This window comes from Salegentibacter tibetensis (assembly GCF_020164485.1).
Lineage (GTDB): Bacteria > Bacteroidota > Bacteroidia > Flavobacteriales > Flavobacteriaceae > Salegentibacter > Salegentibacter tibetensis.
This window is the reverse complement of record NZ_JAIQZA010000028.1, coordinates 1-57,671: the sequence shown is the minus strand read 5'-3', so window position 1 is coordinate 57,671 and position 57,671 is coordinate 1. Positions and strand designations below refer to the sequence as shown.

Below are 57,671 nucleotides of genomic sequence, written 5' to 3'. Positions count from 1 at the left end.
TAACTTAAATACATCAAAGTCTAAAGAAGGAAGGAGGACTCGAACTGGAGATTATATTCTAAATTACTAAAAATCAATTTGGTACAATAAAAAACCACCTCTTTGAAGGTGGTTTTGTCTTAGTAGCTGGAAATATTGTAATATCGACCCAATTTGTTGATGATTTGATTGAAGTGGCTGCGTTGTACAGCAAACATTAATAGGTAGATTAGCCCTACTTCGGGGAGTTTGTCTAAACTTTAGTTTTTCTTACCCGTCTCATCTAAGGCGGCTTTCAACCCAACAGCTAATTCTTCAACTGGCCCCACTCCCCAATAATGAAGGAAAAATATTCTTGGTTCTTCGTGAACCATATGATTATGTACAGCCACAACTTCTATATTATTTTCTACCAACGCTTCAATAACGGGTGCTACCTCATCTGCAAGCATTGCAAAATCACCTGCTACTGCAGCTTTTTCGTTGGTGCCCTGCCAACTGGCCCAGGTGTTGAAACCTAAAAAGGTACTTACAGGAGCTCCGTGTTCTTTAAGTTCGACATCAGGACGTCCAATGGTTATTTTATAAACACCATTATTCATTTTCCCTTGATAACCTAGAATACTGTCAATAATTTTAATATTCAATGTGTTTTCGACAGATAAACTCTCGGCATTGGCTGGATTCGTACCTCGCACTTCACTTACTTTATCAAAAACAGCCTTGACACTTCTTCCTAATTTCTTTTCATCACCCATACCACCTATGTGCATATACATGACATCAGGTTCGTTTCGCACAAAATGGTTGTGAATCGCAGTAATGGTCAAACCTTGTCTAATAATCTCCTGCTGGACGGGCTTTAAGTCAGATTCAGTTACAACTATATCTCCCATTAACATTATCTGCTCTGCACCTGGCGCAAATGCAGCCCAACTTCCTAATCCCATCGGAGGAATAATTTTAAAGTCGTCAACGGAGACATTTAAATCGTTTTGAGGGACTGTAACTTTAAACTGACCATCATTTTCCTCACCTTCCATTCCCAACTCCTTTTTCAGAAGCTCGATATCAATTTTATTTAATACTGTGCCTGATGTTGATACCTGATTTGCTTCCGCTAAATTAGATTCTTTTCAGCATCCGCACATCCTAAGAAGAATACAGAAAAGGCTAAAAACAGATAATAAAGTGGTTTTGACATAATTTCTTGATTTAACTCAAATATAGGGAATATTCCACCGTTAGAATCGGCTTGATAAAGGTCTAGATTTTTGTCATAACATAAGTAGCTATAGTGCTTGAAACGATATTCATCAAAAAACAAAAAAAATCATAAAACACTTTCTCTGATAGTTTGGTCATTACAGAAACAAGGCAATATCCATCCAAAAAAATAAATATTCATATAACTGTAATTGCTGATGTAACAAGAAATACAAAAAGTTATAAATCCAAAAAAGTCACTATTTTAAGTGGCTTTTTCTCTTTGTAGCGGGTAAAATTGTAATATCGACCCAATTCATACAAGATTTACAGGCAATTGCCCTACTCTAATTTTTCAATATTAATATATCTGGTGATTTTATTTATCCCATTCCAATATTACATCTGCAACACTTTGATGGACCTGTTCAGACAAAAAGGATATAAGCAAGGAATTATTTAAATCCTCATTTTGTTTCTTTAGGGCTACCCAAAATTTTTGGAAGGCTTCTATACCTCCTTCATCGTATATATTTCCCGCTGCCCTGTGCAATCTTGACTGATACCATCCATAGTTGTCAGGGTTCTTTGTTGTTATTTCCCTGTAATTAGCTTCCAATTCCGCTAAGGTCGTAAAAGGAAATTGGTCTGCGTTAGCCGTAGAAACCACCATTTCGGGAAAAACAGTTAAAGCAGGCAGTAAATATGGTTCTTTTTCGGCTATGTATGTATGCAGAAATACATTACAAAACAATTCGCCCAGCCATTTGCGCTGGATATTTAGGTTCCCCTGTATGTGATAAGCATGTCCCAACTCGTGAATTGCTATTAAATCAAAAAAAGGCTGAAGATTTAAATTCCCTTCCTTGTTAGTATAAGTGCTTCGAATTTTCTCAGCTAACTGATTTGGTAATTTCTCTAATGGTGGTAAAAACCCTTTCCAAAAAGGATTGTTTTCAGAAGCAACAACCAGCGTTTTGCTATCAGTATAATGTGGCATTCCATATACAGGGTGGTTCGTATAGTTTCCCCAGTCATCTGGTGAAAGAACCAATAAAGTGACATTGGGCTTAAAACCCACATGCTTATTGTAAAATGCTAATGCTCCGTCAATACTGGCTGCCATTGCTTGGGCTTGGTCATTGGCTCCTTCACTGAAGAAGGTGGGAGTTTGAGTGGTCTCCAATCTACTTAATTTTTCAAATGATTGGCCTTGCAGAGAACAGGTTATTATCAAAAACAAAAAGCATGGTGCAAGTTGAATTACGTTTGTACTCTTTAAAGAATATTTTGGTTTCATAATAGTTTTTTCTGGTTAGTTGACTAATTATCAATTAAATATAATAATTTCTGATAACTACCAGTTTTACTAACTAAAACTGAAGAAATTCTACGAATAAACTACATCTCCTGCAACTCAATGCAGAGATTTTATTTTGACAAAAGAAGTGGACTCGAACCAAGAAAAGAAATGTAAAGTCCAAAAAAAGAATAGTATAAAATAAAAAAACCACCCAAAATAGGTGGTTTTTCTCTTTGTAGCGAGTAAAATTGAAATATCGAATCAATTCATGCAAGATTTGGTAGCGGTCGCTACATTGAACAAAGAAACATAAACGGGTAGGGTAAAGTGTATCTCAGTTGTCTTATATAAAAAGATATTAACTTATCTTTATCAATGTCAATACCCTTAATCTAAAACCTATTAATATGAAAAAGTTATTTTCAAAATTGCTGGCAATTACACTTGTTGTTGGCCTTTATGCTTGTAGTTCAGATGATTCTACCAAACAACCAGTACTATCGATAAATTTTAATACCGTTACATCCCCTTTTGAGGCAAATGCCCAGGCATCCTCATTTAATAAACAAACTTCTGGGGGCAACTTTGTTTTTAGTGATGGATTTATTACCATATCAGAATTGGAGTATGAAGCTGAAACGGAGAATGATTCTACTTCTGTTGAATTTGAACTTGAAGGAATCGTTATGATAGATTTTGCTACGGGAATTCCTACACCAGATATCAGGGCAATAGCAATTCCTGCAGGAACTTATGAAGAAGTAGAAATAGAAGTAGAGCTATCCGATGAGACGGATGAACCTGGGGTTGTTTTGAACGGTATTTACACATCCCCTGATGGAACCACACATCCTGTTCGTTTTGAATTTAATTCAGACGAAGAATTCGAAGTAGAAAGGGAAGGAACAATAGTTTTTACCGAAAATCAATCGGCTATTGCTGAAATCACCTTCGACCCATCTGTTTGGTTTGCTGGAGTTAGTGATGAGCACATGGAAAGTGCCAATAAAAATATGGATGGTATAATAGTGATAAGTGAAGAACACAATTCTGATATTTTTGATATTGTTGCGGACGGCCTGGATTTAGCTACTGACCTGGAAATTGAAAACTAAGAATTTAGATGTTTTCCATTTAATTAATCTTATTTACAGGAAAACGAAATCGAACCATCTAAATCACTGAAAATAAAATGTATAAAATAAAAAACCACCTGATTTAGGTGGTTTTTTTCTTTGTAGCGGGAACTGGACTCGAACCAGTGACCTTCGGGTTATGAGTTTTCAACCTTCGCACTACAAATACACTTAAAACCCTTGTTTTTCAATGATTTATGATTAGCTTAATATTTTTCAATATTAAAAAATAAGGCTTGAAACTAATAAATGTTGTACCTATGTTGTACCCATAATTCACTATATTTATAATTCAATGTATTTATTATGGCAACCATTAGAGCAGTTTTACGTAAAAAAAAGAACTCAGAAAATAAATTTCCGATAGCAATTAGGATTACAAAAGACAGAAAAAGTACGTTTCTGGGTACCGGTCAGTATATTGAAGAAAAATACTGGGATAAAACAAATAGGTGTGTGAGGAAAAAACATCCTAATGCCAATTACATCAACAATTTTATTATATCGAAAATTGCCGAAGCAAATAAGAAAGTCCTCGAAGCTGAAAGCAGTGAAGAATACCAAAACGTTAGATCCATAAAAAGAAAAATCACTCAGAATAAAAAAGTCGATTTTTTTGAAATAGCAGATAAGCATCTAGAAAATTTAAAAAACAGGAACAGACATCATCAATATGATACTGAGGTAGGACGTTTAAAAAAGCTAAAAAAATTTCTAAAGAAGAACGAATTAGGCTTTAGTGAGATAACTGTTTCGCTTCTTAAAAAATTTGAAGCTTATTTACTTCACGATAAAAAGCGCTCACCCCGAACGGTAGTTAACTATCTGATTTTAATACGTACTATTTACAATCTTGCGATATCTGAGTCTTTAGTTGACAGAGGCATGTATCCCTTCGGAAAAGGAAAAATTCAGATCAAAATTCCAGAAACCCAAAAAATTGGATTAAACCATAAGGAAATACAACGCCTGGAAAATGCTACCGGCCTGACCGAACCTCAGCAAAAAGCAGTGCACGTATGGCTAATCAGTTTTTATTTTGCCGGAATCAGAGTGGGTGATGTGTTAAAATTAAAATGGTCAGATTTTAATGATGGTAGGCTAATGTACCGGATGAACAAAAACAGTAAACTGGTAACCCTTAAAACACCGGAAAAGGCTGAAGCTATATTCAAACATTATCGAAAGAAAGAGTCCCATCAGGATTTGATTTTTGATTATCTCAAAGACACAGACTTATCCGATACCCATAGAGTTTCCATAAGAACCCAAAGTGTAAACAGAAACTTAAACCGACTCCTAAAAAGGGTGGCATCAAAACTGAAGATAAAGAAGAAAATGAGCATGCATATCGCCCGTCACAGCTTTGGAAATATTTCTGGTGATAAAATTCCCATTCAAATGCTACAAAAACTTTACCGACATTCCTCTGTAACTACCACCATAAATTATCAAGCAAATTTTATTCACAAAGAAGCTGATGAGGCACTGGATAGTGTAATCAATTTCTAAATAAGGGTGATAAATAGCTGTAATCGAAATTAATTTACTTAAGAAAAATCTGGCTATTACATGGGCTTGGGCTGAATATATGTTCTGCTTCTCTTATTTCTGATCTAAGAAAAACATATAAAAACTATTTAGTGAAAATTATTATATTTATCCTAAGTTGAAGATAGCGGTTAAGGAGTGGCCAACACCTAGCAGATGATGGGGGCAACTTTCGGCTGATAAGGACGGCGTTATCTGATATTAATCTGCAACTAAGCTCCGTCTCACCCGGAGCTTAGTTATGTGACACGAACGCGGGAGTCTACACCCGCTCTTTTCTTAGTTAACCAAGAATGAGTTATTTCAACGGCTACGATAAAATAGCAATTTTTTAAATATTATTTGATTCCCGCACTACAGACTATATTTTCCGTGGTGCCATACCGGGTAGAAAGCTTCATTGTTCTAATACCACCACCTCGAAATTCGATAATGTTTTTTCTATATTTCAAAAGAGATCTTTTTATTTTCTAATAGTTCCAGACCTATTATACTGAAATAACATTCTCTTTTCCAAACCAATTCTTAGCAACTGTCAAAACATCTTCACTAGGTTTATAATAAAAAATACCTAACCGTTTTTTAGCTCTTGTACAACATACATAAAACAATTTTTGCGTCCTATCGAGTACAGATGGAGATCCTTTTTCTAAGAATAAATTCTCAAAATTGTAATTATTCCATCGTCCATTATCCAATATAACAAATACATTATCAAATTCTGCTCCTTTTGTCTTGTGTTGAGTGGTAAAGGGCGTTTTTCCTTCTAAATAATTATAAACCTTTTGAAACTCCTTAAAAGGGACTTCCATAACACGATCGTAGAGATATTTATTTTTCAATTTAAACTCTTCTAAACGATCGTCAATAATACAAATTCCTGAGGTATGAGCCTCCTTAAGTATGGTTTCTATACTTTTATCACCTACTTGAACTAAAGCCTCTATATGTGTCTTTAGTTCTTCTTTATCCTTTACGTAATTAATTTTAAATCGATAATCAGTAATTTTCAGAAATTCGTTAAAGCGCCCCTTGGAATATAAATCAATAGTTTGTTGAATACGAAACAAGTGTTGAATCAGGCGATCCCTTTTTGATCCCTTTTTAGATTCCTCGTTTACAGACTGCTTTTTATCATCGATTAATTGATCCTTGCTGAAGTACATCTTCCTAAAAACTTCATAGGATAAAGCTTTAGCTCTGGCCAGTTGCCGAGGATGCTCTTCCATAAAAGGTTTCATACTGGCGGTTGGGCGGATCCTAAATTTATCCTTGTCCAATACGAGTTCTTCTAAATAATCGAGCACCTCGCCGAAAGTTTTTTCGGAAAAATCTTCATTTACATTATAATCCTTAATGTAGGCTTTAATTCGGTCTCTGTATTTAACGATAGCATCACCATCATAGATATTAATCAAGGTTTGAAAACCAGCCTTCTCAGCAATAAGATTGTGGGTTAAATTTAATTCCTTTGTATGTTTTACATTTTCAAAGTTCCAGTCATATTGCTCATGCAGGTAGGTCTTAATATTTGTAATATTAGGATTGTTAGAATATAAAAATAGTAACTGCCCCTCCTGTATTTTACCATTTTCCATATTTGGTGCATCTAAATCTTTGGACGGCTCCTGTTCAATTTCATCGGTCCTTAAGATATTAGCCAAATCGATTATTTTTTTGGGATTCCTACGGTTTTGTACTTTTTTGATATGAATAATATGTTCCTTGTAATCACTTAAATCACCGATAGTATTATCATAGATCGATTGCATTGTATCACCAAAGAATCCAATTATGTTTTTTTTGTTGCTTTGTTTTAAATGAACTAAGAGTATTTCTATGATAGCTTTGTCTGTATCCTGGTACTCATCAACCAGAACAAATTGAAATCGATCCTTTAAGATATCGCTTAACCGCGAATAGTTACTAAACATCTCATGAGCAATCAATAATACTTCATCATGAGAAATTATTCCTTCTTGAAGTCGCAAATACTCTTTATAATTTATAGGATTATCATCAAAATAATCCTCCGGAACATTTTTTAATCCGCTTATTGATATCCCTATTGCATTATCATTGAGAATTTTTATTAAACTTTTTTTCAGCTCTTTTTGAAAATGTTTAATGATATCCCATATAAAATCATGTATAGTTGATACTTGCAAATTGGCATAAGAGACACGATCTTCAATTTCTTTTACTGCAGCATTGGTGTACGTAATACAAGCAATGTTTGCTGAAGGCTGCTCAATAAAGATTTGTCTAATAACCTGTACCAAAGAATAGGTTTTTCCACTCCCTGCACCCCCACTGAGCAAGAAATTCTCTCCTTTATCAATAGCTCCAAATATTTTCTGTACTTCCGGTTCTAGCGCTACTCTGTCTTTAGCCATAATAAACCTTCTTTTATATAATGAGGAATTGACCAGTTACTAAACTTTTTATTACTGTGGTAAATAATATCCAACGCAAAGTGTGTTTTTTTTGCTATGCACTTGTCTGCCAAAACGTAAGCATTATTTCCTTTATCTTTAAAATCTGGTCGATTCTTAATACCTCGAAAATTTTCGATGTTTTCATTAATAAATTTTTTATTGATATGGATAAAAGCATCCTCAAAGCTACGAGCATGATAGCCCTTCTCTTCTAATTGGTAAGATACTAGTAGGCTTGCTTTACCATATGTAAGCGTTCGATCTTCAATAGAAGCAGATTTAATTTTATCCCAAGACCAATTTTTAAAATAATAGTTTATAGCGGAATTACTCGTTCCCGAACCTTCTACCACTGTACATGCTGTGGTATTAGGTTTACTTTTCTCGGAATCCTCCGATTTGATCGAATCAATATCGGTTAAGATCAAGGATTTTATACCAAGGAACTCAATAAAATTTTTAAATATTTGGCTATAAGCTCCCACCTCAATAATAGAAATATTCTGAGATAATAACGGCAAATTAGTATCTTTTTGATTTGCCTTTGCAAATTGAAGTTTTTGCTCCAGGTCAATTTTACGCATTAAGGTTGGCACCAAAATTCTTTCGGTATCTCCCTCTATTAAAACGGCTTTATCCGCAAAAAATATTTCGGCTCGACTAATGGTCAAATATTGTTTTAAAAATTGATAATGATTGGAATCTTCATAAATAATTTTAAGGGATTTCAGGTTTTTTGCGATTATATTATTATTCTCTTTTTTTAAATATTTAATATCATCAAAATCACTATCCGCTACAATATGAGAAGAATGGGTACTTATAACATATTGCAAAGGCCAAGTTTTTTTATTACCATCAATTTCTTTCTCGATGCCCGTACCTAACAATTTTTTTATGTTTTTTATAAAAACGTATTGCATCTGTGGATGCGTATGTGCTTCCGGTTCTTCTATAAAGAGTAAATTGATATCCGAAGGTCGCTCATCTTGTTTTCTCTTGAATTCTTCGACCAAGATCTCAATTTCAAAAATCATGCTTATTAAATTCAAATAGCCTAAACCATTATAACTTTCGGGTAGTTGATTCGTGTCATCATGTTTGTAAACCACAGTGGTATTCCCCTCCAACAATTCACGATGCTGTAGGGATGAGATGATGTCAATTTCACTTTCCTCGGCCCTCAAACCGCCAAAAAGTTTTATTTTTTCAAGAATAGAACTAAATAAGTCTTTATAAATTTCACTCAGATCTACATCCGTTTGAGATAATTTATCCTGGAATTCCTCAATTTTTTTCAATTGATCTTCATTCGGCGCAGATCGGTTATAAATTCTAGAAGTTTGACCGGATAATGTGCGGTTTGATTCTGTATTGGTTACCCCACGTTTGGCACTAATGTATTGAAAATTTATAAGGTCTTGAACCTTGAAATTATCCTCATTTAAATCAATAAAATCTTTGGTAATGACTTTTTCTGAATCCCGATCAAATAATAGGGAATATTTACCTACCTTAAAATAAAGTGCATGAAATTTTTTAAGGAAATCCGTGATAGATCTTACCTGATATGGCTCATTCTTTTCTTCCTTTTCTGATTTTTTTTGAACTTCTTTTTGTTCAAATTCAGCATAATCGCTTTTAAGTTTTAATAAAGCGCTATAATCCAGCTGATAAGTAAAATCTAAAACTACCGTATTATTCTCTGGATCCAGATCCATCATCACTTGACTGATATTCTTTAGGTTATCCTTTTTGGTATAACTGATGAAAATGCGTAGTCTGACACCCTGAAATCCATATGTCTCTTCCTCAACTTCTTCCTTAATCAATTCTTCCAATTTTCCTTTAAAATCAATATTGAAATCATCATAACGAAAGTTTGGCTTCGCTTCTTTTAAAAACTTAGAAAGAATAGATAAAATGGATGTTTTACCAGTATTGTTCTTCCCGATAATTAGAGAGAGCTTATCTTCCATATCTATCGAAAAATCTTTCAACAATCTGTAATTATTAACCTCTATTTTACTTATTTCCATAATACGGCTTTAACTATTGGCTTTAGGTTTTCTTCTTTTCCGCTGTATCCTGCGTTGGGATAATTTACGCCATATATCTCTTAACCGGTTTACTTCATCTTTTGAAAAACCATGATAACCGATTAAAAAAGCTTCATCCACTATATCCAAGACGTCTTCAATGCGACGTTTTCTTATAAGCTGATCAATTTCTTCAAAATCCAAAGGCAGGTCCGCAATTTGAGGAATGGCGATTTCCTCAATTTCCGTAGGTTCAAAAGTCATCACCCCTCCTCCATAACTCCTTCCGGTAATTTCTGAAAATGCAAAGGATAAAGAATTTAAAAACAAAGCTGAAACCAAACGACCATTAATATTCTTTTTAAAACGTATACGGTGAATTGTATCGGTAGCTGATGCTCCGGTTTCATTTAAAATTAATTTGGGATAGTCATGTATTTGCCGCAGCGCAAATCCATCCGGAATCCATAAGGAGGGTGTGACATACCAACGCTTTCGAATACGTGTTTTATAACCTGTATGAAAATCATTTTTTTCTCCGTAATGAATATAATTCTGTGCAGCCGGGGATAGCTTTTCTAAAGCTTCATTGGGCGGAATAAAAAGGTGAACCGACTGCTGGGTCCCTGAAATCTCCGTAAAGTCTTCCTCACTAAACCTAATTCCCTTCAATTGATTTGATCGGCTAACCACAGGATTAGTATTTTTACTCAACTGCCAAGTATCAACCTGATCTTTTTGCAACATAAAAAAGGCATTTCTACCGGTTACCAATCCTACATCCACCTCCATAATATCTCCACAGGTTATGACGCGCGGATCTTGTTTTAATTCCTTTAACAGTTGGATTTCATTCTCCTCCAAAAAGTATTTGGTCCACTTCTCAGAAGCATGATCAATGGATTTTACGGGTGTTTGATGAAGTTGCTCCAGGTTTAAGTTTTCCAAATCATCGAGACCATCCAGCTCAATTGCACGAATACCTCGTTGACTTTCCACATTTCGTTCTCCAAGCAATAATATCACTTCTTGTTGAATATGGTCGAAAACCAATCTTTTAAATGAAATGATGGTGAGCCTTTCAAAAATCTCGGAGAGAAATATTCTCGTCTCGGCCGCATATTTAACTTGAAAAAGCTCAGCCGGAATCACCATGGCCATCTTACCCTCATCATTTAATAAATGTGCAGAGAGAACCAGAAAGGGAACCCAAATATTGGTAAGTTTATTAGGTTTTAAACCCAGATCTTTCATCATGTCAATGGCAACATCCCGATGTTCCTGGGGGAAATTCTGATATCTTATAAAAGGGGGGTTACCTATAACCGCATCATATCGTTGATTAGGGTGGTTTGCTATGAAGTGAAAAAAATCTCCCGTATTTATAATGTTTACGGGATCGACTCTCATATCCCGAAGTCGTTCAGAAGCCTTGACGGCTTCCTCACTTAATAATTCTATTCCTTGCAGTCGATTGGAAATCTCTTCGGAATTAACTCCCAACTCTTGAAGCCTGCGTACTGCAGCCGACAAAAAATTGCCGTCTCCACTACTTGGTTCCAAAATATGTTGACTGTTTTCATCGATACACCAACGACATAAAAAATCGGTAATTGGCTGGGGAGTATAATATCCTCCCCTAAGTTTTTGTTTGCTAGGTTGCTCCTTTGCCATTGCTTATTTCACTACTAAATCCGCGGTAAATGTTTGATCTTCTTCTACAGTTCTAACGTCATCTTGCGTGAGACCGTACAACTCACTGACTTTTTCAGTTAACTGCCTCTCTAAAACGTTCATTTTTCTTTTTAACAAAGCTATATTGTTCCCATAAGCATTCCGTTTGATTTCGAGTTTGGTGGCAATTAAATTTTCCACCGTATGAACAATGGTGTCATGTTTTGTTTTCTCTTCTTGATTCCCGAAGTTAATTTCGGGGACAGGAATATTTTTAATGAACTGTTTCCCGTGGGAATAGTAAGCTCCTTGAAATTCACTGGCTCCCGCTTGTACCATGCGTTCAATAACCGGATGAGCCAGAATTCCGAGAAAAAAGAACAAAGAATACTGTTTGTATTCATCACGCACGAGTAACCCGTAATGAGGTCCGTTCCCTCCGCCGGTATATTGCAAGTTGTTGGCATCATACGCATAAGGTGCCCGTTGCTTCATCACGGACCAAACCAATTTAGGAGCGTCATGAAATCGGTTTAAACTTTGTGAACGTCCGAATTGATACCAAATCACCGGCGATTCCTTGTTAGTTTTCTTAGCCAATTCATAATGCTCCATAATTTTTTTCCCACTTACCTTTCGGTCAAGTAGTTGTTCTTTCTGATCACATAGATAAGCATAACCCAAAGGAAAGGTTTTCTTTAAATCTTCCTCGTCAATAAGAAAAGTTCCTTCGTCGGTAATCATATATGGAAATATCAAGCGTGCTGCCGCTTCTGCAGTATCGAACAGATCGAATTTTGTCTTGAAAATAACCGGTAGACACAGCTTTTTTTCAATGGAATATTCCTTTTTTTTGTATTTAAATGTATAGGTCTCATCCGTTTCTGCCGTTGGAATGAAAATATACACGGGATTGGCACTGGTTTGCACACCTACCGAAACTTCGGCGAATGTATCCAGTGGTTGTACGGCTTTCGTTTCTAATTTATTAAAGACTTTTTGAATTGCCGGGGATACGAATATCCAAGGTTCCGAATCGAATTCCGCAGTTTCATAGGAGACATAGGAGGATGAAGTATCCAGTACTTCAGGCGTGATTTTTTGAATACGCCTGAATAATGTGTGATCAGTTTTTGCCTTTTGTATGATTAATATAGCCGTATAGGTCGAACGACCGGGAAATACCTGAGTAACTCCGAAATGTGAAATTTTGGAAAGGTAACTATTGGAAGTTATAAAGTTTCGAAGGGATTTACCTCCCTTTAGAATAAAAAACTTATGAGGAACAATATACCCTAAATATCCTCTGTCATTCAATAAACCCAGGGCTTTTTGAATAAACACGTAATATTTGTCCGGAGATTCCTTGGCTGCTACAATGTAAGATGATTTTTGAGACTGATAAAACTTCACCTCTTCTGATATGTAACGAACCATATTTTGAATTCGGACATACGGAGGATTTCCTATTATGGCATCAAATTTATTATTTTTTAGAAATGGAAATTCGTCTTCCCAGTCTAATGGATTAATTTTTCTTAGCAGCTCATCATCATCCAATGCCTCCGGCATATAATTGAAAAAATTACTGTCCACCAAGGAATTTCCACATTTAATTGAATTGCTAAGATTAGGCAGGACCTTATCACCGTAAGTCTCTCGAAAATCCCTTATACTCGCTTCGTTTTCCTCTTCCAAGAGCTTTAATGACAAACTGAATTTTGTAACTTCCGTGGCATAAGGATTAATATCCACTCCATATAATGTCTTTGTAAGAATTAGACGCTTCGCCTGCAATGTCAGCCTAAAAGTGCCAGAGGAATTCTCAGATATTAATTCTCCATTCCCGGGTTCCCCCTGCGTCAATTTCTTTAAAAAATACTCCATCAAATAATCATAGGCCGAGAGTAAGAAAGTACCGGAACCACAGCACATATCCAAGACCTTTAGATTCTCCAAATCATCCTTTTGATTTAATACAGGACTTAAGGTGTCCCTCACAATTTGCTCAACTACTATTTTCGGAGTCGGCACCACTCCGCTTGAAGCGGAAACCTCCGGTTCTTGAACAATACTTACAACCCGATCCTCTTCCATCGCAATGCGGCTACCCAAGAACCGCTCATAAATCTGACTAAGGATTGTGGGATCGACTACAGAGAAATCATAAGGACTGAGAGGGTAATACAATTCCTTGAAAATTTCGATTAAGACCGAACTATCAATTTCCACATTAAGAGATAGTGTATCTTCTATGAAATCAAAAAGTCCCGAGTTAAATTTTTCATCAGATATTTGAAACAACTTTTTCAGTTCCTCATAACTCTTGACTTTTCTCAGCGTTTCGAATTTTTCAATTCTACGGTCTTCACAGATTCTAAGGAAGATGATTCTGTTGATTAATCGTTGAATAAGAAAATTTACTTTTTCTTCATCCAAAGAATTATTTTTTTCAACAGCGGTATTAGCCAGAAGACTTCTCCATCGTTCTATTTGCTCTAGAAAATATTCATCAAAAGTTTGTGTTTCAGGACCGAAATTAGAAAAAAGGTCCTCCAAATTACCTGCATTTACCGACCCATAGGAAATCAATTCCTCGATCTCTTCGAATTTTTCAGCATATTCGGTATAATGAAATATTTTATAGCGAGCTACCAAATGATTATCCTGGTATATGGGCTTATACCGACAATCATAGATGACCAAATATTCAAAATTAGTAAGCACGGAAACCATCATATTGGCATTCCAACCGTAGCGACGTATTTGAAAAGCTGGATTTGATTTTTCGGAAATCTTTACCGAAGGCTTTTTCACTTCTACAAAGAGTTTTCTCGAGCCGTTTATTCGGAGCGTATAGTCAGGATTTTTTTTATAATCCTCATCCTCAACTTCAATGGGCTCCTCCTGCAATACTTCTCTTAAATATTGGGTTCTCCTTTTTTCATTATCCACATCCCAACCTAAGCATTTTAAAAAACGATCTATAAAATCATTCCTGAGCTGTGTCTCGTTATAGGTCGTCTTCAAACAATTCTGACGATCCGACTCATAGTCTTGAACTAATTTTTCAATACTCATTCTTCAAAATCTAATTTCCCTTGTTCGAGGCTCTGAGCCCTTAAATAATTTATTTTTTTTCGGGTATTTTCTAAAATTTCCGGAATATTCTCTTCATTACAGAGTTCTCCGGCAATACGATCGCTCCATAGCATAATTTTTAACTCATCAACTGGTTGATCAAATAGCTGAGCTATAATTTGTGCCATTCCCTCGTTGGCAACGCGCTCACCTCGTTCAATTTTACTAAGGGTAGATGGATCAATATCCAAGGCAGCGGCTACCTTTCTCAAAGGTAAATTAGCCTCCTCCCGAAGTTGCCTTAGATGATTGCCGAAAAATTGTATATGTTGCATTTGCAAATTATTTCAAGAAAATATATTCTGGACAATATTTGTCAAATATAAAGATTTTACCGGGTAATAGTTCACTTATCATAATTAACCACCAGTATATCTAAAAAACATAGTATTCAAATTTTTTTATAATGGTTGAAATTCCGGTGATTATACCCCCGATCAGCCCATAGTGACCACTAAAACATTAAATATCCACACTGTAGTTGGAGGGCAGGTGCCAGTGCATGGGTAGATTAAGTGAGCTAAAACCTCCTAGTACGAAAGGTTAATGGCCACGAAATAACTCTTTTTGAAAAGGTAAATAATCACTCCGAAGATTGTAGTTTAGCAATGTAGAGCTTATCAATTGCCAATTATAAAACCTTAAGTATCTCCTCCAATTAATCCATTTCAATTTTCATATCAATAAGTTTAAAAGGGTATGGATTTACAGTTAATTCTTTGAACCTTATAAAGTCTATGTTCAGTAACGGAAAAAAGGATTTTTCATTAAATTGTCCAGAATGCACCAGGATTTTTTTCATTTGAAATCCTTTGTCTTGCTTAAATTTCCCATAACCGTGGGTTCTACCAACAAAGTATTGCATTTCTGATCGGTCAAACCATATTCCTGTATGAGTGGCAAAAATTCCATCTTCCTTAAGCCCCTTTATCTTAATTCCTTTATTCTCCTGCAAAAACTTTCGAAATACCGTATCTGCATAAGTTTTTCTTTCCTGATGATTGTAGAATATGGTCTTTAAAAAACCATCTTCTCCTTTTCCGTATTTTGCTTTTAGCTCTTCATAAGACAATGACAATTCTTCAATATTATTATCAATATACTCGTTATATTCTAATGCTAATTCTGAAGTTTCATTTGCTCTAAATTCCGCGATAGAGCGTTTTTTATTTCTATTTTTTATCCGATTATGAAGTTCATTATCGTCATAAAAAGCTCGTTCAGGATAGTCTATCAACTCAATGACCGAATCTTGAGAAATAATTAAACGAAATTTCGTTAATTCCAGTTCTTTTTTTGAAAATGGATTGTGATATTGATGAATTTCTGAGAAAATTTCCAAAACGCCGTTCCTTCCCGTTACCTGATGAACTAACTCTTCCAATTCTTCAAAAGAATCGATATCTGTAATTTGCAGCTTACCCTGGGTCAGGTAAAGAGCTTTGCCTCTGTAAATGAAAAGTTTATTCTTTAATATCTCGATTTTCGGCAAATAGTTATAGTCTCCAGATAACAGAATTGATTTCAGTATTAACTGGTTTATACAGATGGACAAATTTCTTTCTAAATCCTTTTGGTTAATTCCTGAGTAATTAAAATAATCCTTGCTTGGCAAAGAATCCACATCCGTAAAACTTAGATCGTTTATACAAATACCCTGTTTTGCGGCTTTAGCCTCGGAACTTGCCTTGGTTAGTTTTAGATAAGGATCTTCCTCATCAGGATAGTACCTTTTGAAGTCCTTCTTATTGTAATCCATAACAAACAATAAAGATTCATTCGGATTTAACTTGTCATTTTTTTTCTCAGTAATATTAATTTTCTGTTGAAGTGATTTTGAGACATTAAACAATTCACTCAAAGGGATGGATCTGTTTTTACGCCCATCTATTAATGAAATCTTTAAATTTCGGGTTTTAAGGGATTCTGTATCACTTTTTTTGTCAACCCTCTCCAACAGCAATTCCTTTTCCCAAACAGATATATCATATTTGGAAAGAAATTTTAAAAACTTACTGAGAAAATTTTGAATGATATAGGACTTCGATTTCTCATGGTGGGCTTCATCCATAATGGAATGAAAATTAATAGTAGTTTTAGAAGTATTACCACTTATGGGTTTTGGCCTAACAAAAATGTTCGAATCAAATCCCTCTAGTTCATTTTTCTTAAGTTGTTTAAAAAATGGGGTGCCGTTTATATAAGTTAATCCATACGGTATATCTCGGTTATAATATCTTTTGTATTCTTCCCGGTTAATTCTTCTAAGTCTAGTCGCCGTGTCCTCGATATTAAAAACGGCACTTTCGGTATTTTTATAGTCGTGTTTTAAATTAACCTTTAGGACCGTAGCCCAGGTTTTATCCTTATTTAATTCAGAATGAATATAAAAAGAATCGCTACTGATGAAAGAATTATTCAATTCCATATATTGAGCAAGCAGAACCTTCAACCAAATGTGCGACTGATTTGCATCCTTATAACCATCAAAGGTTTCCATAGATAAAGCATGATCCTCAAATGAATATTTTTCGGGAGCTTCCCCTTTCTCATAAAGAACATATATTTTTCTAGTGGCAAAATGCAAAAAATAAGGGAAGTCAATATTGGACTTCGCCCAATTATGTAATACTCCAAAATAATTTTTTTTGAACCTTAAGTGAGCGGGTAATGAATATTGATAAATTTTCCATCCATCAATAAAGTTTTTAAAAGACGATACATTTAAATCAATTATAAAAGAGGACGTTTTACGCTGTTTCATACTTCGACTTTATTTCGTGAACTAAAAATTGAAAATAGGTGCTAGTTTCGTTATCATTGGTAGGAACTAGAATGTTTGGAATTATGCGAATGCAGCTTTTCTCAACTTTATGTTGTCTTTTCCCATTTCCGTCAAAATAATCTATTTCACGATAATCTTCTGAAAATAGATTAACGATGTATAGAATAGCATCAGGGTCAATAGCTTTGATTTTTTTATACTTTTCCACTTGTTTTGCAATAAAGTTTTGCGAATCAAATTGATATTGGTAGGCAGCATCCTCTTTTGGAAGGTGGAATTTATTCAAAGTACTATTACTATAGTTTTTAAAATCGAGATAAAATGGAGCATCCTTAACTTTGGCATCAATAATTTCAAAAAGGTCATTGGGCAAATCGTTCTGATCCTCTAACTCAATACCATGGTGATCCAACAATGCTTCAATCGCTTTTTCACCAATTGCTCCTTGCAAAACAGCTTGGTATATATAGGGTGTGAAAAGAGTCTTGTAGCCAATTGCTTTTGTGTCAAATGATATTTTGTAGTCATTTTTTTTAAAATAGTCGGTGATAATATTATTCTTGTTTATTCTTTCATACACTAAATCTAAATTCCAACGATAGACTTCCGTTAAAGGCATCTCATTATAAATTTTCAAACCCCTTGGATCAATAAAAATTTCCTTATTATTCTTGATCTGTTTTGTTTCAAAGCACAAATCTCTTTCCGCATCCAGTGTCTCGGAGAGGCTTGTCAAATCAAACCGAGCCTTAAACTCATGTTTTAAAACAAGTTCACGTAGTTTGAACCAGTCCTTTTTTATTTGTGCTGAATTTTTAGCATCATATTCATTCAATTTTAATTTTTCAATGACCTCCAAAAAGCGTTGGACCAAATCAATACTTCTTTTATTATCGGATGCTATGGATTTAGGCTTTGAAAAAGCCGCTTTAACTTTTTTCTCAGTAGCTAACTTAAGAACGTTTTTTTGTATTTCAAGTATCAATCCCGATGTAATTTGCTTATCACGCCGGAGGATCAACTCTTGAAAATCTTCGTTAGTCAGGTATTTGTGAAATTCAAGGAAAACTCCCTCATCAAGAGTAATCTCGACCTCAGGTATATGTTCCCATTTTCTTTCGATACGACCAATAGCCTGATGATAAAGTGAAATAGCATTTAATATTTTTTCTGGGGTTGCCTTATAATGTCTATTAAATAATTTAATGTTAGGCTTATATGTGTTTTCGGGAGCCCTTTTATTCAGTAAGGTTTTAAAATTAAATTTGTCAATTTGCCTATTGTCCCATAGTTTCCATAGGTACCAAAACGCTTGTTTTTCAATATTTTTAAATTTGGAGAAATCTTTTTCCTCATCGTCAAACCAATAATGATTTTCCTCCAATAAATGTAATCCTCTAAAATCTGTTTCATACCCGCTTTTATCATAACATGGAAGGTTCACACCATTACTTGCGGAGTTGTATTGGGTGATTACGATTACCCTATCAGCTGTAAATGCTTTCCTATAATTGGCTAAGGCTATCTTGGAATCTTCTAATTTCCTTGCATCGTCCGCGCTTAGAAAAATGATATTACAACTTTTTCCATTCCATTCTAGGTGAAAATACTTTTCTGTCTTATCAACTATACTAGAAGCTTTAAAATCAGGCTTACCACATTCCTCAAACACTTGTTTTACTGTGGCATCTCCTATTAACATCCTTCTTATTTCTTTAAAAGTTGTCAGAAAAACTAAGTGAGCAAATTTCTCGGATTGCATGATTGAACCTATTGTTTCTAATGTCTTGGAAACTCTCTGTTGCCTGTAATTTTCAGATGTGCTATCATTAAAATAATTAATATGGGAAAGGGCAACTAGGACTTTTTGTAATGGCGAATTTTCCTTTAAGGTCCTCGCAAGTTTAAAATTTAAATGAGTACTTCGTTTCTCTTCTTTTTCATCTCGCAATTGCTTGATAATAGAATAGTCCTCCTCATCCATTGGGAGGTATAGAGCATTTTTTTTAAGCCATTCCAAGTTAAAACATCTCAGGGTTCGTGGTAAATCAGTGGTAGCTGATAATGCAAAGACTAAATTAGAATCAGCCAGTTTTGCAATCAGAGACTCGGGGGTAGTAAATAATTCCACCTGGCTTAGTTCAGCACTATATGGATCAAATGTGTTAGTTCTTTTGAGCAATTTTATCAGTCGATACCCCATATCATATGCTGACTTTTCTTTATTAGAAGTCTCATCTTCTCTGTTCTTTGGTTTAGTTCTGTGATAAAGCATATTTTCTTTGATATACTTTTCATAAACTCCACCTTGATTATCGTTTTTCTGATTCCATATTTTTTGGATTATCTCATTGACTAGGTTAGGGTTATGTTTAAAATAATTAAATACTCCTATAATTTTACCGGTAGAAATTGTCAAAATATTGAAGAGAATTCTTGGACTTATCGAGCTTTCTGGTAAGTTGCTTTCGATAACCCAAGAGTTTTTTTCCTCCCGGAGAAAGAATGGTTTTGGTGTGATTATCTGATTTGTTTGAAAAAGTACATTAGCCTGAATGGTATTGGTATTTTCTGATAACCGAAAATCAAACACATTCATTAGGCCAATATTGTACTTTTCACAGCTTTCATCGATATATAGAAGGACATCCTCAAATTTCTCCTTTACTGTTTTTAGTTCAGCATTAATATTCCAAAAATCGGCCTTTGACCAATGCTTGAAATTTTGATAAAATATGGAAACAAATTCCAAAGGATTAATTATGGAAGGTTCATCACAAAGGATTTTTAATACATCTGCTTCTAAAAAGTCAAATTCATCCAAAAAAATAATTTTATCTTCTATTGAGGTGAGCTTTATATCTGTTTTTCCATTGAAAAATCCGCTTAGTACTTTATGAATTGTAACTAATAGAACATTACAATCCGGGTTGTTCTCAAACTCTATATAAGGAAAAAGGTTCCAAATAATTTTCTCCCTTTGAATGGCCTCATATTTTACTTTATCCTCACGATAAATCAATACGGATTGTTTTTTCAAAATGTTAAACAATTCACTACAATCAAAATTGAGGTCTTTATTAATGGTTTCTCTTATTTCGGATTGTTGTTCCGTTTCAATAATGTTACATTTTGATTCAATATTTTTTATGAGTTTTTTGAATTTGCTTTGTCGTAGGTATTTACTTTTAAGCTCCTGATCAAAGTGAAAATAATTCATAGCTTCTAGTTGATCAATAACATTGTGAAGACCAATTTCTTTGTGAAGTTTTAGAATAATTTCTTTATTGCTCTTGAGGTAGGTAGTTGATATACCGTATTCCTCCCGCAGTTTCTTTTCCTGTTGGGTTATAAGATTATGCCGATGGGTAAGATAAATAAACTTATGATTTTTCTCAGGCTGTTGGTTCACGTACTCGTCTATTGTTTCAAGTAAACCATAGGTTTTACCGAGCCCTGTTCCACCTAATACTAATTTCAAACCTTTCAGTTCTGGATTAGACTCAATTGTTTTTCTATAAAAGTCCTTGTATGATTTCATTTCTATAATTTTTGCCCACAGTTGGATAGGTCGGCATAGTTTGAATTGCAAATGTGCCTACCATTTATGGAAAAATATAATTCAGTATTTTGTCAACTTCTTTTTCTTTCCTTTTTTTACAGCTTTCCAAATGCCATTCAGGATATTCTGAAATTATGCTGCCAATAATACCATAGCAACTTTCAGGATATCGTTTCAATTTATTAGTATAATCATAATTCCGAATTGAACGATTTATATTATATTCAAGAACAACTAAGTTCCCGATGGAATTAATATAGTCTCCCCATTCTTTCCAAATTTGTTCTCTTTGCTCTTCTTTAATGTCATTGTATGCCTGAATGTGCTCTATATCAATTGGGGCATGAAATAATTTTTCCCTAATTGTATCAATTTCTTCTTTGTCAGTAGTCTTGTAGTTTTCTTCCAACATTGCCGATAAACGACAAGTAATGTCCTTAACCTTGCGGTTATAGGTTATGTCTCCTGTAATTGCTACTTCAAAATCACCCCAGCCTTTATGGTCGTCAAGCGTTCCGATTTTTTTATTTACGACCTCAATGACTTCATCTATGGATATTGTCATCAGTTCTTTGGTTAGGGAATAGGTGAACTTATGTAATTCATTAACGGCTCTCAGGAATCGGATACTATAAATCACATACAACTTGCTAAGTTGTCGAGTAAACAAGAAAAATTTCCCCCAAAAGTTTTCTTCTTCTCTGAACCTAAACAAAAACACAATGAGTAATCTCCAATATCTGCCATATCTAGACCAGGCAATAAACGAATAGGCACAAGCATCTTCCGCTGTACGATACCAATTTCTTTCCCATTCATACCGCATGTCAATAATCCTCTCAATTTCTTCAAGAGTTAGCTCAAGATTTTTTACATTGTTTTTAAAATGTTCCCACTGATTAATCTTGAAAATCGTATCAAACAGGCGTTCATAAAATGTTTCAGTTGCGTAGGTATAAAGAACAACTGGAAGGTTGTATTTAGCAATAAGAATGAACTGATATATGCTCAAAACATCCAGTATATCTGATGCTTTATGTTCGAGAGCTTTGTTTTGTTCTCCTATTTTTTGATATAATCGACTTATTTCCTCAAATGCCGATTCATCCATGTTTTTCTTGTCTCGCAAATATTCATACATCTTTATTTTGAAGATGTCTCCGCCATTCAAGTCAAGTCCGGTGGTATTTATAGCGTTGAAAATTTGGAGTGTCTTTGAAAGACCCGCATGAGTTTCTATAACCACGAAATAGATATTGCTAAATAGGTGCTTGATGAATCGGTCTATGTCAAAAGACTGATCATTTTCATCGTTTAACTGTTCAGCTATAACTTCTTTTATTAGAAATGCATTTTTTAAGTATGGATTTAGGGTTTCATCATTAAATGTTAGATCACACTTTATTGCTTCTTCTAAATAACGCTGCTGTTCTCCGTTATTTACACGGGTACTCAACCAATCATAGGTCATTGATTGTAATTCACTATTAGTAGGATAGGATTCACTGAGAACTTTCAATAGAACAAAAAAGGTTGTTAATCTCTGCTGCCCGTCAATTATATCTTGCTCGTTATTTCCATTCTTATCTGATAGTTGCATAGTTCCAATGAACATGGGTTCTTCTAATACGTGCCCTTCATTACCCCAATAGGAAGAAAATATATCGGAGAGGAATTTTCTCACTTCTTCGTCCGTCCAGGAATAAGGACGTTGATAAATCGGAATAACATAGTTGGTACTATGACCAAAAATTGTCCCGCCATTTTTTTGGGAGTTATATTTTAAAGTGCAGGTACTAGCATTGATGGAAAAACCATTTGTAATAGCATCTTCTTTCTCCTGAATATGATAGTCGTTACTCATCATTGTCAATGTGTTCGATGTCTTTTTTAGCATGTGCCCCAACACGTCATATCCCGCCTGAAATATCCTTTTAACAAAAAAGAATACTGGGGAAAATGCAATTCTATAAAACTACAATAAATATTAAACTTGAATACAGGAAAGCGATAAGCCTGGCACTTCTATATCGAAATAACTTTGCATACAGGCCAAGTATCCGGTTTATTAGACAGTGATTAATTTTGAGCCGTTCCGACCAACACGCACGCTTAATTATTATATAAGTTTTTTATGGTTTTAATATGTCTAATTTTTCTATTAAGAAAGCCATTTTCTTTCGGTTCCTATTGTCTAAACCATAAAAATAACCTCGGTCGAATTCAAATTTATTACCGTGCGAATGTGCTACCCAAATATTATAAAAAAGAGTTTCGCTAGATGACAGTCTTCCTTTCATACTTGTCTCTGGTTTTAAGTTAATAATCACATCTCTGTCTTCGTCAACCTCAAATTCATTTTCAAATTTCATAACGGGTGTTTGAAAAATGTAAGAGAACAAGCTTTTCATAGCTTTTATTTTCGTGAAATCATTATATTTTAGGTTTAATTCGTGTTTAAATTTTCCCAAAACGGACCGCATAATTACTAGTGATTCAAATAGGTAATCTTGATTGATTACTAGTCTATTTTTACTGCCTTGACCTTCTCGTACTTTTGTTCCAGAAGTTTCTCTGTAAAAAGAATTAACCATTAAATTATTATGGATAAGTAAATTTCGAGTGGCCTTAATTTCTATCAATTCAGCTAGTTCATCTTCGGTGACTATATTTTCAGGAATACCACTAATTGTAGTAAAATACCTAATTATATCGGGTAAGTTTTTACAAGAAACAGAATTCACCTTATTCTCAATTGCTTTCTCTAAAGGATTTCCGTCAATGAGGTGCTGTTTGGAAATATTTTCACTTTTTACATCTAACTTGTCGGGGATATAATTTAATAAAATTCTTAAAGTATCAATTATTGAATGCTCGAAAGATGCAACTCCTAATGCAAATAAACCTTCCAATATGATACTATCTTCATTGTTCATTTTTCTTTGTCTGATTTTTTCAATTCGGTCTAATGCCTGTTCGATTGGGTTAATCAGCTCTTTTTTAAGTAATAATATTGGTCTTTCCATTTAATTTTGGTCGAATTCCATATAACACCCCGTAAAACCGGAAGTTATGGATTATTAATCATTAATTTTCAGTTCGGAACGAACCTTATCAAAGTCAGTGAATTCGGGGGTAGTGGAATCCGCCGTAATTACAGTTATCCATTCTTAGCATATGTTTCATTCTGTCCGTTTACAGTTTGCGGTCGCAAGTTGTAGGAGTAGGGCGCGGACTTGTCGGATTACCTATATTCTTTCCTGGATTCTAAAATTACACTTTTTCGATTAAACCCGATATTTGCAATTAACCGACTTGTATCAAGTTATTTTTGTACCTCAAAATCTTTAAAGCTAGAATCTTTTTGACTTTCGTATAGAAGTTTCTTTAAATAATTTATTTTATTTTTTTCACTCTTTGAATCTAAGGTTCTTATGAAAATTTTCTTCTCATTTTCGTCTAGTTTATCCGTGAGTCCTCTCAATTTATTCATTAAAGTATAATATTCCTTGTGAGTTATTATTCTTCTCTTATTATTTAAATTCGAATTACGAATCTTTATAAATTTTTCAAGATCTTTATTGATTCGACTATTTGCAATTAGACGTTCTATGTCTTTATCAACTTGTTTGCTTTTAAAATTAAATATTACAGAGACAATCAATCCGATAATAGCTATTATAAAAGCCAATATTTCTAGTACATTTAAATTCTCCATTTTATTTATTTTTCTTGATTAGAAGGAAGTCTTCATTTTCGTTTATATGCCTTCTAAATCTTTCAATCAAGTGGATAAGAAAAACGACAAGAATTAGCCAGAAAGACAAAAAGTTATAAAATTGAGGATAGCCTTCTTTAGGATATTTTTCAATAGCACCATAGCTGGCTGACATTAAGATACCAATTAATATACACAAACCAAGAGTAGCTGGACTTCTCGAAGAAACACCAATAGAAAAGGCGTAAATAGCAGAAGTCATTGTTAATGACTTATCTGTAACGTGACCTAGATATGTAAATTCTATGAATAATGGCATTAGAGGAAGTATTTGGTGTAAAGCTATACTAGCTAAAAAGCTTTGATAATTGTCTTTCATTATTTGATTATTTCTTCAATAATTTGCTTCAACGTTGCGTGTCGAATAGGTAAAGGGGAGTTTCACCCCTAAACCTCTCACAAAACCGTACGTGATAGGCTCCCATCATACGGCTTTTGTTATACAAATCCCTTAGGATTCTTGTTTCATTCCGTGAACTCATCCTCTTATCGAGTTGGTAAATGTAATGAAACTGTATAACCTAACCCCTTCGCTCCATTCCCATTACAGGAACTTCATCACTACTACGAGTTAGTCCGCCCCTGGACAATATCTTGGTATTTCGCCTCTAGTTTGATCCTATTGTGCATTTCCCTTAACACTATTGAACAGGTTCCCGAGTTCCGTAAATGAGCCCGGATAAAAGTCATGCCACCTGAATGACGCCTGCCGCACAGCCAGTAAATAGGTTTCCGCTGTACTTTTTCACTGCATTTTTACCTCTACAGCTTTTGACAGAATGTAAGCACTTTCTCGACACCTCTTCAGTGGTTCACTTTCGTTCATCTCTTTTATCCATACCTGATAAACTCGTGGTTTACCTTTTCCTAAACGCTCAGCACCATGGCTCTTTACCACAGCACCTTTAGGTAGTTTGCAAGCCCCGCCTATACAGCGCTTGCGGTGGATCGTCCAGTAAAACTGGATCCCACCATCTCAAATACAGCATGCAATGATATTTTGCCGTCATTGCTTCTCGGCACACATAAAAACTGTGCGCTGGTGAGCTTGATTTTCCGTAGGAAAATCAGGCGCAACAAGCACGCACCGAATTTTGATTTGAGACAGACTTGGCATTGTTTTTATATAGTGTGGCTGTTGTATAACTCTTATTTCAATAAAAAAATCAGTTTATATCTATTTTTAAAAACGAATGGCCTTTGAAAATCAATAATTTATATATTTTCAAAAATATTGAACATCCTATCTTCTTAAAAATTTGGAGTTGTGCAAAGGCAACTGTTGTTGTGTGTAGGTTTTACTTTCTAACTATCTTATAACCTTGAATTTCATTTTTCACCTTGGGGATTTCATAAATTTCATATTTATTCATTAATTCTTCCACTCCCATATTTTCATTTATATTCATTTCTTCAAACCAGTCCTGAGTATGGACAACTGCATCTTCTAACGATACTCCTGAAAAGTTACATTTTCGAAACTGGGTGTCAAATAAAATTGCAGAATCAAATTTGCAGTTTGTCAGGTTCACGTTTCGAAATGAACTCTGAAACAATTTTGTTAAATAAAATTGTGCGTTTGAACAATCATTCATTATCCAAAGGGTATCGTTTAAATTAGCTGCTGAAAAATTCCATTCCTGCATTTCTTCGTGACTCATTACACCATTGGCATTTTGCAAATAACAATGACTCAAATTCACCTTTTTAAAACCAAGGTTAGTTAACCTTTTTACCAATCCACTAATTCGAAATTTTGCCTCTTCACTATGCCAGAACCTAAAATCATTTATTTCTTCTTGATATCTTTCTATTTTTTCTTTAACCTCCTGGACAAGCTTCTCCTTTTCTCGTTTCCTTTCTCTATTCACTTCATAAATGGTTAGAACTATTCCGAAAACAAATAGGTCATATATCAGTCCGTGCAATTCGACCAGTATGTCGTGATAATTAAAGTCTTTATCATTTAAATCTAGGATGATTATTATAAGAATACCTAAAAATGCAAGCAGTATAAACAAGTTGACTTTGGAATTGAATAGGTTCCTAATTTTATTTTTCATTAAATCCTAATTTAACTTACACACAACGGTTTGGCTATGCGTAGTGCAAAATTTCAAGGCACTTCACTGTCCGCTTACCGATATTTTTCTTAAAATTCATTTACATTCAACTTAGCGCAAAAAACCCGCATTACGTATAGCTTTTGTTGTGCGGTCGGCTTTTTCATTTTCAAAATATTGTGTTTTCTTCTGTCCACTCATCATTATCAAAACTCGAAAATATTGCTGCGTCCAAAAGACAAGGATAAATTTCAGCTTTCTCACAAAGCTCTTGGATTCCGTCCGAAACAAAATGATAATATCCTTTATCGCCGAGTGGAGAAGACGTCAATGTTACTGGAAAACCAAAATCATTTAACCAAGTCGTTATTCGTGAGTCAATCGGGATTTCATATTTTGTCAGTCCAAGTGCTTGAAGAAAATTTCTCGCCTGTTTCGGACCAAATCCATTAAAATCATTAGCTAAATTGTCCGCAATGTTCCTCTCTTTTATTTTCGAGTCAGAGATTTTTAGTTCTTCAAGATCGTTGATTAATGTCCAATTTTTTTCTACGATTTTCACGTAGTTTGAAGCAAAAAAAGAACTAATCCTATTCACATATCTTGTTAGATTACTTTGTTGTAAAGTGTCCTTTATAAATCCTTCTACGTTATTGACTGATGCCAAGTTTTTAATAGTAATGGGAAATGGTTCAAGTCTTAAAAATTGTCCAACCGAAGAATTTGGTCCTGAGCGTTGTTGTGATGTCAGAAGACACATAATCATTGTTTTAATAATCCTGTCCTTATTAATCACAATATTCTGCTTTTCAACGTTTCTCAATTGTCTTGCTCGTAAAAAAGGGTTTTCATTCTTCGTAACTATTTTCTTAACCTTTTCGATGTCAATCCGTGATATGTCCCAATTAATGTTCATCTGTAAGTTTTTTAGCTGGCGCACAACGGCTACTGTTATGGACAAGTAGCGGGAGGAGGGGCCCTGATTTGTCTGCTTAACCTATTATTTCCTGGTTTTCTAAATTACACTTTTTCGGCAAAACCCGCTATTTGCGTTGAACCAATGTTATGTGAAGTTTTATTTTACCTTAATATGTTTATTCTTAATTAGTTCATTAACCGATATAATCCTTTTATTTTCATATACGCTTAAGTCTAAAATAAAGTCAATAGGAGTAATATATGAGATTGGCTCTTCACCTTCTATAAGAGTAAAAGAGCTTGAGTTAACTCCAACAATATGGTTATCTTTTAATACTGGACCCCCGCTTGCACCGCTTTCCATTCTCATATTGGTCTGATAACATCTATTTTCAACTACAGGGGATCTTTCATGAAAATCTATGATTTTACCAGTTGCATAATCACCCTGAAAAGTAAATTCATAGGAGTTATTTTGCAATTGTTCTCTTTTAGAATTTGGGTAAGCATATGTGCTTATAAAGTCTCCATTATCTAATTTATTTAAATCTAATTTGAAATACTTTGAATCTGCAGGTTTCAGGTTATTATTGGGGAGCCTTCGCGGACCTAATGTTCCTATCATTATATCAGCATTTTCATGAGCTATCAACTTTGAAATTGGTCTTACATGATATTCATCATCAGAAACCTTCTGAATTCCATATAACGTTGGTTCAGTTTTCTTATCGCTATTCATAAATAGGTGTTTTGCAGTTGCAAAAGCACCTTTAGGATTTATAAAATAACCTGTACCTAAACATTTCCATTCCTTATTAATTGGGTTAAATGTAACTATGGGAAAGACAGCCTCTTGTATCAAATTATTCTTTTTAAGTATTAATTCTGGATAATTATAGATCCTCAATCTTTTTTATTGAAGCAACACTTAATGATTTTTCACCCTTTTCAGTTTTTACTCTGAATGATGCTGGTTGATGTGGTGGGTTAGCAGCTAATGTACATTTTATGATTTCCCCAGTAATTACTTCTATGATTTTATCCGAGCCCCATTGTCCGATTGAAATTTTTAACGGCTTATTTAGAATTTCGGAAATATCTTCTTTTTTATATTCCATTGGATCTTTATACATCTACTTTGCTTTTTAATTATTCTTCTAATTTATTATTAAGAGGAGTATTGTTCATTTTTTGCTTAATGAAATCGTCTGGTATTATAAACCACGTTGAATAGCCATGAGAATTTGGTTCTCCAACACATACTTCAGAACCTTTCATTTTTTCTGGATTTTTTGCTTCATTTTCTGTAATATTCCATCTAATAGCTAAAACATCATTATTATTCCATTCTAGAATTGCGACTGAATAGGCTTCATGAAAATTACCATTATCAAAGAGCACTCTAACATTTTTCGTTGGACGTAATACAGTATTTGGTAAATTATATTTATAAAGCATTCAGATAATTTTTAAAATTTCACATAACTCATTATCTCGCCTAAAATATCCTTTTAATCAAAAAAATACCAAGATAAACTCACTTTCATAAAGCTAACTATATTTATTCAAATTAGATAACGTAAAACCAGAATGCCTGGCACATCCAGATCGTAGTAACTTATTTATGGTCAAAGAATCCTGCTCAGGCAAATCTGCATAATTGTTTGGCTCCCGAAACAGCGGGACAAGCTGTTCCGGTCACACGAATCTTAGTTATTGCCCGCAGTTTTTTTCGCAAAGTGACTTACAATTAAAGGCATGTAACTCTCATTATCATTAGTGTAAATTTGAGTCCCTAAAGTTGCATAGATATTAAAATGAAATACCTCCGGATTTTGATTAAAATATTTAAATGGATGATGTGATAAATTTAATTCTAAATTTTTTCTAATATTTTTAGGTAAAATGGCTAATAACTCTTGATATTCTTTTTCTTTAAAATCAAAGGTTGCAGCAAATTCTAAATGTTCATATCCTCTATAATTGAATTTAAATCGACCATTTATAGAATATTCATCATCCTTAAGTTTACCAATAAAATGTATTGCCTCAAATGGGAATGGAAACGGATTATAGTATATCTCATCAGTAGCAGTTTTGGCAAGAAACAACCCGAAATCTAGCTTGAATCCCTTCAAAAATGGTTTTTGAACAAATTCTGGACTTAATATTTTTTCAAGGTCATCCCAATTTTCTTTTAGGTCTTTAATGTGAAATGCTAGAATAGGCTTAGGATGCTTTACATTAAAAACAGCTATTTCTTTTCCATTACATAAGCAATATATTTCGCTTCTTATTTCCTGATGGACGGCATAACTGTACGCTTGAGCGACATTCTTCCCACTTCTAATGGCTTCTGTCGGTCTTTTAGCATCTAAAATCCACTTGTTTACCCCATCGATTTCAAATGTGTAGTCTGGCACTATATTTACGGAATGTTTTTTTGTTCCAAAATAGCAGAAGGGATGCTTTAAGTTTTTACTTCTAATAATTTTATTATCTGAGGATGCTGAATATCCTAATTTTTTTTTAAAATGGGAAAAACAATTTCTTCTCGAACTGCATCTTCTTTAAAATCTGATGATTCTAAAAGATTAAAATCAAAATCTTGAAATAAATCTTCAAATTCATCTTCTTCGTTAAATAATTGATTTAAAAAATCATATTTCATATTATATGTTCAAATGGCACCCAAGTCCTTCTTTCCCACCTAAAATACTCTTATAATTAAAAAGAATACCAGGATAAACACAGTTTTGCTAAAAATAGATAAATCGAATAGGAGAATAGTACGATAAACCGTAAAAATAACTAATCCAGCATTATTTTAAACTCTTTAGTGCTAGCTCCATCCTTCGAAGGTTCAAAAATGCTTAATTGTTTGGGATTCTCCTGAATAGGAACAATGATGAGTTTTTCAGACCCAGGTATATCCTTAGTGTTACAATAATACCAGGAACAAACACCGAATTTTCCAAATTGCTTTTCTTCTTTTTCAACTACGTTCAAGGTTTGAATATCCTTATATTCCTTCCCCTGTGAAATAATTATAATTTCATCTTCACTAATTTCTATTGTTCTTTCCATATATTCAACCTCATAGGATTCTATAATATGTGCTGTTGCCGAACTTTTAAAAGTTTGGCCATGCATAATTACGGGGAAGAGAAGAAAAATTATTAATTTAAACACTTGTAATCAGTTTACTGGAAAAATATAGAAAGTATTCTTAAGCTACCAGGTGGTTTTTCCCCCTAAATTAAAAGTTATGCCACTTTATGAATTTAAATTATTGCCAGAACAAGAGCAATATCGTATACTTTTTAATGAAGGCTATTTTATAAGCTATAGGCTCGAACCAACTGCAAGGTTCTCCTTGTATGCCTTAGACAAATTCTTTGTAGAAGTGGAGTATAACCCTAAGAGCAATAAAATTGTAAATAAAGTAAGTTTTATAAGCGGGGAAAAGTTAAATCTTTATTCAAATTTTAAAGACAATGATTTTTATTAACTTCTTTTAAGCTTTATTACTGGTATACAAGAATTGTTCGTCCTTCTCAAAAAACATTCAATTATTCTCTGAATTGATTTCATCAATGAACTTATTGACATCAATTTCGATTTCGTAAAGTTCGATTTTTCTAACCTTTAAAGCCTTTGCGAGAAGCATCATTTTTTCTAATGTAGGATTTGCATCACCTCTCTCCACCGTACCGATTAAATGTTTCGTTAATCCAAAATTTGTATCCGCAAGTTCCTGCTGTGAAATTTTTTCCTTATCGTATTCTTTACTTGGGAGTCTTTCTCTGAGCTTCAACACCTGCTTTCCTATCTTTTCCTTTTCAGTCAATCCTTATTTTTTTTACCAGTCTTGGCTAAATTCTAATTAATCTGAAGAAAAAATGGTATGATATATCATACCATCAAGATATTTTATTTATATTTGATAAATAATTACTGAATAAATGTAATTTAGCGATTCTTCTTAATTAAAATATTAGAAGCATTCGCTTTGAATCTCGTCCTCAAAAACTGGTAATTTTTAAACACGCGAGATGATAAGTGTAGATGCTCACGCTTTAACGGCGTGGGCTCACTTATTTGCGTGGATGGTATACCAGTACCTTGAGGGCAATAAGCTGAGTTCCACGCCTATTTTTTAGTTCTAAAGGCGTCGTTTCTCTTCTTAATTTTCAAAGTAATCTTCTACAATTTATAAGCATAAGTCTCGCTTTCTTTTGCCCTACATCATTATAGGCCAAAGTGGCCGGCAGTAACTACTACTGTATTCACTAATTCTTGTTTGCGGGAACAAGGAAATCTTATAAACAATCCCGTGGGCTGCTGTTATGTGCCCTATTATTCAATAACAGCTTTGGGTGGGGTCTCTTTTGAGACACTGGGAAAAATTGATTTGGGTTAATAGGTGTTAACGCATAGGGCCGTTAAGTTTAGTAAAAAAAAGAAATTGTTTATGAAAAGAAAGTGAATTAGCCTTAGTTAAAGGTGTTAAGCCAAAAAGCCTTCCCCTAAAGATTGGCGTCTGAGTGGGGAAGGCCTAAGCTTAAATAAAACAATGTTTCATTTAAATCACACGTAAAATTATGAAAAATAATTACTCGCGCCTTAAATGGGTGGCGCTAATTATTATAGGCGGGATACTCTTCTTCTTGTCCAAAACTGCTAATGCAGCAACTACTATTCCCTTGCCCTTGCAGCAGCAAGAAGTTTCAGGTTTAGTACAAGATCAAAACGGCCTTCCCATCCCGGGTGTTACCGTATCAGTTAAAAATACCAATAGAGGAACTGTAACTAACCTGGATGGCGAATACAGTGTCTCTGCTCCTGCCAATGGCATTTTGGTATTTTCTTATATAGGTTATAAAACTGTAGAAATCCCGGTAGATAACAACAAAGAAATTAGCATTCAATTAGACGAGGATATTTCTGCCCTTGGCGAAGTACAAATAAATGCGGGGTATTACAATACTACTAAGCGGGAAAGTACTGGTAGTATCTCTAAGGTAACGGCCGAAGAAATAGAACTACAGCCGACAGTGAATCCTTTACAGGCCTTACAAGGTAGGGTTGCCGGGTTAGAAGTGGTAGACCAGAGCGGTGTGCCGGGAGCTGCACCTAACATTCGAATTCGGGGGCAAAATAGTTTACGAAATACGCGTAGCGATAATGGAAACCTACCTTTGTATATAGTTGATGGGGTGCCCATTAATTCTAGTCCTGTAAGTTCTATTAACCAGTCTATTTCGTCAACGGGCACAGATCCGCTCAATGGCCTTAATATTTCAAATATAGAAAGTATCGAAATTCTTAAGGATGCAGATGCTACAGCCATTTATGGTTCCCGTGGCGCTAATGGGGTGATATTAATTACCACGAAAGGAGGAAGCTTCAAAGGTGGTAAGGATAAAATTGAAGCCCGTTTTTATAGTGGTATAAGCAGGGTTTCACATTTTGTAGATCTTTTGGATACCCCACAATATCTTGCCCTGAGAAGACAGGCCTTTGAGAATGATGGGGTTGAGCCTACCATTGCCAACGCTAAAGATTTACTCCTTTGGGACCAGGAACGCAATACCGACTGGCAGGAGGTTCTGTATGGGAAATCGGCACCTACCTTGAATGCCAATTTAAATTATTCAGGGGGTGGAGAAAATACATCCTTTAGTGTGGGCGCATCTTACTTTAAACAGGGTAGCGTATTTCCCGGGAATTATTCTTTCGAGAAAAAGACCATAAACCTAAACCTGAACCACCAATCGAATAATCAAAAATTTCGTCTTAACCTTTCTGTAAATTACGGTATCAATGATAATGATATCTTTAGCAGTAATAATTTTGTTAGAACTGCCTTGAGCTTGCCCCCAAACGCTCCTGAAGTTTACCAGGATGATGGTAGGCTAAACTGGGAAAATTCTACCTGGGACAACCCGTTCTCAGCCTTGGAAAGTGAAGGTAAATCCAATACCGATAACCTCATTGCCAATGCAGGTCTGCAGTATCATTTGCTAGAAGGGCTAACGATTAAAGCTAATCTTGGCTATACTCATTTGGATAGCGAGGAGAATATCTTACTACCAATTGAGATTTACGACCCTGCTATTTGGAACCGGGTAGCAAACCGTTCTCAACATTCCTTTATAAATAGGAAATCCTGGATAGCTGAGCCACAACTGGTTTATACTGGAAATTATAAAAAACATAATGTTGATGCTTTAATTGGGGCTACTTTCCAACGAAATGATAACTCCCAGTTAAGGATTATTGGTACGGGGTATGCTGACCGGCACCTTATAGGTAACCTGGAGGCCGCAGATGCTGTAGATAATAGCCAGGATCGGGACCTGGTTTATAAGTATAATGCCCTATTTGCGAGAGTAGGTTATAATTGGGATCATACTTATTTTCTTAATTTAACGGGACGAAGGGATGGTTCTTCCAGGTTTGGACCGGATAATCGTTTTGCCAATTTTGGGGCTATAGGAGCTGCATGGATTTTTTCAAACGACAGCTTTGTGAGCAAACATTTACCATTTATAAGTTTTGGGAAAATAAGGGGAAGTTACGGGATAACAGGGAATGACCAAATTGGGGATTATCGATATTTGGATGCCTATGAATCTACTCCTGGCCCAGGCGGGTTGTATCCTACACAGCTGACCAACCCTTCATTTTCCTGGGAATCCAATAAAAAGATTGAAGCTGCATTAGAACTAGGCCTTCTACAAGATCGAATAAATTTAAACCTTAGCTGGTATAGAAACCGTTCTTCCAATCAACTTGTAGGTTATAGTCTCCCTGCAATTACGGGCTTTAATACGGTAGAAGCGAACCTACCGGCAACTGTTCAAAACACAGGGGTGGAAATTGAATTTTCCACACTTAACATACAGAGTGAACAGTTTCAATGGCGAAGCTCATTAAACCTTAGTATACCTTCCAATAAACTGATAAAATTTGAAAATATTGAGGAAACCTCCTACGCCAACACGTATAAGATAGGGGAGCCACTGAACATATCTATTCTTTACGAGTATGATGGAATAGATCCTGAAACTGGCCTGTTCCGCGTTAAAGATATTAACCAGGATGGTAGATTTGACTTTGATGACCGGGTAGTTTCAAGAAACCTGGGGAGGCAATTTTATGGAGGACTTAATAACCAGGTTAATTACGAGAACTTCTCTATTGGTTTCCTCGTAGAATTTGTAAAACAAGAGGGGCTAAAGATATATAATAGCGTTCCGGGTTTCCTGGGCAATACTTTCCAGGAGGATAGCAATGGTTGGACAACAGAAAATACTACCGCGGAGGTACAAAAATCTTCCCAATCCATAAGCGCGTTGATCTCTTATTTAAATGCCTATTCCAGTACTTATAGGCTGACCGATGCTTCTTTTGCTCGACTAAAGACACTTTCATTAGGTTACAACCTTCCAGATAAAATACTGAAAAATGTTGAGTTGACGGGGGTACAACTGTTTCTACACGGCCAAAATCTATTCACCGTAACAAATTACAAAGGACTGGATCCCCAAAATCCTGGAACCATTGCACTACCAGCGCTTCAAAGCATAACCGGGGGAATACAAATCAATTTTTAATACTAAGTAATTATGAAAAATAAAACAATATTTCGAAGTCTTTCCGTATTTGCGATATCGCTTATGTTGATTTCATGCGAGGACTTTGTAGAAGTGGAAACACCGGGCTATAAGCTCGACAGCGAAGCAGTGTTTGCCAGCGATCAAACAGCACAAAGTGCCTTAGATGGAATTTTTAATCAATTATTTAATACGAGTTTCGTTAATGGTGGTAACCAGTCAGTAACATTTACCGCCGGTCTTTCTGCCGATAATTTTTCGGTAACCACTACGACGCAAGAAGTTGTAGAGTTTCATCAAAATCAAATAATACCTACAAATAGTTACAACCTCACTTTGTGGTCAGGTGCCTATAATATGATCTATATGGTAAATGCGATGTTAGCTGGTATAGAAGATAACCCTTCCCTCTCCCAGGATCTTAAAGACCACATGGAGGGAAGCGGAAAATTTATTAGGGGGTTAACCTATTTTAACCTTGTCAATCTATACGGGGATGTTCCCTTGCTATTAGGGACCGGTTACCAGGAAAATGCTTTGGCTTCCAGGACCTCTTCTGAAATCGTCTACAACCAAATCCTGGAAGATCTTGAAAATGCTTCAGTACTATTGGACGAGAATTATTTAAATGAAGACCGCACTCGCCCTAATCGGTTTTCCGTACTGGCCCTGTTGGCACGAGTACATCTTTTTCTAGGAAATTGGGAAGAGGCAGAATATTACAATTCACAGGTAATAGGGGCTTCTGAGCTTTATGAGATTTTGAATGATCCGAATGAAGTTTTCCTGGCGAATAGTCGGGAGGCTATATGGCAGATTTCACCTATAGGATGGGGGAATAGTTTTACCCATACACGTGAAGGGAATTTATTTATTAAAAATGCAACTGCAAACACCCCGGTAGTCCTTTCAGAAAGCTTTCTAAACGCTTTTGAAAATTCACAGGATAAACGTCATCAAGAATGGGTAAGTACTTTTATTGCGGAAGAGGACACCCTTCATTTTCCCTATAAGTACAAAATACAATATGATGCTTCCAGTGGGGAACTTACCGAATATTCAATGGTATTACGACTTGCTGAGCAATATCTGATTCGCGCTGAAGCAAGAGCGAGATTAGGAAACTTACCAGGAGCTATACAGGATTTGAATATAATCAGATCCAGGGCTGGAATTCCCTCTATTGAGGAGTCACAACCTCTAAATTCAGAAGATGAATTATTGGAAATGATTATCCTGGAACGTCGCAGGGAATTATTTGCAGAATGGGGGCATCGTTGGTTTGATTTAAACCGTTTAGGTAAATCTGAAATTTTAGCGAATAAGGAAAATTCAAATTGGAATTCAAGCTCTAACCTATTTCCTATTCCCTCCAGTGAACGAATAAAAAACCCTAATCTTAGCCAGAATCCTGGGTATTAATTTGAAAAATTACAAAATGAAAAAATTTATTTATTTAATATTATTTCTTGGCATCCCAGGTATTGTTGTTGGACAGCATATCGTAAACCAGGCAAATATTGACAATTCAAAGCTTAACATTAGGGTTGGCCAACTTGAAAATGGCTTTCGTTACATTATAAAACCAATAGAAGGGGATGATGGAAAGATCCTGATGAGATTGATTGTGAACGCAGGAGGAAATGAAGAAGATGCCGATCAATATGAATTGGCTCATCTTTTAGAGCATATGCCTCATAATTCCACTAAAAATTTTCCATCCTTAAAAAATAATCCCAAGTTTTTTTCCGAATTGAAAATGCAACCCAGGGATATATCGGCTTTCGTTGGGGGGGCTAGTACACAATATAGGTTTCGCTACCCCCAGGATGTTCCTCAAGCTTTGGATACAGCCTTGGCACTATATTATGATATAGCAGCCGGTAACGTCCTTTTTGATAAAAATGTCGTTCACAGGGAACGCAAGGCGCTTTACCAGGAAGCTCTTTATGGTAATATGATACAATCATATCCGGCAACTAAAATTCAACAAGCTTTAACTAATTGCAAAGATTTTATTCCAGAACCCCAGGATTTGGAAAAAACCTTAATGAACTTATCTATAGAAGCATTAAAACGATTTTACAGGGACTGGTATAGGCCTGACCTAATGACCGTTTCTATCGTAGGAAATATAAAAGATGTCGACCTGGTAGAAAGCAAAATTAGAGATAGGTTTAAGGATCTTAAAATGCCCAGTAACCCACGGCAGCGAAATAAATGTTTGGAGAATTATATTGACAGCCCACCCCATTTCATCGTACAGGAAGGAGCTCCAAAATCGTCAAAAGAATTAATATCTCAAACCGGTTTCGAGTTTCACTTTCGTAATGTCCATAACCAATTTAAAGGTTTTTCTGAATGGCAAAACGAATTATTATGGGAACTTCTTCCAAAGATGATTGATCACAGGCTTAAAAATCAGCAGCTTAATTACAATATAAACTACCAGGCATTTTTTTACACTAGTTATGATCTACCGGCCGTTACATTGCAAGTAAAAACCTCTGATGATGAAAAAGATGCATTGGAAAAAGTGTTTAAAACCTTAGCGGGTATTTCTAAATTTGGGTTTACCACGCAGGAATGGCAACCTGTAGTCAATGAAAAAATTAAAAACCTCCAGGAACGGGATTATTCTTCTTCAAACCTATGGTCAGGTTTAATATTCAAAACAGTTACGCAAGGAAAAGCATTCCCGGATCCAAATCATGAAAGTGAGATAGCCTTCTTAAAGAGTATGGATGCTGAAAAAATCAACGACCTAATTAAAAAAGAGATTGCTTGGAAACCTGATGATATTGCAATAACAGTTCCCCCCAAAGCTGATAAAGACCAATATACCCAAAACAAAATTAAAAAATGGATTAACCGGGGACTGGAAAATCCCGTTAAATATCAACCTGTGATTAGCCCGGACCAGTTGGTTTCAAACGAGGAATTAAAGGACTTAAAGAAGACAAATATTCTTAAGAGGAACTTCGGAAATTTTAATGAAGATATTATTCAATTAGAAAACGGAGTAAGAATTATTTTGAAAGCTACCAATCCCACGGCAGGGAGGTATAAGGATAAAATTATGGTTCACGGTTTTAGTCCTAAGGGAGCAGAATGTTTAGGAGTTAAGGGGAATGATGCACTATTTGCTCCTTACATAATTCAGAATGCAGGAGTGGGAAACTACAACAAATTTCAAATTAATAAACTATTGGCAAAAACCAGTATTCCCTTTGGTGTTAATGATTATATAGAACAAAGGGAAACCGGGATAAAAGCTGAAGTTGCCCCCGATGATATAGAAATCCTAATGCAATTAATCTATTTATCCTTTACAAACCCGCGTTATGATCCCCAGGCCTTTGGAGATTGGAAAATACAGGAACTACAAAAATCATTACGCAACGATAGGCCGAATAATAATTTTTTAGACCTTCTTAATCAAACCTTAGGTAAGGTTAAACTTCCCAAGGGCGGTGATCGATATAAACGAAGCTTGAAAGTTGAGTACCAAGAAGCCTTCGATGCATACAAAAGATTACATGCGAATGCTGAAGATTTTACTTTTATAATCACGGGGGATTTCAAAAAGAATACTATGCTCCCTATTCTCCAGAGGTACCTAGGGAACCTTCCTAGTGTTAAAAATAGTTATGTATGTAAAGAAGCAGGGAAGAGCAACTCTCAATTAAAAAAGCCAGCCCAAGACGTAAAATTGACTCTTGATAAAAATGTAGATGAGGATTTTCTTGTCATTAAATATATTACTCCCCTAGGTGATGATCCTGGTTTTAAAGAAGAAATACGCCTGGAGTTTATTAAACAGGTATTAGATTTAAAATTAAAAGAACTTCGCTATAATAAAAATTTGGGAGTATATTTTTCGGTTGCATCGGGATCTATTGATTACCCTAATAAAACCAAAGAGATACAACTTTATCTCCGGAGCAATAGGGAGGATTTCGATAAAGTCCTGGCGGCCTGCCATGGCTTTTTTGAGGAATTGAAAACCGAACCTGTTTCAAGTGATTTTCTAAAAACAATTAAATTATCATCCCTATTCCCAAAATGGCAGGAACCTTTGAACAGGAGAAATAAGTCCGCAATGCAAACCCTTTATGATTTCTATCGATTTGACGTTCCTATTACAGGTGAAAAGCAGGCCCAACAATTTATAGAAGAATTTGATGAAGTAAATCTTTTAAATACAGCAACTGAGTACTTTAATAATGATTATAAATCTACATTTATCGGTAGTCCACCGGAAAAAAAAGAAGGATAAAAATTATAAAGTAAATAAAAAGCCCCGGAAGTTATTATCCGGGGCCTTACAATTAACACCTTTTTATTCATTAAGAATATAAGGTATCTCGGAACCACCATCCTTTGGTACCAGTAGGTCAGAATCAGTATATACCTGGTGAACCGTGTTTGGATCATCGGTAAAGATTACCTCACAGGTGCGTTCAGAAGGCGCAGTACACGTCTCATTCTCTAACTGATAAGGCATTCCATCCCTTTCTACCCATCCGGGAGATTGGACATTTGCTTTATTGGCAAATGCCATTCCAACTGCCATTACGAATGCCAACATTGGCATTAAAAATTTGAAATTTTTCATTTTAATAAAAATTAAGTTAAACAATATGCCTATGCCCTTTCAAAGCTCTAGGCGCTCTAAGTATTGCGCAATACTATTTTATATATACTTTTTTATGATTTCTAAATTGAAGATATATTCCCAGTCCCCCTAAGAACAGAAAACACGTATTAAATACGAGGTGCTCCTGCCAGGATAAATTATTTATTATCCCACCACAAGAACAGGGAATATTGTCACTAAATTCCAGGATCCATATAATATAAACAGTGAAAAGAAAAATTAAACCTGATGCTAAGTACAAACCTAACTCCCTGTATTTGGTACTAATTAAAAGTCCTGCTATGGCTAATTCTATTATAGGTACGACCCAGGAAATAAAAACTGCTTTCTTTTCATTTCCAAAAACCGGGCTGTTTAATAAATCATTGTAAAATTGTGGAGCCTCTATTAATTTACTAAGGGCTGCATAGAACAACAATAAGATAAATGCATATCTTATAAATCCCTGTATGTGGTCTTTCCATTTCATCAGTCCTTTATTTTGATTTCATAAAGGTCTGATTTTTAATAGCTGGTCATTTGACTTTAAAGAATTTGAGTTTGTCTGAGAAGTTATTTTATTTAGGAATTTCGAGCCTGTGTAGGGTTAACTCCATACACTTTTTTAAAAGCCCTTGAGAAATGAGCGAGACTTAAAAAGCCACATTCCTCAGAAATTTCACTGAAGGGAGCACTCGTATCTTTAATTAAAGTATATGCTTTTTCCAGACGTTTCCTTCTATGATACGTATAAATTGTATCGCCGTAGGCACGCTTAAATATCGTTTTTATCTTACTCACACTGCAACCTACTTCACTGCCGATATCGGAAATTTTTGGAAGCCTCCTATCAAGTCTTTCCATAACATACTGATGCAGTTTCCTGACCAGCACACGCTGGTCTTGCAGAAGTAGGCTTCGGTACTCACTTGGATATTTAGCTGAGTAGGGTTTATCGTTGCGCGAATTATTTAGTTTCTCATTTTTGTAAGCTTCTTTGAACACCGATAAAGTATAGGTTTTCTTTCCCTCAGAAACCAATCTATGAAGGTAGCCTAAGCCGGTCCAATAATAACCGCTGTGATGTTTAAACTCCACTTTAAAGGAAAGGTTTTTCTCTATGGCATGTTTTAATAGTTTATAGAGATCGTCAGGTAGTTCTGTATTCTCGCTTATTAATAATCTAACAGGCTTATTTAAAAGTTCGCTATCTGAGTATTTAAGAATCTCCTGCACATTATCTGAATAGGAAGTAATATGAAAATTACGATCGAGGTTGAAAATAATATTTTCAAATACTTCTTTACTCTTCTCGTGGTTGATTTGATGAACAGCAGTATCAATTTCTTCCACCATAGTATTTAGGGAAACCACTATCTGTTCCAGTTCGTCTTTCTGATTTCTAAGCGGAAGTGTATATGTGTAAGTACCAAGGGTGATTTCAGTTATGAAATCAAGGATTTCCTGGACTCTTTCCTTAAAGTTATCATTAAACATAATAGCATGATTTAAAAAACGATCACTTGTAGTGATTCAAAAAACCCAGAGCTTCTGAAATCGTGTTAAAGCCTTTGGTTGGTACTGAAGGGTTACTAATTTTAATATATGCTTTATACAAGGTTCCTGCATACGCATTTTCCATCACAATAGCTACAGCGAGCGCTTTTAAACATCCATTCTCGGCAAGGTATTCCCTGGCAGCTTTACTTGCTGTTTTTAATTGTCTAACGTCACAGAGAATAGGATAGGAAATTCCATTTTGAAAACGGATCCTGGTCTTAACTACTGCTTTGGCAGCTTCCAGATCGAGTACGGTATTTGGTTTATAGACAAAATTTAGAATACCCTCTTCTATCCAGAAGTGCGCATACTTATCTCCTTTAATCATGAAAAGCCCTATTATATCTCCAATTTAAATAAAAAAATAATAACAAAACCTTATTATTAACCTATACATATCGCGGTACACGCCCTATTTTGGTATCATTTGAAAGCATTTGACTTTAAAGTTTATGATTTGACTTAAAAGCCATTTTTTTTTATAAAATTCTGAAACCCAAAATGTTTTCATAGTTTCATATTGCTTAATTCGTAGGGCATGGCAAAAATTAAACATAATAACTTACTGGATACGGTAGTATCTGTGATGACGAATGCTAAAGAAGCAGGGGCCATCCATTTATATGCTGAAGGCGATAATTTTGATGGCCGCCAGATCCAGATTAAAGGAAAGAAACTTTTCCATTTTGGTACAACCGGCTATTTAGGCCTTGAACAGGATGAACGATTAAAGCAAGGAGCTATAGAAGCTATTAGCGCTTACGGGACTGAGTTTCCACTCTCCAAATCTTATATATCTCATCCGTTATACGCGGAACTGGAAGCACTAATGACTGAGATATACGGGCATCCAATTGTAATAACAAAAAATAGCACCCTGGGACATATGGGTGTGATTCCTTCGGTAGTGGATGATGGAGACGGGGTAATTTTAGATCATCAGGTTCATTGGAGTGTCCAAAGTGCAGTTAACCCATTAAAGCTTCGTTCGGTACCTGTTGAAATGATCCGGCATAATAACTTGGAAATGCTGGAAAGCAAAATTAAAAAACTTCAATCTAAATGCAGAAAAATCTGGTATATGGCCGATGGTATGTATTCGATGTTTGGAGATTATGCACCTATTGAAGAATTAATGGTGCTTTGCAAAAAATATCCGCAACTTCATATCTATTTTGATGACGTACACGGAATGAGCTGGAAAGGTAAGCACGGTAGCGGGTATGTTATGAGCATTTTGAAAGAACTTCCGGATAGAGTGATACTCTTTGGTACTATGAGCAAAACTTTTGGTGCCAGCGGAGCGGTACTGGTTTGCAGTGATAAAAAAATCCAGCAAAGGGTAAAGAATTTTGGAGGCCCACTAACATTTTCAGTACAACTGGAACCGGCTGCGGTTGGAGCGGCTATTGCTTCTGCAAAAATTCATTTGAGTGATGAAATTTATAAAATGCAGGAGGAACTGGCTGACCGCATATCTTATTTTAACCATTACTTGAAGCAGACGAATCTTCCAATAATTGTGGAAAATGATTCCCCGGTTTTTTATATAGGGGCAGGAATGCCAGAGACAGGTTTTAATTTAGTGAACAGACTTATTAAAAATGGGTATTATGTAAATATTGGTTTCTTTCCAGCTGTTCCTGCTAAAAATACAGGCTTAAGGATTACAATATCAAGACATAACCAGAAAGAAGAAATTAAGGGACTTGTAGATAGCCTGGTAGAAGAATTTCCGAAAGCCCTGAAAGAGACTAAAACCAACCTTGAACGTGTAAATTTCGCCTTTGGCCGTGGCAGTAAAAATTTAAGCCTGGCAAAACAAAACCAATCTAGTCTGAGTTTAGAAGCTTATAATTCTATTGTAGAAATCGATCCTAGACTATGGAATAGTACTGTAGGAGGACATAGCTTTTATGATTGGAATGGCCTTAAATCTTTAGAGAATATACTAAAAGATCAGAATTCCCCCGAACATAATAACCAGTTCTATTATTATATCATCCGGGATGAAAATCAAAAATGCTTACTGGCAACATTTCTATCGTTTGGTATATGGAAGGAAGATATGCTGGCACCTAAGTCAGTTTCGGTTGCCATAGAAAAGATTAGGGAAACAAAACCTTATTACCATACAAGTACCTGCCTTAGTCTTGGGTCGATGATTTCTGAGGGAGATCACTTATACCTGGATCAGGACTCTCCAAGGTGGAAAGAGGCGTTTAATTTATTGCTGGAAGAGATCGAGAAACTGGAAAAACGACTTCAACCTCAGTACCTCATCCTACGAGATTTCGATGCAGGTAATGAAGCTATTAAATCCTTTCTTCAAAATAAGGGATATGTTCAAGTTGCAATGCCAGAATCAGCAGTCTACACAGAATTCAATTGGGGATGCAAGAAAGAGTATGTAAACACGTTGAGCAAGCGTTCAAGAAAACATTTCAGAAACGATATTGAAGCTTTTAAAGATAAACTTGAAATCAAGATTAGAGATAATTTATCCCAGTCCGAACTTGAAAGGTCATTTAAACTTTATATGGCGGTAAAGGACAATAACCTCGGTTTAAATACATTTACTTATCCCTTCTCCTTATTTCAGCATATGAATTCTTCTTCACAATGGGAATTCATTTTGATATATCTATATGACAAGCACAGGACATTGGCGGGGGTCATGTTTTGTTATAAAAATTCTGAAAAAATTTATACCCCCGCTGTTGTAGGGATGGATTATGAATTCTCCAGGGAATATAATATCTACAGGCAGCTTTTATACCAAACAATACTTCGAGCCCAGCAGTTGGGTTTTATTAGAATTGATTTTGGATTGACAGCAGGGTTTGAAAAGCGAAAAGTTGGTGCTAAAATCATTGATAAATGCGCCTATATTCAAACTCGGGATAATTTTGCTTTAGAAGCTCTAGATTGGCTTAGAAAAGATTAACGCCCCCATAAAAGCATAATTTTTAATATATCCTCCTTAAAAAACCATATTGAAAATAGCGCAGCAACGGTATTATTTGTTTTCTCTAAAAACGAATCATATGTTTGAAAAAGCCATGTCGACATTTAGCGAAAACGTCGAACGCTTAATTCAGTCGGGTAAAACCGATTTGAAGAAGGCTGATGACGGTATAAGCTTATGCATTAAAACTTTATTAAAACTGCAAAAGCAGGTTGATAAGGAGGATTTCGATGATACCCAGTCGGAGATTGAATTTTTCAGGAATATAAAACCTTTACCCATGAGTTACCTGATTTATTTCACCGAGGTTAGGTCTTGCGAACTCCTGCTACCCAAAGCCGGCAATTCTCATAAGGTTCGCTTTTTAGAAAAAGAAATTAAGAAGATCAATAAATTCTTTTCGGCCAATAATAGTTTCGTTAATTATATGGAACAAAACCATAATTACCTGGATCATGAATTTTTTAGCAGAAAAGGCAGAAGAGATTTCTCCTTTAGTCCCAGTATAAATTATTATCAAAACCCTGAATTCTCCACTTCCCACGATATGTTATGGGCCAAAGTTCAGGCATTATATCGCTTCATACATTACATTAGGGAAAAACTAGAACTCATCCAGCCAGGAAGCAGTGGTGATTTCCGGGAACGCCAACCCAATTTATTATTATGGTCAGGGTCAAAAATTTCATTGGTAGAAATTATTTACGCTTTGTATCACCAGGGGGACATTAATCACGGAACTGCAGATCTAAAAACCATCGTTTCTGCTTTTGAAGACTTTTTCAATATTAAAATTGATAATTTCTACAAAACCTACGGCGAAATGAGGGCCCGAAAAGATCCAAGGGCAAAGTACCTATATCAAATTGCGACCAACCTGGAGGCCAAAATGCGGAAAGATGATGAAAAGTAATTTCTCGTAGTAAAACGGTACTACGGAAAACCAATCCTCCATTAATTTTATAGCATTTTAATTCTACTTCCCTCCCACTTTACAATCATACTTCAACAATTCTTATCATCTACTATTAAACGTTAAACTTTCTCGTAGTACGAATGAGGTATGGAATAGTTAAACATAAACTAAATCAAATTTGTAGAACAATTGTCAAACCAGGTCAGGAACTCACAAATGTAATGTTCCGAGCCATAAAATTTGTTCTATTATGCCAACATCAATTATTACCACCGATGATCTTCGAGATTTCAAAATGGAATTACTCGAAGAAATTAAACAACTTCTCAGTAATCAGGATTCTGGAAATTTAAAGAAATATTTGAAATCTTCAGAGGTCATGGATTTATTACAAATAAGTCCCGGAACGCTTCAGAATTTACGAGTGAATGGCACCCTACCGTTCACTAAGGTAGGAGGCATTATTTATTATGATTCAGCGGAAATTCAGAAAGTGATGGAAAACAACCGCGTTCACTATTTAGATCTATAGGTTATGAATTACATAAAGCAATTGAACGCCGTTTTTGAAAAGTTCTATTTTGACGATCGCTTAAATCCTACCCATATCAGCTTATATATGGCTTTATTCCAGGAATGGAATAGCAACAGGTTCGCAAAGGATTTTTTTGTGAACCGAAGGGATTTGATGCGTGTAGCCAAGATCGGTTCCAAATCTACCTATCACAGGTGTGTAACCGACCTTAATAGCTGGGAGTATCTTTGCTATTATCCTTCTAATAACCCGTATAAGGGTAGTAAAATCAAGATGCTCGTTTTTGGGACAAGTGATGAACCGGATGAGGGACAGTACGATCCCAAATTAGAACAGCTTGCTGAACACTACCATCCCATGGACAATCCAGAAATAGGACGCCACCCTCCCAATAATGGACAGGCAGTGTACTCGCAGCGTCCCACCAGTGGACAAGCATTGGTATCTACTATAAACAATAATAAACCAATTAAACATACTAAACATCCAAACAGTTTGAAGGAGGTCCTGGATTTTTTTAATGATAAAAATCTTGACCCAGAATACGCCAAAAAATTCTTCGAGTACTATGAGGCTCGACATTGGCAAACAAGCGATGGGATGGAGATTAGAGATTGGCGAGCCCTGGCTAGGCATTGGGTAGAAAAAAATTCGCTAATGAGAAAAAAAAGGAATTTAAATAACTCGCAAGTATCCCAATTCCGGGACAACCTGCGAACCACTAAAAATAAAGATTATGGACAACCCCTCTAAAATTACTGAAGGTGGAATTGAATATTCCCTGGGGAAATTCGATGGACACTGCGTGCATTATGATTTTTCAAAAATCCTGATATATCTCAATGCAAAAGGAAAACTTCTTTTTGGTAAGAAATTTAAAATTTATAAAGAAGATAAGACCTTCTTACTAAAACTAACCTCGTACTTCATCCGGGATGAAGCTAATTGTAAAAAATACGGTATTGATCTGAATAAAGGAATATTACTATCGGGACCCGTGGGATGTGGAAAAACTTCCTTGATGAAATTATTACGGCATTTAGTCCCTGCTCAGCGACCATACGAAATGATTCCCAGTCGCAATGTCACCTTTAGTTTTAACCACCTGGGTTACAAAACCATTGAGGATTACGGCAACTCGAAATTTTATTGTTTTGATGATTTGGGAGTTGAACCGGTAGGAAGATTTTATGGCAAAGATTTAAATGTGATGGGCGAAGTATTACTATCCAGATATGAACTTTTCCAGGAGACCAGGAAAAAACTTAAAACCCATGCCACCACTAATTTAAATGCTGAAGAACTGGAAGAACATTATGGAAACAGGGTACGTAGCCGAATGCGGGAACTTTTTAACCTAATTGCTTTTGATGAAAAAACCAGGGATAAAAGGGTATAGAATGAAAATTCGTTTGAAGGCAAAATACTATCCCTAATCATTCTCTTTTTATGGAACATAATATTAAAATTGACGTTTTTAGGCTTCCTCCTCTTTTCCACTTTTCAAGTTATCAACAGCCTGACTTCAAAATCACATAAAATTTGATAGCAAATAGAATCATTGTAATTCAATTAAATACAAACAATATTTTATTAACAAATAATTGATTTTCAGGTATTTAACCCTTTTAATTTATAATTTTCTCATAACGAAAACGAGTCAAAAATTTAAAACTTTCCGTTATGAAAAAATCAATCTTCCTGGCAACTTTTTTCTTGTTGCTCTCCACTTCACTTTTTGCGCAAATCGGTGGGATCGAAGATTCCGTGGCCGATATCTCCGATACCATTCGGAATATATTTCCCATTATCCTTGGAGTCATCTTTTTGGTCGGATTCCTTTTTAATGCCGGTCACTTCTTTGGGGAAAACTCCGATCTCAAAAAAGGAATTACCCGGGTGTTAGTCTTTGTGCTTATTGCGGGCGTCGTGGTAGGCATCTTCAGCTATTTAATCACCATGGTAGTCTAAATCGCGAACAGGAATCATTATGAAAAAATATTTTCCTTATAGAAACATTCGAAAAGGTGCGGTCATCTTCGGGCTTTCCCTTCCCTTATTCGCCCTAATGATGCTATCTATTATCGCATCCCTGTTGGTGATCATTTTCTCCTTCAGCCTGGGTGTAATAATAAGTGCCCTGCTCTTTAATGCCGGATTATATATCGGACTCAACCGTATCAGCAGGCTCCTGGAATTTCTAAAGATGACCGGAGCATTTCCAAAGATTATCAGTAACAAAAGAAATTCAGGTATCGATTATGAAAAAAATTAAGCTTTCCTCCCACTGGCCAATTGCCGATATCCGGGACAATATCGTTTTTGCCGGAAATGGCAATGTGGTATTATGCTACCGGCTCGACCTGCCTGAAATTTATTCCCTCTCAGAGAAAGATTTTGAAGACCTGCATGTAACCTGGTTCCAGGCTATCAAATCCCTACCCGTTGGAACGGTCGTGCATAAACAAGATATCTATGAGAAAAAAGCATTTACTGCCAATGGACTGCCAAAGAAAACCTTTTTGGAAAAAGCCACTCGTGACTATTTTAAAGATCGGGAGTACATGGCCCATCGCTGCTTACTATTCTTCACCCTGACTGGAAACAAGGCATTGCAAAATTCCAAATACGTAAACCCTTTCCGAAAAGTTTCCAGAGGCATCATCAGGGAACTTGATGCTAACCTCCAAAGCTTTATCAGCTCGGTAAGTGATTGTATATCCTTTATTTCTAACAGCCGGAAGGTTTCAATAAAACTATTAGCAGCAGAAGAAATCACCAACCTCACTACCGAATACTTCAACGGTTTTAATGAAGGTTTCGACACTGATATCCTGCTGGAAAAACAACATATTCAAACCGGGGACAATTATTTTGATGCCCTGGCCATCAATAGCGAGCTGTGCTTTGGCGAAAGTGTACAGACAAGCAAAACCAATGAGCGATTTACATCCGATGATTTTGTTTTTCACCAGGGGTTTATTGATGGACTAGGGCTTAATCTAAAGGAGAACCATATTGTCAACCAGATCCTCTACCTGGATGATAAACACAAGTGGCGTAAGCTGCTGGATAAAAAGGTAGAAGAACTTAGCAAGAGTTCCAATTTCGGCTCTCAAAACAAAGTCGTGCTTGAAAAGATTCAGGATATCCTGGAGAAGATAAACGGTGATGATAATGCCCGGATCATCCGTGGCCATCTCAATGTAGTCTTTTGGGATCGCGAACCCGATAATTTAGAGCGAATTGCCTCTAAAATTAAAGCAGAGTTTAAAGAACTGGATATCATTCCTTACGCCCCACGAGGAGAAGAACGAAAGAATTATCTGCTTAACAGTTACTGCTGCTTTTCTTCCAATTTTTCCGATGAAGATCTTTATGTGACCGATTTAAAACACGCTTTGTGCCTGTTTATCAATAACACCAATTATAAAACGGACCCTGCCGGCATCATTTTTAATGACCGCCAGCATAACATCCCGGTACTCAAAGATGTTTGGGATGAGCGAAAAAAACGGATCAAGGCGCGCAATTTTGCCATCTTCGCCCCTACCGGGGAAGGGAAATCCTTTTTGGCCAATAACATCCTGCGTCAATATTTTGAAAACGGGGTGCGCCTGGTTATTATCGATCTTGGAGGTTCTTATACCAAGTTCGCAAAGCTTTATCCCGAACAATACACTGTTTTACGCTACGAGAGTGGCAAGAGTTTAGGAATTAATCCTTTTTATATATCCAATGACGGTGATGTGGGTCCTGAGCGGCTGGAGGATTTATCGGTCTTCCTATTTGAACTCTTTGCGGCTGATAGTAAAGTGGGCAAAGCGCAATCCGTAGCCATAAAAAAGATTCTCCGCTACTATTACCAAAACACAACTAAAAACCATTCTTTAGATAGTTTTTACCGTTTTATAGAGCAGCGAAAAGATGAGCTTCTCGACACCCTTAAAATCCATCCCGACTACTTCAATATTACCAGCTTTTTGCACGTGCTCTCGGAGTATGTCGGCGATGGTCTATATAGCTTTTTGTTCGAAGTAAGCGAAGATCAAACCTATAAGATCGAAGATAAGCGATTGATTGTTTTTGAACTCGACGAAGTAAAGGACAATAAAGAGATCCTCTCGGTGATGCTCAAACTGATAAAATCGGCCATCCAACGCACCATCTGGAAAAACCGGGCCGAAAAGGGAATTATCCTCTTTGATGAATTTGCCAAACAACTCAAGTTTGAAAATGTCCTGGAAAGCGTGGAATTCTACTACCAGGCGATTCGTAAACAAAACGGGGCCATTGGAATCATCTTACAATCCATAAACCAGCTTCCTAATAACGCTACTTCCTCAAGCATTCTGGAAAATACCCAGGTGATCTATAGCCTGAACAATGAAAAAGGTTATGATGAATTAGCCCGGCGCCTTAGCCTTTCCAGCCACGATCTCAATCAACTCAAATCCATCAGGAATAATCTAACCGGCAAACGCAAGTACACCGAGATATTCATAAAAATTGGCAAGGAAAGCAACATTTTCCGCCTGGAAGTTCCCCCCGAAGTCTATGCAGCTTACCTCACCGACGGTAGCGAAAATGAGGCCATAATGGCCATTTACAATAAAACAAAAGATATGGAAAAGGCTATAAAGGAATTCATCAGTCAATCCTAAACACTCATTAATATTTAAAACAATTCGATATGAAAAACAATCACAAAACCTGGATACTAACACTGGCCTTGGCCTTATTTTCATCTGGCCACATTGTGGCCCAGGGGATGCCGGTGTATGATAATACGAACTTTGTAAGCCTGGTCAAATCCCTGGTGGAATCGGCCAAGCAAACCGCTAACCTGGTCAAGACCGTTAACTTCTTAAAAGCACAGAAGGAAAATATTGAGAAGGTCAATAGCGTGGTGCAGGATTTAAAAGCCGTTCGCGAGATCGGCCGCAACAATCAACGTCTTATTTCGGTTATGCAAGATGACCTTCGGGATATATTGAATTCCCCTTATATCAAACCCGATGAAGTAAGCCGTGTTACCGAATCCTTCAGTGCGGTGGTTGAAAACTCCCTGGAGACCGCAAGCTTTATCGATGAGATTTTATCGAGTGATCATTTAAAAATGAGCGATGCCGAGCGGGCTGAAGTTTTAAAACAAAAAGAACTCGAGTCCAAAGAAATGGTCTCCGATGTGCGGCTAAAGACTAAACGCTACCGCGAGATCATTTCCTTTAGGAAAATGCAGGATAAGATCAATAACCGGGAAACAGGCTTTTGATGATTAGCGGGGTAATCATACTGGCTGTAGGCGTCGAATATATCGATAGCGTTTTCCAAACCATCCAGGAGAGCGAGTTTTCCCGCTATACCATTGTGGGCATGAAGACTTTGGCTGTACTCTTCTTTTTGGTGAACATCCTTAAAAAGTATAATGAAGGCGTAGCTGATAGACAGGGCTATACCTGGGGGCTTTCTCCCGGGGATCTGGCTAAAAATTTCGCAGTGGTACTGCTGGTTATTTTCTCAACCCAAATCCTGGGGTTCTTTGACAATATTCTTGTGGCTATTGAAAATCAGTACCGCGATACGGCCCCTGCCCTTCTCCCTCTGCAAATGCAGGAGATTCCCATCGAGGAAGATGTCTCCCCTATGGGGGCGATGCGTAAAGCCATGGCTTTACTTTATGAAGCCCTGGTGACTCCCCTATACGGCTTTAAAACCTTTGCATTTCTAATCAGCCTGTTTTTATGGATCCTTGATTTATTTATCTACCCGCTATTTTTGGCAGAGCGTTATTTCCTCCTTGGAATCATGCAAGCCTTTTTTCCGTTGGTGATTAGCCTGGCCGTATTTGAGAAATTCCGAACGATGGCCTATGGTTTTTTCAGGTTGTATGCTGCAGTGTATATGCTGGTTCCGGCCTTCTTCCTGGTCAATGTGTTTATTAACGCTCTTTATACGGAAATCAATACTAATTTCTGGCAGAACCTATTCGGTACGGATTACGGAAGCGGTTTTTTTGCACCGGTGGTAGAACTGGGTTCGATAGTATTTATCGTGTTTTTAAAATTCAAGCTCTACCGGCGTGCCATTTCATTTACCCTGAGACTGTTCACCACTTAATCAATAGCAACCGATATAACCACTTTAAGTCATTGAAAAAAATATTTTAAAAATGAAAACACCTTATAAAAATATCTATTCGGTATTAAAGCTAAACCGCTTTATCGTGCTGGCCGTAGTGCTTTGCTCGATGTTTTGCAGTGTGTTTGCAATTTGGATGGCCATCTCAACCAGAAACAAAGCCTTGAACAGTGCCTTCGCCATCAATACCGACGGCAGTATTATTCCTTTAAAACTGGTAACCCAGAAGGAAAACTTCCGGGTGGAAGCTCTGGCTCATTTGGAATTGTTTCACACCTACTTCTATAATATCGATGCCAGCAATTACGAGAAAAATTTGGAAAAAGTATTATGGCTGGGCAATAGTTCGGTAGACAACCTTTACAGGCAAAAAAAAGCCGAAGGAGTGTACAACCGCTTATTGCAATATTCACTGGTTCAAAAGGTGTTGAGTATTGAATCCCAGCTCGAAGAAAGGGAAGATTCGCATCATTTTAAGACCACAGTTATTTTCGAGATCAACCGCGGCAGTATTGTCGACACCTATGAGCTGGTTTCCACAGGAAAACTGCTCATCGTAGATCGCCACTTCCCCCATAACCCACACGGGCTACTCATCACAGATTATTTTGAAAACAGCCTAAGAAAAATTACCCAGCAAAATTAAAACTACAACAGATGAAAATAGAGAAAAACAAAATAGTATTTATCAGTGTACTTGTGGTCATTGTGGTATTCCTTATAACCTATACCCTAATAATCACCGGAGGCGATGAGCAGGAACAAGAAAACCTCCGGCAAACAGAGGTCCCGGCTCTTGAAGAAGAAAGCCAGGAAACCTACGGTTCCAAACTGGAGGCAATTGACGATCTCAAAGAAGTTCGGGAGAAGAATGCGCCGAGTATTTACGATGAAAAGCTTATTGATTCTTTAGGCTACTATGACACCGAGCTGTTGGAAAAGGAAAAAGAGCGCAAGATAGATAGCATTTATGAGCTGGGACAAACCAGATATGAGCAAATAACGAAAATACCCAGCCCACCTGAGAGTAACAGTCCTACCCAAACAAAAAGACCATCAAAGTCAGATACAACAGAAAACCGGGAAACGCAAAAAATAGAAGCCAAAGAAATGGGATTAGAGCATCAATTATTCTTTGCATCTGCACCTAAGAAGTCCGAGCCTGATATTACAGGCGCTACCGATAAGGAAATTAAAGTAGTGGTCGACGGCACTCAGGTAATCAAAGCCAACTCCAGGCTACGGATGCGGCTTGCACGCCCTGCCAGGATCGGTGTTAAACTTATTCCTAAAAACACCCCGGTTTTCGGTTTTGTCAGTTTTCAGCCCAATCGGGTCCTTATCGAGATTCAAAATATCAATAACCATCCCTCCAGCCTAAAAGCTTTTGATCTTGAAGATGGTAGTGAAGGCATTTATATCGAGAATAATTTCCGGGCAGAAGTTACAACGGAAGTCCTGGATGATGTGATAAGCGATATCAACATCCCGAGCGTGCCACAAGTCAGTGGGATAAGCAAAGTATTCCGGCGCAATAACCGGAACGTAAAAGTGACCATACTTAATAATTACAGATTGATCTTAAAAGCCGATAAGCCCGGAATAAACTGGGGAACTGCTAACCAATAAAAACGAATCCGATGAAAAACTATATTTTAATCACATCCACGCTACTGGTGTTTGCTTTCACCAATGCACAAAATCAGGAAAAGCTGGACACTATTTACGCCAATGATCATAAAAATGTCGCGCTATTTTTCCCTGAAGCGATCAACCAGGGCATTACCGGTGCTGAGCATTTTGTTTTTACTTATAACCGGGAAAAACAACAGCACTTTGGACTACTGCAGGCCAAGGCCGGAAAAGAAAGCAACTTGCTTGTTATCGGGGCAGATGGATCGGTCTTCTCCTATATCCTGAAATACAAAAAACAACTTTCCAGGCTGAATTATTTTATCGCGAAAAAGGAAAGCATCGGGAAAGAAAAGCCTGTTGTTAGGGATTCGGTTAAGGACGAAAACCCGCAAAAGGACTTAAGTAGTAATAAAGATCATTTCCGTAGATTCTGTAGCTACCTGCTTAGTATAAAGCAACGCATAGGCCGAATCAAAAAACGCAAGCACGGCATAGTTTTAAGCGTTGATAATATCGTTTTTAATAAGGAGCAGCTCTATTTTGTAATCAAAATTGAGAATAATTCCAGCCTGGATTATGACCTCAATTTCTTAAAACTTTCCAATGAAACGCGCAAAAAAGGAAAGAAGAAATCCCTACAGCGTTTATACCAGCAGCCCGTTTTCAAGTATAGCTTACCGGCTAAGATTGGTAAAAACCAAACCGCAAAAATGGTATATGTACTGCCAAAATTTTCATTATCCAATGATAGAAGGGCAGTTTTGGAACTCAATGAAAATCGCGGGGAACGAAATTTAAAACTAAAGATATCGCATCGGTTTATTAATAACCCAAACTAGTGAACTTAATAAGCACCTTACTATAATGATTTAATTCTTTAGCTTTCTTGCCCCGTGCCGTTACCTATATTGTTGTTTGCTACTTTGTGATTTTTCAGCAAGAATCATTTCAATCAATCCCCCCGTAAGAACAGGTTGCACATAGTTTTATCTAAAATTTTTCCTTATCGGAAAGTTTTAAAATGTTGCAATTCATTTGTGCTATCTTCTCCCCTAACACCAGTAAAGAGGTCTTCTTGAACTTGCGGGGTGACTTGCGGGCAACTTGCGGGGCACTTTGGTTACCGAAATAGGGCTCAGGTTGTTAATTTTAAAATTTATTTAGCCCCTGGTTTATTTTGACCGTTAATTTCAAATTACCCATTTTACTTCTTTTAACCTTACCGAAATCCTCATCAGGGATTGTAACACATCCCTCTCTTCAGGAAAGTCTCCGGTTAGCAGCTCCCTAAAAGCACCAGAATAAGTTTTGCTTAAGGATTTCCAAACTGTCTCTGTTTGGCTAAAGAACAGGGATTCGGATGGATGTGCTGATAACCACTCCTTATCATTGGGGATGGCCTTATCATCATCTTTCCCCACTTGCAGCAACATTTTTTCAAAATCATCTGATTGCAAAAACGAAGAAATTTTATCTCGTTGCAGCAGTTGGTGTAAATCGTAGGTATGGCGAACCTTATCAGTTAAATCTTCCAAAGGTTTTTCCGTATAGGAAAACCTAACCAGGCTTATTATTTTTTCACAAAATGTACGCTCTATACTTAAAACCGTAACCTTAAAGGGTTCAAGTTGATATTCATTGATAAGGTCTATATTATTGGTCGTGGCAATAAATGCGGTAATCATAGAGTGAATACTTACTCTCTCTGAAGGATGGGATTTGCCCAGACTTGAAGCTTCCACTACAATATGATCCCGGACTTGGCCGAATGCCCCCTCCACGCCTGCTTTATCATAACCATACACCAGTTTTCTAATTTTCCCACGTTTGTTTTCCAAAGGATGTTTAGGAATTGCGGTCATAACCGGTTCCAGAACACCAGTGACTTTTTTGAGTTTTCGTTTTAGAGAATTATCGGTTTCCCCCGCTTCTTTTATGACGACCAAATCAATATCTTCCGAAAAGCGCTCAATAATTCCGAAGCATTTGGAAAGGGATGTTCCACCTTTAAACACTGCGAGCTCCCTGGTTGATTCATTGGTAAAAATCTCCTTAAGTGCAAAAGTAACCCAATAGTCTTTTTCCACATAGATTTCAGAAATCCCTAAATGTTGGGCAGTAGCTACAATAGCTCCTTGAAATGCAGCTTTATAATTATGTAATTTCATTATGAAATATTCCAGTTTGAGCTCGTCGTTAATATTTTTTCGGATATTCCGAATTCATAATTACTTAAATAATTAATGGTATTTTTAAGCGGTTCACTCACCTCCTTATAAGAAATTGATTCAAGAAGAGCACCTAAAAATGCCCTCACCTTTGGAGGATAGGATTTAGCAAAATTGACCAATTTAATTTTATCGGTATCAGAAAGCTCTTTAATTTTTTTCTTTAAAAAATCAACACCCTTCTTTTTGTCCATATCCGGGATCTTCTTAAAGTCCTTCATTACATCCAGTAATTGCAAGAAAGGAATATTTTCTTTTGAAACAGGAACATAGCTTTTGGCAGACTTTACAACAAGGTTTCCGATCCTGGTTTTTATCACTTTATCCCAACTGGCAACTCTTACGCTTGTAGGGATTTGAGTAGTAAGGCCCAATTCATTATACAAACGAAGGCCTGTTATGTATGCAATTTGCTTACCGTTTTCAAAAAGGTAGTTATAAAGTAATTCTTCCTCACTTGGTTTTATTTCTCCAAAAATAGTTTGTTTAGGCTTATAATACATGCCATTTTTATATCTTTTAATCACACCCCTGGCAGCCAACCTACTTAAAGCTTTTGCAGCAGCAGAGAATTCATTTTGAGGAATAGATAGGCTGTCATATGTAAATACTTTCCCGGTATTTATACGATCTACTTTAGATTTTATGGATGTCGCAATATTCATAGCACGACAAAGATAATGAATTAGATCACAAATTGTCAAGTTTTTTACAGTATTTACTTGACAAATAATGAGAATGAAATTATAACTAGAATTATATTGCGCTACCCAAATATTGATTTGGCATCCTTATATACCTGTTCAAAATTAGCTTCCAAATCAGCTTTAGAATAACGTATTTGATCTTTAGCCCCAGGTAGTTCACGCCTAATTCTCTGCAATTTAAACTGCACTTTTTTATCCTTTCCATCCGCGTAGGTTATAAACTCTCCTTCTCTCAGTCTAAAGAAAACATCGGCACGGATTTTTGGGATTTCCTTCTCACCGGTGGTTACTCGCGTATCAAAATCAAGGCTGTACCCGCGGTTCACACTGGTAGTAGGTTTCTTCACAATTTCAAAAAAACGTTCGTAGTATTTTGCGGTATCGGGGTCGTTGACCTTTCCAAAAAACTGGTAGGACAGGTTACTTAAAATTGCTTTGCTAGCTTTTTCTCCATACATCATATCGTTTTGGATCTTATCCTGCATCACATAGATAGTAGCAATATCATAACTGCGAAGCGTGGCTGGAATACGGTGCATATTAAGCAGGCGAATAGTTGGCGCCTCTTCCATCAAAAGGAAAGAAGCTTTGGAATTACGAACACTCATTTGTTTGGTCATGGTATGGATGATCGTGGCTATGACCGGTGAATATGAAGCTTCGTATTTGGGGTTGTTCACGACGGAAATAACTGCAGGGTTTGCTTCATTATTAATATGAAGTGGTACCTCATCTTTAGAAAGTACCATAAAAATCTGTTGGGTACTGATCCGTTTAAGGGCATTTGCCAGGGTACTTTTTACCCCGGCCGTTTGTCGCTCGGAGTCCTTTCCACTGATAAAGGCATCGGCCATGGCGCGGGAGGTGGTATTGGTTTCCAAAAACTGGATAAGGCTATCGGTATCCAGGTACTGGTAGATAGCGATAAGGTGAGGGAGCGTACAAAATTCCGGGTACGTAGTTTTTAATTTCCAGATCAGTCCCCCGATCAAACCCTCGGCGGCATCGTTAAAAAATTTTGTAGTTCCCGAGGGGCCGGATTCCCGTTGCTCTAGCAGGTTTTCCACCAGTACCCGGGAAACTTCATTCACGCTTTCCTCGTTCTCCAGGTATTGTGGGGCAATAGGATTGACCCGATGGAAGATAT

At 36.2% G+C, this 57,671-nt stretch carries 49 protein-coding genes; 19 read left to right on the top strand and 30 right to left on the bottom strand.

The window, feature by feature from the left end:
* Positions 1–239: 239 nt before the first annotated feature.
* Both LB467_RS13950 and LB467_RS13945 read right to left on the bottom strand, forming a co-directional pair.
* Positions 240–1,028 carry a DUF1259 domain-containing protein gene (locus LB467_RS13950; RefSeq protein WP_224474662.1) on the bottom strand — a complete coding sequence of 263 codons (789 nt, stop codon included), beginning with the start codon at positions 1,026–1,028 and terminating at the stop codon, positions 240–242.
* A 536-nt stretch (positions 1,029–1,564) separates the two neighbouring features.
* Entirely contained in the window at positions 1,565–2,485 is a 921-nt protein-coding gene (locus tag LB467_RS13945) for a hypothetical protein (RefSeq protein ID WP_224474661.1), read from the bottom strand.
* Between the two features lie 410 nt (positions 2,486–2,895).
* Between LB467_RS13945 and LB467_RS13940 the strand changes: the two genes are divergently transcribed.
* Both LB467_RS13940 and LB467_RS13935 read left to right on the top strand, forming a co-directional pair.
* Positions 2,896–3,603 (top strand): hypothetical protein, encoded by a 708-nt coding sequence (locus tag LB467_RS13940; RefSeq protein ID WP_224474660.1) that lies wholly within the window; start codon positions 2,896–2,898, stop codon positions 3,601–3,603.
* A gap of 327 nt (positions 3,604–3,930) precedes the next feature.
* Positions 3,931–5,136 (top strand): site-specific integrase, encoded by a 1,206-nt coding sequence (locus tag LB467_RS13935; protein ID WP_224474659.1) that lies wholly within the window; start codon positions 3,931–3,933, stop codon positions 5,134–5,136.
* A gap of 527 nt (positions 5,137–5,663) precedes the next feature.
* Here LB467_RS13935 and LB467_RS13930 read toward each other — a convergent pair.
* From LB467_RS13930 to LB467_RS13840, 19 genes are all read right to left on the bottom strand, one after another.
* Positions 5,664–7,571, bottom strand: coding sequence for an ATP-dependent helicase (locus LB467_RS13930; protein ID WP_224474658.1), 1,908 nt, complete (start codon positions 7,569–7,571; stop codon positions 5,664–5,666).
* Entirely contained in the window at positions 7,553–9,652 is a 2,100-nt protein-coding gene (locus tag LB467_RS13925) for an ATP-dependent nuclease (protein WP_224474657.1), read from the bottom strand. Before LB467_RS13925 ends, LB467_RS13930 begins: the two co-directional genes overlap by 19 nt.
* Positions 9,653–9,661: 9 nt before the next feature.
* Positions 9,662–11,326, bottom strand: coding sequence for an N-6 DNA methylase (locus LB467_RS13920; protein WP_224474656.1), 1,665 nt, complete (start codon positions 11,324–11,326; stop codon positions 9,662–9,664).
* Positions 11,327–11,329: 3 nt separating this feature from the next.
* A complete protein-coding gene (locus LB467_RS13915; RefSeq protein WP_224474655.1) occupies positions 11,330–14,407 on the bottom strand; it encodes an Eco57I restriction-modification methylase domain-containing protein in 3,078 nt (1,025 codons plus the stop codon).
* Complete coding sequence (locus tag LB467_RS13910) at positions 14,404–14,742, bottom strand: helix-turn-helix domain-containing protein (RefSeq protein WP_224474654.1); 339 nt, start codon at positions 14,740–14,742, stop codon at positions 14,404–14,406. Before LB467_RS13910 ends, LB467_RS13915 begins: the two co-directional genes overlap by 4 nt.
* A gap of 383 nt (positions 14,743–15,125) precedes the next feature.
* Complete coding sequence (locus LB467_RS13905) at positions 15,126–17,231, bottom strand: hypothetical protein (RefSeq protein ID WP_224474653.1); 2,106 nt, start codon at positions 17,229–17,231, stop codon at positions 15,126–15,128.
* Positions 17,218–20,793: a hypothetical protein gene (locus LB467_RS13900; protein WP_224474652.1), complete on the bottom strand. Its 3,576-nt coding sequence runs from the start codon at positions 20,791–20,793 to the stop codon at positions 17,218–17,220. The genes LB467_RS13905 and LB467_RS13900 overlap by 14 nt, the downstream gene beginning before the upstream one ends.
* Before the next feature lie 64 nt (positions 20,794–20,857).
* The gene (locus tag LB467_RS13895) at positions 20,858–22,681 is read right to left on the bottom strand and encodes a DUF262 domain-containing protein (RefSeq protein ID WP_224474651.1); all 1,824 of its coding nucleotides are present in this window, start codon (positions 22,679–22,681) and stop codon (positions 20,858–20,860) included.
* Positions 22,682–22,946: 265 nt separating this feature from the next.
* Positions 22,947–23,840 (bottom strand): hypothetical protein, encoded by an 894-nt coding sequence (locus LB467_RS13890; RefSeq protein ID WP_224474650.1) that lies wholly within the window; start codon positions 23,838–23,840, stop codon positions 22,947–22,949.
* A 299-nt stretch (positions 23,841–24,139) separates the two neighbouring features.
* Positions 24,140–24,532 carry a hypothetical protein gene (locus tag LB467_RS13885; RefSeq protein ID WP_224474649.1) on the bottom strand — a complete coding sequence of 131 codons (393 nt, stop codon included), beginning with the start codon at positions 24,530–24,532 and terminating at the stop codon, positions 24,140–24,142.
* Position 24,533: 1 nt separating this feature from the next.
* Positions 24,534–24,911 carry a hypothetical protein gene (locus LB467_RS13880; protein WP_224474648.1) on the bottom strand — a complete coding sequence of 126 codons (378 nt, stop codon included), beginning with the start codon at positions 24,909–24,911 and terminating at the stop codon, positions 24,534–24,536.
* A 979-nt stretch (positions 24,912–25,890) separates the two neighbouring features.
* Positions 25,891–26,655, bottom strand: a complete 765-nt coding sequence (locus tag LB467_RS13875; RefSeq protein WP_224474647.1) for a pentapeptide repeat-containing protein — start codon at positions 26,653–26,655, stop codon at positions 25,891–25,893.
* Between the two features lie 169 nt (positions 26,656–26,824).
* The gene (locus LB467_RS13870) at positions 26,825–27,571 is read right to left on the bottom strand and encodes a hypothetical protein (RefSeq protein WP_224474646.1); all 747 of its coding nucleotides are present in this window, start codon (positions 27,569–27,571) and stop codon (positions 26,825–26,827) included.
* 159 nt (positions 27,572–27,730) lie between these two features.
* On the bottom strand, positions 27,731–28,480 hold the full coding sequence (locus LB467_RS13865) for a trypsin-like peptidase domain-containing protein (RefSeq protein WP_224474645.1): 750 nt from the start codon (positions 28,478–28,480) through the stop codon (positions 27,731–27,733).
* Complete coding sequence (locus LB467_RS13860) at positions 28,467–28,706, bottom strand: hypothetical protein (protein ID WP_224474644.1); 240 nt, start codon at positions 28,704–28,706, stop codon at positions 28,467–28,469. The genes LB467_RS13865 and LB467_RS13860 overlap by 14 nt, the downstream gene beginning before the upstream one ends.
* A 16-nt stretch (positions 28,707–28,722) precedes the next feature.
* The gene (locus LB467_RS13855) at positions 28,723–29,031 is read right to left on the bottom strand and encodes a hypothetical protein (RefSeq protein WP_224474643.1); all 309 of its coding nucleotides are present in this window, start codon (positions 29,029–29,031) and stop codon (positions 28,723–28,725) included.
* 251 nt (positions 29,032–29,282) lie between these two features.
* The gene (locus LB467_RS13850; protein ID WP_224474642.1) at positions 29,283–29,996 is read right to left on the bottom strand and encodes a hypothetical protein; all 714 of its coding nucleotides are present in this window, start codon (positions 29,994–29,996) and stop codon (positions 29,283–29,285) included.
* A 95-nt stretch (positions 29,997–30,091) separates the two neighbouring features.
* Complete coding sequence (locus LB467_RS13845; protein WP_224474641.1) at positions 30,092–30,244, bottom strand: hypothetical protein; 153 nt, start codon at positions 30,242–30,244, stop codon at positions 30,092–30,094.
* A 140-nt stretch (positions 30,245–30,384) separates the two neighbouring features.
* On the bottom strand, positions 30,385–30,765 hold the full coding sequence (locus LB467_RS13840; RefSeq protein WP_224474640.1) for a hypothetical protein: 381 nt from the start codon (positions 30,763–30,765) through the stop codon (positions 30,385–30,387).
* Between the two features lie 76 nt (positions 30,766–30,841).
* Here LB467_RS13840 and LB467_RS13835 point away from each other — a divergent pair, with 76 nt between their 5' ends.
* On the top strand, positions 30,842–31,084 hold the full coding sequence (locus LB467_RS13835; RefSeq protein WP_224474639.1) for a hypothetical protein: 243 nt from the start codon (positions 30,842–30,844) through the stop codon (positions 31,082–31,084).
* A gap of 57 nt (positions 31,085–31,141) precedes the next feature.
* Here LB467_RS13835 and LB467_RS13830 read toward each other — a convergent pair whose 3' ends face one another.
* A complete protein-coding gene (locus tag LB467_RS13830) occupies positions 31,142–31,423 on the bottom strand; it encodes a helix-turn-helix transcriptional regulator (RefSeq protein WP_224474638.1) in 282 nt (93 codons plus the stop codon).
* 754 nt (positions 31,424–32,177) lie between these two features.
* Between LB467_RS13830 and LB467_RS13825 the strand changes: the two genes are divergently transcribed.
* The 3 genes from LB467_RS13825 to LB467_RS13815 are packed head-to-tail and all read left to right on the top strand — an operon-like array spanning position 32,178 to position 39,474.
* A complete protein-coding gene (locus tag LB467_RS13825) occupies positions 32,178–35,195 on the top strand; it encodes a SusC/RagA family TonB-linked outer membrane protein (protein ID WP_224474637.1) in 3,018 nt (1,005 codons plus the stop codon).
* Positions 35,196–35,207: 12 nt separating this feature from the next.
* The gene (locus LB467_RS13820) at positions 35,208–36,617 is read left to right on the top strand and encodes a RagB/SusD family nutrient uptake outer membrane protein (RefSeq protein WP_224474636.1); all 1,410 of its coding nucleotides are present in this window, start codon (positions 35,208–35,210) and stop codon (positions 36,615–36,617) included.
* Between the two features lie 16 nt (positions 36,618–36,633).
* A complete protein-coding gene (locus LB467_RS13815; protein ID WP_224474635.1) occupies positions 36,634–39,474 on the top strand; it encodes a M16 family metallopeptidase in 2,841 nt (946 codons plus the stop codon).
* Positions 39,475–39,537: 63 nt separating this feature from the next.
* Here LB467_RS13815 and LB467_RS13810 read toward each other — a convergent pair whose 3' ends face one another.
* From LB467_RS13810 to LB467_RS13795, 4 genes are all read right to left on the bottom strand, one after another.
* Positions 39,538–39,813 (bottom strand): DUF6520 family protein, encoded by a 276-nt coding sequence (locus LB467_RS13810; RefSeq protein ID WP_224474634.1) that lies wholly within the window; start codon positions 39,811–39,813, stop codon positions 39,538–39,540.
* Positions 39,814–39,886: 73 nt separating this feature from the next.
* Positions 39,887–40,324: a MauE/DoxX family redox-associated membrane protein gene (locus LB467_RS13805; RefSeq protein WP_224474633.1), complete on the bottom strand. Its 438-nt coding sequence runs from the start codon at positions 40,322–40,324 to the stop codon at positions 39,887–39,889.
* A 92-nt stretch (positions 40,325–40,416) separates the two neighbouring features.
* A complete protein-coding gene (locus LB467_RS13800; RefSeq protein WP_224474632.1) occupies positions 40,417–41,331 on the bottom strand; it encodes an AraC family transcriptional regulator in 915 nt (304 codons plus the stop codon).
* A gap of 22 nt (positions 41,332–41,353) precedes the next feature.
* The gene (locus tag LB467_RS13795) at positions 41,354–41,722 is read right to left on the bottom strand and encodes a DUF7793 family protein (protein ID WP_224474631.1); all 369 of its coding nucleotides are present in this window, start codon (positions 41,720–41,722) and stop codon (positions 41,354–41,356) included.
* 210 nt (positions 41,723–41,932) lie between these two features.
* On the opposite strand from LB467_RS13795, the gene LB467_RS13790 reads away from it, so the two are divergent.
* The 13 genes from LB467_RS13790 (at position 41,933) to LB467_RS13730 (ending at position 54,428) form a co-directional block, all read left to right on the top strand.
* Positions 41,933–44,341 (top strand): aminotransferase class I/II-fold pyridoxal phosphate-dependent enzyme, encoded by a 2,409-nt coding sequence (locus tag LB467_RS13790; protein ID WP_224474630.1) that lies wholly within the window; start codon positions 41,933–41,935, stop codon positions 44,339–44,341.
* 100 nt (positions 44,342–44,441) lie between these two features.
* Positions 44,442–45,275 (top strand): RteC domain-containing protein, encoded by an 834-nt coding sequence (locus LB467_RS13785; protein WP_224474629.1) that lies wholly within the window; start codon positions 44,442–44,444, stop codon positions 45,273–45,275.
* Between the two features lie 253 nt (positions 45,276–45,528).
* The gene (locus LB467_RS13780; RefSeq protein ID WP_224474628.1) at positions 45,529–45,810 is read left to right on the top strand and encodes a helix-turn-helix domain-containing protein; all 282 of its coding nucleotides are present in this window, start codon (positions 45,529–45,531) and stop codon (positions 45,808–45,810) included.
* Positions 45,811–45,813: 3 nt separating this feature from the next.
* Positions 45,814–46,566 carry a hypothetical protein gene (locus LB467_RS13775; RefSeq protein WP_224474627.1) on the top strand — a complete coding sequence of 251 codons (753 nt, stop codon included), beginning with the start codon at positions 45,814–45,816 and terminating at the stop codon, positions 46,564–46,566.
* The gene (locus LB467_RS13770; RefSeq protein ID WP_224474626.1) at positions 46,550–47,212 is read left to right on the top strand and encodes a P-loop NTPase family protein; all 663 of its coding nucleotides are present in this window, start codon (positions 46,550–46,552) and stop codon (positions 47,210–47,212) included. The genes LB467_RS13775 and LB467_RS13770 overlap by 17 nt, the downstream gene beginning before the upstream one ends.
* A gap of 284 nt (positions 47,213–47,496) precedes the next feature.
* Positions 47,497–47,784, top strand: a complete 288-nt coding sequence (locus LB467_RS13765) for a hypothetical protein (protein WP_224474625.1) — start codon at positions 47,497–47,499, stop codon at positions 47,782–47,784.
* A 19-nt stretch (positions 47,785–47,803) separates the two neighbouring features.
* Positions 47,804–48,088, top strand: a complete 285-nt coding sequence (locus LB467_RS13760) for a hypothetical protein (protein WP_224474624.1) — start codon at positions 47,804–47,806, stop codon at positions 48,086–48,088.
* The gene (locus LB467_RS13755) at positions 48,075–50,477 is read left to right on the top strand and encodes a TraG family conjugative transposon ATPase (RefSeq protein WP_224474623.1); all 2,403 of its coding nucleotides are present in this window, start codon (positions 48,075–48,077) and stop codon (positions 50,475–50,477) included. The genes LB467_RS13760 and LB467_RS13755 overlap by 14 nt, the downstream gene beginning before the upstream one ends.
* A 29-nt stretch (positions 50,478–50,506) precedes the next feature.
* A complete protein-coding gene (locus LB467_RS13750) occupies positions 50,507–51,088 on the top strand; it encodes a conjugal transfer protein (RefSeq protein WP_394371794.1) in 582 nt (193 codons plus the stop codon).
* Positions 51,088–51,933 carry a hypothetical protein gene (locus tag LB467_RS13745; RefSeq protein WP_237690447.1) on the top strand — a complete coding sequence of 282 codons (846 nt, stop codon included), beginning with the start codon at positions 51,088–51,090 and terminating at the stop codon, positions 51,931–51,933. The genes LB467_RS13750 and LB467_RS13745 overlap by 1 nt, the downstream gene beginning before the upstream one ends.
* Positions 51,934–51,985: 52 nt before the next feature.
* Complete coding sequence (locus LB467_RS13740; protein ID WP_224474622.1) at positions 51,986–52,600, top strand: conjugal transfer protein TraK; 615 nt, start codon at positions 51,986–51,988, stop codon at positions 52,598–52,600.
* Between the two features lie 11 nt (positions 52,601–52,611).
* Entirely contained in the window at positions 52,612–53,583 is a 972-nt protein-coding gene (gene traM / locus LB467_RS13735) for a conjugative transposon protein TraM (RefSeq protein ID WP_224474621.1), read from the top strand.
* An 11-nt stretch (positions 53,584–53,594) separates the two neighbouring features.
* On the top strand, positions 53,595–54,428 hold the full coding sequence (locus tag LB467_RS13730) for a DUF4138 domain-containing protein (protein ID WP_224474620.1): 834 nt from the start codon (positions 53,595–53,597) through the stop codon (positions 54,426–54,428).
* Between the two features lie 60 nt (positions 54,429–54,488).
* Here the strand turns inward: LB467_RS13730 and LB467_RS19455 are convergent, their stop codons facing one another.
* The 4 genes from LB467_RS19455 to LB467_RS13715 all read right to left on the bottom strand — a co-directional run.
* Positions 54,489–54,569 (bottom strand): hypothetical protein, encoded by an 81-nt coding sequence (locus tag LB467_RS19455; protein WP_394371796.1) that lies wholly within the window; start codon positions 54,567–54,569, stop codon positions 54,489–54,491.
* Positions 54,570–54,779: 210 nt separating this feature from the next.
* Complete coding sequence (locus LB467_RS13725) at positions 54,780–55,757, bottom strand: nucleotidyl transferase AbiEii/AbiGii toxin family protein (RefSeq protein ID WP_224474619.1); 978 nt, start codon at positions 55,755–55,757, stop codon at positions 54,780–54,782.
* On the bottom strand, positions 55,757–56,482 hold the full coding sequence (locus tag LB467_RS13720; protein WP_224474618.1) for a DUF6088 family protein: 726 nt from the start codon (positions 56,480–56,482) through the stop codon (positions 55,757–55,759). The genes LB467_RS13725 and LB467_RS13720 overlap by 1 nt, the downstream gene beginning before the upstream one ends.
* Positions 56,483–56,583: 101 nt before the next feature.
* A partial coding sequence (locus LB467_RS13715; protein WP_224474617.1) for a type IV secretory system conjugative DNA transfer family protein occupies positions 56,584–57,671 on the bottom strand: 1,088 nt, incomplete at its 5' end.

What these genes read in the sequence shown, in the direction of transcription:
- LB467_RS13760 (WP_224474624.1), top strand. Translation starts at nt 47,804, where the DNA reads ATGAAAAAATATTTTCCTTATAGAAACATTCGAAAAGGTGCGGTCATC.
- LB467_RS13885 (WP_224474649.1), bottom strand. Translation starts at nt 24,532, where the DNA reads ATGGAGAATTTAAATGTACTAGAAATATTGGCTTTTATAATAGCTATT.
- LB467_RS13890 (WP_224474650.1), bottom strand. Translation starts at nt 23,840, where the DNA reads ATGGAAAGACCAATATTATTACTTAAAAAAGAGCTGATTAACCCAATC.
- LB467_RS13900 (WP_224474652.1), bottom strand. Translation starts at nt 20,793, where the DNA reads ATGAAATCATACAAGGACTTTTATAGAAAAACAATTGAGTCTAATCCA.
- LB467_RS13870 (WP_224474646.1), bottom strand. Translation starts at nt 27,571, where the DNA reads ATGAACATTAATTGGGACATATCACGGATTGACATCGAAAAGGTTAAG.
- LB467_RS13895 (WP_224474651.1), bottom strand. Translation starts at nt 22,681, where the DNA reads ATGATGAGTAACGACTATCATATTCAGGAGAAAGAAGATGCTATTACA.
- LB467_RS13935 (WP_224474659.1), top strand. Translation starts at nt 3,931, where the DNA reads ATGGCAACCATTAGAGCAGTTTTACGTAAAAAAAAGAACTCAGAAAAT.
- LB467_RS13930 (WP_224474658.1), bottom strand. Translation starts at nt 7,571, where the DNA reads ATGGCTAAAGACAGAGTAGCGCTAGAACCGGAAGTACAGAAAATATTT.
- LB467_RS13910 (WP_224474654.1), bottom strand. Translation starts at nt 14,742, where the DNA reads ATGCAACATATACAATTTTTCGGCAATCATCTAAGGCAACTTCGGGAG.
- LB467_RS13875 (WP_224474647.1), bottom strand. Translation starts at nt 26,655, where the DNA reads ATGAAAAATAAAATTAGGAACCTATTCAATTCCAAAGTCAACTTGTTT.
- LB467_RS13945 (WP_224474661.1), bottom strand. Translation starts at nt 2,485, where the DNA reads ATGAAACCAAAATATTCTTTAAAGAGTACAAACGTAATTCAACTTGCA.
- LB467_RS13755 (WP_224474623.1), top strand. Translation starts at nt 48,075, where the DNA reads ATGAAAAAAATTAAGCTTTCCTCCCACTGGCCAATTGCCGATATCCGG.
- LB467_RS13770 (WP_224474626.1), top strand. Translation starts at nt 46,550, where the DNA reads ATGGACAACCCCTCTAAAATTACTGAAGGTGGAATTGAATATTCCCTG.
- LB467_RS13745 (WP_237690447.1), top strand. Translation starts at nt 51,088, where the DNA reads ATGATTAGCGGGGTAATCATACTGGCTGTAGGCGTCGAATATATCGAT.
- LB467_RS13820 (WP_224474636.1), top strand. Translation starts at nt 35,208, where the DNA reads ATGAAAAATAAAACAATATTTCGAAGTCTTTCCGTATTTGCGATATCG.
- LB467_RS13775 (WP_224474627.1), top strand. Translation starts at nt 45,814, where the DNA reads ATGAATTACATAAAGCAATTGAACGCCGTTTTTGAAAAGTTCTATTTT.
- LB467_RS13720 (WP_224474618.1), bottom strand. Translation starts at nt 56,482, where the DNA reads ATGAATATTGCGACATCCATAAAATCTAAAGTAGATCGTATAAATACC.
- LB467_RS13835 (WP_224474639.1), top strand. Translation starts at nt 30,842, where the DNA reads ATGCCACTTTATGAATTTAAATTATTGCCAGAACAAGAGCAATATCGT.
- LB467_RS13765 (WP_224474625.1), top strand. Translation starts at nt 47,497, where the DNA reads ATGAAAAAATCAATCTTCCTGGCAACTTTTTTCTTGTTGCTCTCCACT.
- LB467_RS13810 (WP_224474634.1), bottom strand. Translation starts at nt 39,813, where the DNA reads ATGAAAAATTTCAAATTTTTAATGCCAATGTTGGCATTCGTAATGGCA.
- LB467_RS13780 (WP_224474628.1), top strand. Translation starts at nt 45,529, where the DNA reads ATGCCAACATCAATTATTACCACCGATGATCTTCGAGATTTCAAAATG.
- LB467_RS13845 (WP_224474641.1), bottom strand. Translation starts at nt 30,244, where the DNA reads ATGAAATATGATTTTTTAAATCAATTATTTAACGAAGAAGATGAATTT.
- LB467_RS13920 (WP_224474656.1), bottom strand. Translation starts at nt 11,326, where the DNA reads ATGGCAAAGGAGCAACCTAGCAAACAAAAACTTAGGGGAGGATATTAT.
- LB467_RS13825 (WP_224474637.1), top strand. Translation starts at nt 32,178, where the DNA reads ATGAAAAATAATTACTCGCGCCTTAAATGGGTGGCGCTAATTATTATA.
- LB467_RS13855 (WP_224474643.1), bottom strand. Translation starts at nt 29,031, where the DNA reads ATGCTTTATAAATATAATTTACCAAATACTGTATTACGTCCAACGAAA.
- LB467_RS13815 (WP_224474635.1), top strand. Translation starts at nt 36,634, where the DNA reads ATGAAAAAATTTATTTATTTAATATTATTTCTTGGCATCCCAGGTATT.
- LB467_RS13940 (WP_224474660.1), top strand. Translation starts at nt 2,896, where the DNA reads ATGAAAAAGTTATTTTCAAAATTGCTGGCAATTACACTTGTTGTTGGC.
- LB467_RS13740 (WP_224474622.1), top strand. Translation starts at nt 51,986, where the DNA reads ATGAAAACACCTTATAAAAATATCTATTCGGTATTAAAGCTAAACCGC.
- LB467_RS13730 (WP_224474620.1), top strand. Translation starts at nt 53,595, where the DNA reads ATGAAAAACTATATTTTAATCACATCCACGCTACTGGTGTTTGCTTTC.
- LB467_RS13905 (WP_224474653.1), bottom strand. Translation starts at nt 17,231, where the DNA reads ATGAAACAGCGTAAAACGTCCTCTTTTATAATTGATTTAAATGTATCG.
- LB467_RS13785 (WP_224474629.1), top strand. Translation starts at nt 44,442, where the DNA reads ATGTTTGAAAAAGCCATGTCGACATTTAGCGAAAACGTCGAACGCTTA.
- LB467_RS13860 (WP_224474644.1), bottom strand. Translation starts at nt 28,706, where the DNA reads ATGTATAAAGATCCAATGGAATATAAAAAAGAAGATATTTCCGAAATT.
- LB467_RS13790 (WP_224474630.1), top strand. Translation starts at nt 41,933, where the DNA reads ATGGCAAAAATTAAACATAATAACTTACTGGATACGGTAGTATCTGTG.
- LB467_RS13795 (WP_224474631.1), bottom strand. Translation starts at nt 41,722, where the DNA reads ATGATTAAAGGAGATAAGTATGCGCACTTCTGGATAGAAGAGGGTATT.
- LB467_RS13880 (WP_224474648.1), bottom strand. Translation starts at nt 24,911, where the DNA reads ATGAAAGACAATTATCAAAGCTTTTTAGCTAGTATAGCTTTACACCAA.
- LB467_RS13805 (WP_224474633.1), bottom strand. Translation starts at nt 40,324, where the DNA reads ATGAAATGGAAAGACCACATACAGGGATTTATAAGATATGCATTTATC.
- LB467_RS13750 (WP_394371794.1), top strand. Translation starts at nt 50,507, where the DNA reads ATGAAAAACAATCACAAAACCTGGATACTAACACTGGCCTTGGCCTTA.
- LB467_RS13725 (WP_224474619.1), bottom strand. Translation starts at nt 55,757, where the DNA reads ATGAAATTACATAATTATAAAGCTGCATTTCAAGGAGCTATTGTAGCT.
- traM (WP_224474621.1), top strand. Translation starts at nt 52,612, where the DNA reads ATGAAAATAGAGAAAAACAAAATAGTATTTATCAGTGTACTTGTGGTC.
- LB467_RS13925 (WP_224474657.1), bottom strand. Translation starts at nt 9,652, where the DNA reads ATGGAAATAAGTAAAATAGAGGTTAATAATTACAGATTGTTGAAAGAT.
- LB467_RS13800 (WP_224474632.1), bottom strand. Translation starts at nt 41,331, where the DNA reads ATGTTTAATGATAACTTTAAGGAAAGAGTCCAGGAAATCCTTGATTTC.
- LB467_RS13915 (WP_224474655.1), bottom strand. Translation starts at nt 14,407, where the DNA reads ATGAGTATTGAAAAATTAGTTCAAGACTATGAGTCGGATCGTCAGAAT.